Source organism: Prevotella veroralis (assembly GCF_018127765.1).
Taxonomy (GTDB): domain Bacteria; phylum Bacteroidota; class Bacteroidia; order Bacteroidales; family Bacteroidaceae; genus Prevotella; species Prevotella veroralis.
Genome location: NZ_CP072330.1, coordinates 865,073 through 922,743, shown reverse-complemented (window position 1 = coordinate 922,743; position 57,671 = coordinate 865,073). Strand labels below are relative to the sequence as shown.

The following is a 57,671-nucleotide window of genomic DNA, read 5'->3' as shown; positions in this document are numbered from 1 at the left end:
TGCAAAAATAGAATAACTTTCTCTGCAAATATACAGAAATTCCCTAATCCATTGTAGGTTTTTCCCTAATTTTTATAAATTTGCAATAGAAATTTAACACCATTATGAGATATATACAAGTAGAATTTACTGCAAAGCCTGATAATCAGGATATAAGAGACATTATTGCTGCTCTTACTGGTGAGATCGGTTTTGAGTCTTTTTCCGATGAAAATGGGAAATTGATTGGTTATTGTCAAGAAGAACTCTTTCATGCGGAGAGTTTGGAAAACACACTTCAGAACTTTCCGATACCAGATGTCGAAATAACGTTTTATGTTAGTAACGTTGAAGATAGGAACTGGAATGAAGAATGGGAGAAAGCGGGCTTCGATCCGATAATTATTGACAATCAATGTGCTATTGTTTGTGGTAATAAACTAGAGGACGTAAATCATCAGCAAAATATCGAATCAATACCAACGAAGATTGTTATTGATGCAAAACAAGCCTTTGGAACGGGAACGCATGAGACAACTCAGATGATTGTTTCGCTTCTTTTGAACCAAAATCTAACGGGAAAAAGAGTTTTAGATTGTGGCTGCGGGACAGGAATCCTAGGTATTGTGGCTGCAAAATATGGAGTAAAAGAGGTTTTCGCCTATGATATTGATGAATGGAGCGTTAATAATGCGCAACATAATGCAGAATTAAATGAGGTTGAATTAGATGTTCTGGAAGGCGATAAGCGTGTACTATCTCACATAAGTGGAGTATTCGATTTCGTTTTGGCTAATATCAATCGAAATATAATTCTTGAGGATTTATCAGCTTTTGTGAGTGTGATGACAACTAATTCTAGGATTATTTTAAGCGGATTCTATGAGCAAGACGCTGAAATTATTTTAAAGGAAGCGAAAAACTTAGGTTTAGAAGAGTGCAAACGAATTATGAATCATGACTGGTGCTGCCTATTGCTTGAGAAGATTTAAATATTAAATTACAATCTTATAGATTGCGTTATATGAAAAAATAGACTAACTTGTGTGGAAATTTTAATCAATCACAGCAAGTTAGTCTATTATTTTTTTTGATATTCCCTAATTGTTTTTTAGCGGTAATTAATAGTTTTCTGATTAAATACTTATTAGCTTTTTCAGAGTACATTCGTATTTTCTTTTGTAATAAAATATTGCTATTTTAGTGGCTTATAATTACGTTATTCTGAAATGGGGGCTTATTTTTCTCAAATATCGTATTTATGAAAGAGAAAATGTAGCTTTGTTTTAAGTATTTGAATTACAGGTAATTATAAAATTCAATAGAAGTTCATCTCGAATTGATAGGAAGTTTTTATTAAAAAGAACTACCGTTTTAGGTAAAAAGTACTATCGTTTTGGACAAAAAGTACTATCGTTTTAGGTAAAATGGAGGTAGATTTTTGCTAAAATGGAGGTTGGTTTTCATCAAAACGGAGGTAAGTTTTGAAGAAAACGGAGGTATATTTTGCTAAAAACGTATATATGATTTGGAAAAAAGCAAGATTAAAAGTCGTTTTTACGAATAATATTTACGCAAAGAGTCTATATTGAGGAAAATAAATGTAAATATCTTTCCTGTAAAATAATACACTCGATTTGGGTTGCTTATGGTATTAACATACGTTGCAGACTATAGAAACTTCCATTATATATATCTAAGTCTACATAGCCTTTAATGCCCGGCAACTTGCCCGCATCAGTATGTTGCCAGAATTTCCATGCTCCTTGATAGCCCATTTGATCTACGTAATAATGTGCAATCCAATAAGGATATTCGTCGAAGCGAGAATCGGATAGGTATTGATCTTTAAACTTATAATAGGTATAGATAATTGGTTTTACATGATATTTCTGTTCTACAATACGCAACCATGTAAGGATATTTTGTTGAAACTCCTTAGTGCTGATATTGTTTGGTTTTGATTCTACATCTAAAACGGGGGGGAGATCGCCCGATTCTAACTTTACCATTGCTAGGAAGAAATAAGCCTGTCGGTTTGGCGACGAGTTATTACTCCAAAAATGGTACACACCTCGGATGAATCCCGATTCTTTCGCATTATAGAAATTATCCCTGAAACTTGCGTCTAAGTGGCTATCTCCTTCTGTAGACTTAATGAAAACAAATCGAATTGGTGACCGCTCAATCATCGCATTTCTTAGTCGATTCCAATTGATTGTACCTTGATATCGGCTTACGTCAATACCATGGATTGTGTAACCTGTTGGATAATTCGGATCGCCATATATACCGCGCCATCTGAAACCTGTAGGGGCTACGAATAAGAGATAGAATGAAATACTATAAATACAAGCTAAACATAGTGCTCCCAATACTTTCGCCCAACGTGGAATGATGATCCAAAGATGTAATAAATGTTGAGGTAGCTTTGAGAATTGCATTATGCCTGAAGGTAAAATGAGGTTTCGCTAGATTATAAAAGTAGGTGTGCCAAATATTTAACCTTATTAGTTTTTATTTGACACACCTTTCTTATTATGGGTATGCTTACTTTGTTTGCTCTAAGACAAGAGTCTTAGTTGTTTGATCGCAAACTGAAGAAGGTCCCCAATACTGGATAGGACCTGGGTAAACGTAGCATGTTTCCTTAGCCCACTTATCACGCTGTGCTGCGAAAGTCTTGAATGGAGTTCCATCAAGTTCTACAAGAGCTTTACGGATAACTGGTTTCATTTCACCATTACGCTTCTCCATGTTCATCATCATTGTGATAGGCACACCTCCAGCCTTCCATTGGTCTGTACCAGCAGTTGTATTCTTTACGATAGCCATGTAGCCAGTTTTGCCATTAGCGATTAGTTGAGCAGCTGAAGAACCTAGTGCATAACAGTAGTCAGCGTCGAAATTAGAAGGAGCAGCGCAACGACCTTCGTAACCGAAGAAGTGGTGCTGAGCAGCAAATTTGCCTTCATATTTGCCTTCTTTCTTCCATTGATCGAGCTTAGCAGCAACCATCTCTGAGATAAGTTTCTCAGTCTCGATGAGAGAAACCTGTACGTTTCCGTGTGGGTCTCGATCGAGAGAAAGCTGGCGAGCAACGCCTTCAGGAAGAGTTTCGAATGTAGCTTTGTTTTCAGCAGATAGGTGTTCGAGGATATACTTACGCTGTGCATCCTTGTCAAGGTTCATATAATCAGCACCATGAGCAGCCAACAAATCATTCAATTCCTGAATAAGACGACCGATAGCTGGGATAAACTCGATGAGACCTTCTGGGATTAAAACAACACCAAAGTTATTGCCTTGTGCTGCACGATATGCAACAACGCCTGCAATGTACTCAACGATGTCATTCAAAGTCTGATCCTTTGCCTGGATTTCCTCAGAGATAAGACAGATATTTGGCTGTGTCTGTAATGCGCACTCAAGGGCAATGTGAGAAGCAGAACGGCCCATCAACTTAACAAAGTGCCAGTATTTACGAGCAGAGTTGCAATCACGCTCGATGTTACCGATAAGCTCAGAGTAAGTTTTAGTAGCTGTATCGAAACCGAAAGAGGTTTCAATCTGATCATTCTTTAAGTCGCCGTCAATTGTCTTTGGGCAACCAATAACCTGTACGCCATATTGTTTTGCTGCATAATATTCAGCCAAAACACAAGCGTTTGTGTTAGAATCGTCACCACCGATGATAACAACAGCCTTGATGTCGAGTTTCTTAATGATCTCAAGTCCCTTCTCAAACTGATCTTCCTTCTCAAGTTTAGTTCTTCCTGAACCAATCATATCGAAACCACCAGTATTGCGATAAGCCTGAAGGTTCTCAGCTGTAATCTCAATATAATTGTGATCAACAAGACCACCAGGTCCCATAAGGAAACCATAGAGGCGGTTGTCTGGATTCAACTTCTTAACTTCATCAAATAAGCCAGAGATAACGTTGTGACCACCAGGAGCCTGACCACCTGATAAGATTACACCAACATTCATCTTTGCATTATTAGCAGAGTCAGCTGGTTCGAACTCTACGAGAGGCATTCCGTATGTATTAGGAAACAACTTCTTGATGTCCTCCTGATTATCAACACTCTGTGTAGGAGCACCTTCTTTTACCTTTACTGCACCCTGAAGAGCTTTTGGCAACTTAGGTTGGTAACCTGCTCTTTCCTTCTGCAATGCGCTAATTTCCATTGTGTAAATAAAATGATTTAAATATATGAATTATTAATAATTTATCTATGATGCAAAATTACTTTTTTTATCTGATAAATAAAAAGAAATGGCATTAATTTATTCTTTTAACTCTATTTTAGTCGGAGATATATTTGTATTTCTAATTATTTTATCTATCTTTGAACATTTAAAAGTCAAATAATAGATTATTTAGGATTAATATGAGCAACAAAAGAGATCTTAAGCGCACCATTAATTATATTTGTGGTGACTTGTTTGTAGAGGGTATTGCAGCTTCTCTCTATGGTGAGAGTCGTGAGTCAGACAATATAGAGGCTCTCCTCACTTCTATTTTGTCTATGCACAATAATTATATTAGACGCGTCTCACATGTTGAGCCTGGTATGCCTGCTAAGGTATATTTCAAAGACCTCAAAGATAAATTTAGTAAGGAAGTCAATGAAGTTATTGACCAACTTAATAACCTCGCATAGTAATGTTGCAATCTCTTTCAAAGTGGCTTCTATATAAACGTATGGGGTGGAAGAAAGATGTTCGTTTCATTTTACCCAATAAAGCTATTATCTGTCTTGCACCTCATACAAGTAATTGGGATTTTATAATAGGGCAGTTGTATGCACGAGCTGAAGGGCTTCATAGCAATTTCTTGATGAAAAAGGAATGGTTTGTTTGGCCTTTAGGTTGGATGTTTCGTAAACTTGGAGGAATACCTGTTTGGCGTGATAAGCACACGAGTATGACAGATCGATTAGCTGACTATGCTATAAGGGCTGACTCTTTCCAACTTTGTGTTACTCCAGAGGGAACTAGAAGTTTAAATGCTGAATGGAAGAAAGGCTTTTATTATATAGCAATGAAAGCAAAATTGCCAATCTTCCTCTATGGTGTCGATTTTGAAAAGAAAACGATAGTATGCTCTAAAGTGATAACTCCAACAGGGGATATAGAGAAAGAATTGAAAGAGATAAAATTATATTTCAAAGACTTTAAAGGTAGACATCCAGAGCTATTCACAATTGGAGAGATAAATAATGAAGATTAAATGGTTGTGTACTGCGCTTGTTGCTGTATTTACTCTAAATTTACATGCACAAATGGGCAAAATAACATGGGACAAGACCGATTATCAGGGGAAACCGTGGGTAAAGAATGTGTCTCGTCCAAATGAGATCTCTGAAGGATTGCAGAATAGACACCTTTCTATATGGGCATCTCACGGGAGATATTACGATTCAAAGAAAGGTACATGGAAATGGCAACGTCCAATTCTGTTTGGTACAACGGAAGATTTATATACTCAAACAATAGTACTCCCCTATCTCATTCCAATGCTAGAGAATGCTGGTGCAATAGTCTTTACTCCTCGTGAAAGAGATTGGCAAAAGAATGAAGTAATCGTTGATAACGATAGCAAGTATAATGGCTATAAAGAAGAAAGTCTGAAAAAGAAGTGGGAGAATACATCTGTACCAGGCTTTGCACAGCATTATGGCAGTTATAGTGATGGTGAGAATCCCTTCATAGCAGGTACAGCCCGCCAAGTAAAGTCTCGTAAGCGTAAAAGTAAATTAAGTTCAGTTGTTTATCAACCGACAATTCCTGAGTCTGGGCGTTATGCTGTATATGTAAGCTATCAAACACAGAAGAAGAGTGTCGATGATGCAGAATATATTGTATTTCATAAAGGGCAGGAAACACATTTCCATGTTAATCAAAGAATGGGTGGAGGAACATGGGTATATCTTGGTACTTTCGATTTTGATAAAGGAAATAGTATCAATAACTCTGTAGTACTCACCAATCATAGTGCTCATAAGGGGATTGTCACTGCTGATGCTGTTCGCTTTGGTGGTGGTATGGGCAATATTGTTCGTGGAACTTCTGTTAGTGGATTACCACGTTTCCTAGAAGGTGCCCGATATTATACTCAATGGGCTGGTGCTCCAAGGAATGTTGTTAGCACAAGTAATGGTTCTAATGATTATAATGACGACATTAATTCTCGTTCACTAATGACAAATTGGCTAGTTGGTGGATCTTCTTATCTTCCTCATGTGAAAGATGGTAAGATGGTTCCTATAGAACTTTCTTTAGCAGTACATAGTGATGCGGGGGTAAAGTCAGATGGTAGTCTGGTTGGAACATTAGGAATATGTACTACACAACAAGGTAACAGTACATTGGGCGATGGTCTTTCTCGTCAGGCATCTAAGACATTGGCTCAACAGCTTGTTGCAAATGCAAAGAAAGATATCGAAAAGAGCCTTAATATCTCTTGGCAAACACGTTCTGTATGGGATCGTAATTATAGTGAAACAAGATTACCAACTGTTCCTTCTGCAATATTAGAAACTTTATCACATCAAAACTTCCCTGATATAAAGTTGGGACAAGATCCTAATTTAAAGTTTACACTAGCACGTTCTATATATAAGACTATTCTGAAGTATGAAGCAGATATGCATCATACAAGATACGTGGTTCAACCACTTGCTCCTAATAGCTTTAAAATAGAATATATTTCTGCCAAGAAGATACGTTTGCAGTGGAAAGCTACATCAGATGTAAGTGAGCCAACAGCTATACCTACTTCATATAATGTTTATACATCTATTGGAAACAGTGGCTTTGATAATGGTGTGAATGTGCGTGATTCTTATTGCGACATTGAATTAGAACCAGGAATGGTCTATAATTTTAAGATTACAGCTTGTAATCGTGGTGGAGAAAGTTTCCCAACAGAGACATTATCTGCTTTCCAACGTAATGGTGCAAAACAGACCATTTTAATTATCAATGGTTTTCATCGTCTTTCTTCTCCAGCTGTTATCAATAACAACTTAGAGCAAGGATTTGATATAGAAGCTGACCCTGGTTTGAGTTACATTAATAATGCAGGCTGGAGTGGTAGGCAGAGCAACTTCGATGTTTCTATGATGGGAAAAGAAGGTGTAAATGCTCTTGGTTATGGTGGCGAAGAACTTGTTGGTAAAGTTATAGCAGGTAATAACTTTAGTTATACACGTGAACATGCGGAAGCTTTATCACATGCTGGTAATTATAATATTGTTAGTTGTAGTAGTAAAGCTGTAGAAAATGGCGAGATTGATCTTTCCAAATATACCCTTGTTGATTTAGTACTTGGAAATGAGAAAGATGATGGGCACAGTCTTATTTATTATAAAAGTTTTAAACCATCTCTTCGTCAAAAACTTTCGGCGTATCTCCAGAAGCATGGTAAGCTGCTTGTTAGTGGTTCCTATCTTGCTTCAGATATGCAAGGTGCAGATGAACAACTTTGGTTGAAGAACTATCTTAAAGTTTCTTATGATGGTTCTAATGCTAATAATTACAATTCTATAGTTAGTGGAATGGGAACGTCATTTGATATCTATCGCACAATAAATGAGCAGCATTATGGAGCCTATACACCTGATAATATATTACCAACAGATAATGCTTTCTGTGCTCTTACTTATGCTGATGGGCATGGTGCAGCTGTAGCATACAAAGGTAATGATTATAGCGTGTTTACCACATCTTTCCCTCTTGAATGTATAAAGAGTTCATCTATACGTAACAACATAATGAAAGGAATCATCACTTACTTGATGAGTAAATAATAATCTTAAAAGTTAAAGCTATGTACAAAATTCAAGCAAATGCCACAGGCACGCGAAGTATCGAAATTAGTGATAAACATCTAAAAACTATTCAGAAGTATGCCCTTCTCACTGGTCTTGTAGATTCTAATGGAATTGTTGATGAAAACATTCTTGATAAGTTAAAGTTTAATATACGTGGTCTATTAGAGTCTGAACCAGGAAAGGATAAAGAACTTTTGGATTTATGTTTAGATGTTATTTACAACCAAAATATGAAAGCTATTGGACTTAACAATCTCATTAAGCTTTACAAGACCTGGGTTGCAGAGCATCAGGTTGAGGTGAATCTTGGAGAAGAGGCAATAGAAGAATAAACTAAAGAAGTAATCGTTTGAGTTCACAAAAGAAAAAACAAGAATCTGCTAAGCAGAATAGAAAGAACACAACTTCTACTCAACAAAGAAGAGAGCAAAAAGTAACTGCTTCCAAAGAGCAAACAAAAAGTTATAGTCGGTTTCAATTAACCGACTTTTTGCCGACAACAAAGAAAGAAGTTGAATTAAGAGGATGGGATCAGTTGGATATCATCCTTTTTTCAGGTGATGCCTATATTGATCATCCTGCTTTCGGGGTTGCTGTTATAGGTCGTACATTAGAAGCTGCTGGTTATAAAGTTGCAATTGTACCACAACCTGATTGGCATGGTGACCTTAGAGACTTTAAGAAACTTGGTCGTCCTCGTCTCTACTTTGGCATTGCACCAGGAGCCATGGACTCAATGGTAAATAAGTACACTGCCAATCGTCGCTTACGTTCGGAAGATGCTTATTCCCCTGATGGTCGTCACGACTTACGTCCAGAGTATCCTAGTATTGTTTATGCTAATATTCTAAAACAACTTTATCCTGATGTTCCTGTAGTGTTGGGAGGTATCGAAGCCTCTTTACGCCGCTTGACTCATTATGACTATTGGAAAGATTGCCTGCGCAAGTGTATTCTTTGTGATGCACATGCAGACATGATTATCTATGGTATGGGGGAAAAGCAAGTAGTTGAGATTGCAAAGGAACTAGAAACAGGGATTAAGATAAAAGATCTTAAGAATGTCCCTCAAACAGTCTATCTATGTAAAGAAGAAGAAATACCTGGTGGAATTAATGAGGATGATATAGTTCTCCATTCACATGAAGCATGTCTTCATAATAAAAAGTTCCAAGCAGAGAACTTCAAGTATATAGAAGAGGAGTCCAACAAGAAGCATGCTCAACGTATTCTACAAGCAGTAGATAATCTTTATGCTGTTGTAAATCCTCCCTACCCTACTATGACTACAGCCGAGATAGATGCTGCATACGATTTGCCATACACTCGGGAACCTCATCCCAAGTATCGTGGTAAAACAATCCCTGCCTACGAAATGATAAAACATAGTGTTAACATTCATCGTGGGTGCTTCGGTGGCTGTGCTTTCTGTACGATCTCCGCTCACCAAGGTAAGTTTGTTAGCTGTCGCTCTAAGGAAAGTATTTTGAAAGAGGTAAAACAAGTTATAGAGATGCCTGATTTCAAAGGCTACCTCTCCGATCTTGGTGGGCCTTCAGCTAATATGTATGGTATGGCTGGTAAGAATCAGAAGGCATGTGAACATTGTAAACGTCCAAGCTGTGTAAACCCAGAGATTTGTCCTAACCTCAATACTGATCATTCAAGACTGCTCGATATTTATCATTCTGTTGATGAACTCTCTGGAATTAAAAAGAGTTTCATTGGTTCTGGTGTTCGATACGATTTACTATTGCACAAGAGTAAAGATGAGAAGAGTAATGAAGCAGCAAGACAATACACACATGAACTGATTACACGTCATGTCAGTGGACGACTAAAGGTTGCTCCGGAACACACTTCAGATCGTGTTCTAAAGTTAATGCGAAAGCCTTCCTTCCAACAGTTCTATATCTTTAAGAGAATATTCGATAGGATCAATCGTGAAGAAGGTTTACGACAACAGATTATTCCTTATTTCATCTCTTCACACCCTGGATGTCAGGAAGAAGATATGGCAGAATTGGCAGTACTGACAAAGGACTTAGACTTCCATTTGGAGCAAATACAGGACTTCACTCCAACTCCAATGACTGTATCAACAGAGGCATGGTACACAGGTTATGATCCATATACTTTAGAGCCTATCTTCTCAGCAAAGACCCCCAAAGAGAAACTAGCTCAACGACAGTTCTTCTTTTGGTACAAGCCAGAGGCACGTCGGGATATAGAACGAGAATTACAACGTATAGGGCGCAGTGACCTGATTGGCAAACTATATGATAATGTGCCTAAGCGTCATCCTCGTGCTGTATATGATCCAAAGGCTGTTGGTAGTTCTCCAGACATACCGCGTAGGCGCAGTGCTGGAAAGGTCGATAAGCCTAATACTCGCCACAAAAGCACAACAAGTAATGGAGGTAAGAAACCTAAGAGTTATAACCCCAACTTTATGGGAGGTCGCCGCCATAAACAACGATAATCTTAATGTCGTACTTCCTGTTTAAGCTAGGAATTAGTTAAGACTTGAGGGGCAAGGTTACGATTTTTTCTTCTTTTCCTTGCTCCTTTAATTTATTCTTCTTACCTTTGCCGCCGTGAAAGAATTAGCAATGACATATCAAGTGAATGAAGTACTGCAAAGAATTATTCGATTCTTTGCATCTTTTTGCACTTTATCTTTGGTCAATCCAAATAATTTGCTAACACACACACACACACACACACACACACACACACACATTCGCACCTAGCGTCTAATAACATATTTTTTCTTCTCGCATACGCGCGCGCGAAGCGTGCCGTAACCCCTGTAAACAAAGGACTTCTAAGAGTTTCCTTTGTTCGCTTTTTTATGCCCTTTTGTGAACTCGATTTTAAGCAAAATAAGAACGAAATAACAGCTATTTTAATTAATAAAGTTATGAGAAAAGAACAAACTAAGAGGGATTATTCTGTACCTCATTGCATGATAATCCAAATGAATGAGACCACTAATTTGATGGACACGTCTTTCCCAAGTCAACATAGACCAGGGCATCATGGCGGTGTAATCTCAAGTGCAAAAGCTTCAATGCTATGGGACGAAGACGAGAGAGAGGACGAGGACGAAGAGAGCCCTATCATGGGAAGGCTTACAGAGAGTTATTAATGAACAGAACAAAGTAAGGAAGAAAACAATGAGACTACATTCATTCACCGCACGACTAAAGTCTTTGGCTTTCGTGTTTGGCATAGCCACGGCTTTTACATCCTGCGCTAACGAGGATGTAACACAGAACCCAACGGATCCCAATGAGGAAAACGACAAGAATCTCACTATCTTTGTGGCAGGTGACGAGACAAAGACTCGCACATCACTAGATTATAGCAGCGGTAACTTCTATTGGGAGGAAGACGACTATATCTATGTAAAGGATGATGATGGCATATTGCGGAGAAGCAGAAATGCCCCAACCAGCAAGGTCGCTGCTTTTAAATATATGGTACCGGGTAAGTTTACCGCAAGTGCAAGCTATAAAGTTTATTATTTGGGTAAGAATAGTAACTTTGTTGATAGAAAAGTAACAATCTCTGCGATTCAAATACAAGCGAAGCCTGACAATACAGAGCACTTTGGTACATCTGGTGACTATGGAACTGCTATGGCAACAAAGGTGGCAAGCAAGCAACAGTTTGCTTTTGAATTAGAGCATCAGCCAGCTTACCTAGTCTTCCTGCCTTATACAAGTAACACAATTCTGAATAAATGCTACTTGACAAAGGTCGAAGTAATCTCTGATAACGATATAGCAGAGACTTATACTGTCAACACTAGCACGGACAACTTGAAAATTTCTGCAGGTGGTAAGAAGATCACCTTGATCACAGGAGGCAACGGTAGCAATCCCTACGGCTTTCTTTTAACCAACAGTGTTCCTAGCCTAACTACTAACGGAGCTTACATGATCATCAAGCCAGGATCCCATATTTTAAAGGTACGTTACTGGGTAAAAGATATAGTAACCCATGTAGAGGGTACTATCACAAAGTCGCTACCTTCTACAAACTACGCCTCAAACACCTACTACGATGTGACCGCCAACCTCAATGTACGTGATTACGATGGTAATTACTATATGTGGGATGCACAGGATCAATATTGGAAGGGTCATGAATGGAATCTCGGAGGTAGTCAGCCAATACTCAATTATAATCTTTTTGGTGCTACCACATCCAATGACTACGCTTATAACAATAGTGACCCACGTTATTATAATAAAACAAATTTTGGACCTGGCATAAGTAATCCTGCTACCCACACTCCATGTAAAGACCTACCAAATGCTAACGAAATGTCTTGGTACGTAATGTATGGTGACCCACGTTGGGATGGTGATGAAGTATGGACTACTATGGGGCATTTATATAAAGGTGGCATGTGGCTTAAGAAGAAGTCTGTGTTGATAGCAGAGGGGCATTACAACACTGAGAAATCTGCAGATGGGGCAACTGATATGCGTACAACAGGGAAGGTCTACTCCAACAGTAGTATCACCAACTCAGAGTTCCCATCTGCAGCCAATGCCAGCAACTATTTCTACCTGCCCGCCTTGGGTTCCTACGGCTCCGGTCAGCTGGGCGGTGTTGGTAGGGTCGGCTTCTATTGGTCATCTAGTGCTGTTCCAATGATAAGCGGCTATGTTCCGATTAACAGCAACATTGACAAACTCGCATACTGCCTGTTTTTTGCCGGAAGTTCCGTCGGAGTGAGCTCCAATACTCGCGATCTCGGGTTGAGGGTAGGTATGTTTGAATGATCCTTATTGTCCTTCGTAGTCTGTTTTGTACCCAACGAAGAACTATAATCGTACCCAGCGAAGAAGTACGATCGTACCCAGCGAATGGGTAGGGGGCTACCCAACGGGCAGGGTACGACGCTACCCAGCAGCTGGGTACAAGACGCCCCAACCGCTGGATATAAAATACATGAAAAAGGACATTAAAATGATGTTATTATGAATATAATGTTTAATTTAAATTCTGATTCACAATGCTAGAATTTAAAGTTGCGCCTCGTAAGGCGACAATGGGAAAAATGAAGGGTAAGACGGTGTATATTGCCGTACCGAAAGGTCAACAGAAGATTTCACCCGAAATGGTGTTGGAACGTATTGTTCGTGAGACCTCATTGACAGAAGGTGATGCACGGAATGTGATTATTACGCTGCGTAACCTTATCTTGGATTGTGCACGCATGGGAACAGGCTTAGACCTCGGCGACATCTTCTCTTTGCGTGTGAATGTACCTTCTAAGATGGAGGAGAACGAAAAAGACGTATGTGCCAAGAGCCTTAAAGCTCCGAGGTTGACATTGACTTGGAAGAGTCCGGTGCGCAAGGCGTTGAAGGAGTTGCAGGTAGATGTGGATAATCCAGCGCGAAAGAAAGGAAAGAAACAGGAAAGCCCCGACCCCTCTCCGAAAGAAAAGGAGAATAAAGAAGAGAGTGGACCAGTAGCAGGATAAAGATATACCTTAACAATATTTAAAAAGGTGGAGATTAGTATCTCCACCTTTTTTATTACTTTTGCATCTGGTTCTTTCGGAGGGTGTTTTAGAGCTTTCTTGAAAGGGATAATCAGATTGAAGATAAGAATACGGTTATAAGAAAATAAAAACAAATTATGAGTAAGCAAACAGAAAAGATCAAGGCTCTCGTAGAGAAGCGTGAGTTGGCTCGCTTAGGCGGTGGTCAGAAAGCCATTGATAAGCAGCATGAGCGCGGCAAGTACACAGCACGTGAGCGCATTGAAATGCTGGTTGATAAAGGTAGTTTTGAGGAGTATGATATGTTCAAACTCCATCGTTGCCACAACTTTGGTATGGAGAAGAAACAATATCTAGGTGATGGTGTTGTTGCAGGTTCAGCAACAATTGATGGTCGCCTTGTTTATCTCTATGCTCAAGACTTTACTGTAAATGGTGGTTCTCTTTCAGAAACCATGGCACAGAAGATCTGTAAGGTAATGGATATGGCTATGACCAACGGCGCGCCTGTTATCTGTATGAACGACTCTGGCGGTGCACGTATCCAAGAGGGTATCTCTGCATTGGCAGGTTATGGCGAGATATTTGAGCGCAACATTCTTGCTTCAGGTGTGATTCCACAGATCTCTGGCATTCTTGGTCCTTGTGCAGGTGGTGCTGTTTACTCTCCAGCTTTAACTGACTTCATCATCATGAAGGAACAAACAAGTTATATGTTCCTTACAGGTCCTAAGGTTGTTAAGACAGTTACAGGTGAGGACATTGATGCAGAACATCTTGGAGGTGCCAGCGTTCATGCGTCTAAGAGTGGTGTAACTAGTTTCACGGCTAAGACAGAAGAAGAGGCAATGGACTTGATAAAGAAGTTGCTTTCTTATATTCCTTCTAACAATCGTGAGGAAGCTCCACGCGTAGAGTGTACCGACCCTATTGATCGTAAGGAAGACCTCTTGAATGAGATTATCCCAGACGATCCAAACCAAGCATACGATATGTATAAGGTAATCCAAGCTGTAACCGATAACGGAGAGTTCTTCGAGGTACAACCTAAGTTTGCTAAGAATATCATTACTGGTTTCGCTCGTTTCAATGGTCAGAGTGTTGGTATCGTTGCTAATCAGCCTTCAGCATACGCAGGTGTATTGGATACGAACGCTAGCCGTAAGGGTGCTCGTTTCGTTCGTTTCTGTGACGCATTCAATATTCCAATCGTATCACTTGTTGATGTACCGGGCTTCCTCCCAGGTACAGGTCAGGAGTACAATGCCGTTATTCTTCATGGTGCTCAGTTGCTCTACGCTTACGGCGAAGCTACAGTACCAAAGATTACAATCACATTGCGTAAGAGCTATGGTGGTTCACACATCGTAATGGGTTGCAAGCAGCTTCGTTCAGATCTTAACTTCGCATGGCCAAGCTCAGAGATTGCTGTAATGGGTGCTTCTGGTGCAGTTGCAGTACTCTGTGGTAAGGAGGCTAAGCAAGTTAAAGAGCAGGGTGGTGATGTAAAGCAGTTCCTCGCAGAGAAAGAAGAGGAATACTCAGAGAAGTTTGCTAATCCATATCAAGCAGCTCAATTTGGTTATATCGATGATGTTATCGAACCACGCAACACTCGTTTCCGCATCTGCCGTGGCTTAGCACAACTTGCTCACAAGAAGCAAGATCTCCCAGCTAAGAAGCATGGTTGTATGCCAATGTAACTGCAGGAGGCAAGACTATGGATAAGAACGTATATGCTGTAATAGCGATGGCACTCTACGAGTTTGCCGGAAACAATGTTCACGACATCGAACCAAGCATTATAACCATTAAGCCAAAGCAAACAATGTGGGATGCTAAGTTCGAGATAATGACAAAGAAACCATAATAGAAAGTCAAATGAAAGAATTTAAATATACAATCGACGGCAAAGAGTATAAAGTCGAGATTGGTGAGATTAGCGCAGAGAATGTTGCTGAAGTTACTGTAAATGGTGACAAATACAGTGTTCAGATGGATAAGCCAACTGAGCCAGAGAAGAAGAAGGTTGAACTCGGCAAACCTGCTGCAACTGAAGCTAACGAAGACGCTGCACCAGCAGCTGCAATCAACGCATCTGCTGCTATCAAGGCTCCACTACCTGGTACTATCACTTCTGTTGAAGTAACTGTTGGACAGGAAGTAAAGGCTGGCGACACCGTAGTTGTTCTTGAGGCTATGAAGATGCAAAATAGCATTGAGGCTGAAAAGGATGGTAAGGTAACCGCTATTGCTGTTAAAGTTGGTCAAGCTGTACTTGAGGATGACCCATTGGTTGTTATTGAGTAAGACAATATTGTTCTCTATGTACATGTAATTAGTATATATAAATAAGGTAAGCCCCGGAAGTCGATTTACATCACTTTCGGGGATTACTATATAATAAGGTGGCACTTTAATGTTTAGCCCCATCTAATGTATAAAAAACATGGATTCCACATAAAGAATAACTCCGTTAGACACCCGCTCTTGTATGAAGAGAGCCTTTAGGTTAAACGACAAATGTACTTTAAGTTAGAGGTTGATTGTACTTTAAGTTAGAGTCCAATCGTACTTTAAGTTAGAGTCCAATCGTACTTTAACTTAAACATCTTTTGGACTTCTACTTAATAAACTTCTTTATACACGTTTGTATAGTCTATTATACAAACGTGTATAACTAATTATACAGGCGTGTATAATCAATTATACAAGCGTGTATAACATCGTACTCTTACTTAAAATACCTTCGTACTTCAAGTTAGAGGTCTGTCTTACCTTAAGTTGGATGTTAACGAGACATTAACTTAAACATAGAAATAAGTTTAAGTTAATGTGTTCGCATAAGTTAATGGGGTAATAATTAAGTTCATTATTAGTAGTGTATCAATCCCTACTAATAAGAATTATTGGACTTCAAACTTAAGTCTTTTGCTTACTATTAAAGAGTATTCCCCTCCTTTGGGAATACAACAGAAGGCTTAAACTTCTTAGCTTCCTCAAAATCCATCATTGCATAAGAGATGATAATTACAGTATCACCTACAACGGCTTTACGGGCGGCAGCACCATTGAGACAAACGCAACCGCTTCCACGCTCACCTTTTATAATATAAGTCTCAAGACGTTCACCATTGTTATTGTTGACAATTTGCACTTTCTCACCAGCTATCATATTAGCTGCATCCATGAGGTCTTCATCAATGGTTATACTTCCCATATAGTGAAGGTTTGCCTCTGTGATTGTTGCACAATGTATCTTACTCTTTAATACTTCTATTTGCATTTCTTTTCTATCCTCTATATTTAATATGGTCAATCAATCGAATTGGAGTTTTACCGCAATAGACAGTTATACAACCAACGATATTTGATGATTCGTTCCAATCAGTAACATCAAGAAGTGTGTTACCATCTACGATTGCGAAATATTCAACTTCTAAGCCAGATATAGCATTGATGTCAGATATAACCTTATCTTGAGTTTCCTTTACACTATGGCTTTGAGAGAACTCTATACTTTCCTTCAAGGCTCTGTAAATGTTGGGAGCAATAGCACGCTCGTCATTGGTAAGCAATGTGTTACGAGAACTCTTTGCTAATCCGTCTTTGTCACGAATGATAGGACATTCAACTATTTCTATATCCTTCTGCAAACCAAGATATTCTACGAGACGTTTAATAACGGCAATCTGCTGCCAATCTTTCTCACCAAAGTAAGCACGGTTAGGACGTGTGATATAGAACAATCGACTGACGATTTGGCAGACACCATTAAAGTGACCGGGACGCTTAGCACCTTCCATCACTGTTGATTGTGGAGGGAAATTGAACTGCCTATTATCAGGCTGTGGATATATTTCATCAACAGATGGGGCAAAGACATAGTTGGCACCGCATTGTTCAAGTAGTTTACAATCAGCCTCCAGTGTGCGTGGATAACGCTCCAAGTCTCCTTTATCGTTGAATTGTGTTGGATTTAAGAAGACAGAGACAATCGTTACGTCATTCTCTTCCACACTTCGCTTAACGAGAGACGCATGTCCTTCATGTAAAGCCCCCATTGTTGGAACTAATCCTATAGTCTTGTTATCTTTTCGCAAAAGGAAAAGCTCATTCTGGATATCAACAATCTTTTTAAATACTTTCATCAGTAATTGATAATTAAACGGCTGCAAAGTAACAACAAAATTATTAAAAAGACGAGAAATAACATGAAATAATGAGAATAAGTAACATATTTCCACCCTTTCTAATTGAAAACGAGCATTATCTCAGTTTTTATTCGTACCTTTGCGAGCAATATAAATTTCTAACATAAAGAATGGGAAAGAAAGTATTATTTGTTAATCAAGAAATCATACCATACGTACCTGAGACAGAAATGTCTCATTATGGTTCTGAGATGCCACACCTTATGCAAGAAGCTGGTTATGAAATTCGTACTTTCATGCCTAAGTGGGGAAGTGTTAATGAGCGTCGTGGACAGTTACATGAAGTGATACGCCTCTCGGGAATGAACTTGGTTATAGACGATACTGACCATCCATTGATTATCAAGGTGGCAAGTATCCCGCAGACTCGCATTCAAGTCTATTTCATAGATAATGAAGACTATTTTCAGAAGCGTTCTGCTATGACAAAGGATGAATTAGGCAATGATTATCCAGATAATGGTGAACGTGCAATCTTCTTTGCAAGAGGAGTCCTTGAGACTGTAAAGAAGCTCCGTTGGGCACCAGATATTATTCATTGTCAAGGTTGGATGGCATCTGTTATACCATTCTATGTTAAGACGGCTTACCGTGATGAGCCTCAATTTGCTAACTCAAAAGTAGTAACATCCCTTTTCTCTGAACAACCACAGGATAGTCTTGGGGCTAACTTCAAGAAGTGTTTAGAGTTCCGCGAAGCAAAGACTGAAAGTCTAAAGAAGTATGGGGATAACTTTGACTTTATGGAACTTGGTAAGTTGGCGATCGACTACTCTGATGGAGTTATTAGCACTAGTGAGGGCGTTAATGACGCACTAACTGATTATGCAAAGAATAACGAAAAGCAACTTCTTGAGCATGTAGCTAATGATACGGAACTAAAGGGTAAGTATTCAGATTTTTATAACAGCTTGATTTAATGAAAAGAAACTTTATTGTAGCATGCTTACTAGTAGCCTGTTTCGGCATGGTATCATGTGACGATACGACTAATACAATTGGAGGTTCATTAATAGACAACATTGATAAACTCTCTGTAAAAGCTGATACTTTCAATGTAACATCGAAAACGGTATTGGCAGATAGAGTTATTGGACGTACATCAACTGGATACTTAGGGCGAATGGAAGATCCTGAAACTATGTCAATGGTTACAGGAAACTTCATGGCACAATTCCATGTTTTGAGTGATTATCAATTGCCAAAGTCAGACTCCATTATGAGTCGTGATGCTAATGGAATCATAGCAGACTCATGTGATATACGTTTGTACTATTCTTCTTACTATGGTGATTCTCTTAGTCAGATGAAGCTCACTGCGTATGAACTACAAAAGCCAATAGAGGAAGGACAGGTTTATTACTCTGACTTTGACCCTGAGGCACAGGGTTATATACGTACAAATGGAATTGCAGAACGACGTTCTTACACCTTATTAGATTATACAGAGGCTGATAGTATTCGTGACAAAAAAGGCTATACACGCAACATTATTATCAGATTGAATAAGCCTTATATCGACAAGAATGGGCAGACATATAATAATTATGGAACCTACTTGATGCGTAAGTATGAGCAAAATCCAATAGCTTTCCGTAATGTATATCGATTCTTGCATGAGATTTGTCCAGGCTTCTACTTTAAGATAGATGGTGGTTCTGGTTCTATGGCACATATTCTGACAGCCCAACTCAATATTTATTTCAAGCATAAAGAGAAAGGAAAGATAAGGGAAATTTCTACCAACCTTATTGGTACAGAAGAAGTGCTACAGATGACTAACTTCTCTAATGACAACACTCGATTACATCAGTTAGCAGTAGAGACTGGACACACCTATCTAAAAACGCCAGCAGGATTGTTCACAGAATTATCATTACCTATGTCTGACATTTTGTCAGGACATTCTTCTGATTCTATTAATTCTGCCAAGATTGTTTTGTTACGTCAGAACAATACATCAACAAGTAATTATCAATTTGGTATACCAAAGAACATTGTGATGATTCCTTCAGATAGTGTGCAATCGTTCTTTACTAACAATCGTCTTCCAGATAATAAAACATCGTTCTTAGCAACTTATAATTCAAAGCAAAATGCTTATACCTTTAATAATATGGCTGGTATAGTGAGCCTGTTTGCGCACCATCAGAATGGTAGTGCTAACTGGGGTAAAGTTATGCTAGTCCCTGTTGAAGTACAGACTGTTAAACAAGGTACAGGTGAAAATGCAATAACTAAGATTACGAAGGTTTCTCATGATATGGGGTTATCAAGCACAAAGTTGTTAGGTAACACAGCAGGAACGAATAACATAAAGATTTCAGTTATATATAGCAAGTTCAATGGCAGATAACTTCTTAGAGCGTCATCGAGAGGATTACGAACGCCGTAAAGCAGCTTGGCTTAAGAAAAAGAAGTTGAAGTCTATACATAAGGTAAATTCTCAAGAATACACGATGACCAAAGATAAACGTTAAATATCAATAGTATCGGATATACCAAGCATAGGTATATCCGATTAATGTTTGTTTTGGCATAGCATTTGTTTATATCACATCACTATAATAGGGCTTTATTACCCTTAAATAAGTGAGTTAATAAATAAGAAAGGTTTAGGATATGATGAATCAATTTTCCCCGAAAGTCTCGGAAATTCTTTCATTCAGTAGAGAGGAAGCTAAGCGATTGACAAGTAAGTCAGTTGCTCCAGAACATATCATGTTAGCTATCCTGAGAGAGAAGTCAGGACCTGTTTGGGATTTATTCAACCGTTGGGAGGTTAATATAGACTATCTGAAAAGAGAAATAGAAGATAAGATACAAGAGCAGAGTATCGGAACAGATGAGTCTGTTTCGGACTTATTATTGAACGAACAGGCAAATAATGTATTGAAGTTGTCTGTTCTCGAAGCACGTTTACAGCATTCGCAGACGGTGGATATCATACATCTATTTCTCGCAATACTTCATGACTCTTCAAACAATGCAGCAAAGGCTTTGTTAGAAGAGAAAGGTCTTAGTTATAATAATGTTGTAGCATTATTACAACCGCATGCCAATCATCCAAAGAATGGTATTGGTATGGCCGATGAGGATGAATTAGATGATGAAGAGATGTCATCTTCTTCTAGTTCTAGTAATACGAAAACAACTCAAGCACCTCGCACAAAGTCTAAGACTCCAGTCCTAGATAGTTTTGGAACGGATCTAACTCAAGCTGCTTTAGATGGTAAGCTTGATCCTGTTGTCGGACGAGAGCGAGAGATCATGCGTGTTAGTGAGATACTTGGTCGCAGGAAGAAGAATAATCCAATTCTTATTGGTGAACCGGGTGTTGGTAAGAGTGCAATCGTTGAAGGATTAGCACAGCTTATTGTAAAGCGTCTTACCTCCCCTATCCTCTTTGATAAACGTGTGATGACACTTGACTTAACTGCTGTTGTTGCTGGTACTAAGTATAGAGGACAATTTGAGGAACGCATACGCGCTTTGATAAAAGAGATCGAACAAAACCCAGACATTATTGTCTTCATTGATGAGATCCATACCTTAATCGGAGCAGGTTCCTCCCCAGGTTCAATGGATGCTGCCAACATATTAAAGCCTGCCTTAGCCAGAGGAACGATCCAATGTATTGGTGCGACAACAATGGATGAGTATCGCAACTCTATAGAAAAGGACGGAGCCTTAGAACGTCGTTTCCAGAAAGTTCAAGTCGAACCAACAACTATAGAAGAGACCTTACAAATCCTTGAGAATATAAAGGATCGTTATGAGGCACACCATCACGTAAAGTACACAGAAGAAGCCTTGAAAGCATGCGTAAAGTATGCAGATCGCTATATTTCTGACCGTTTCTTCCCCGATAAAGCTATCGATATTATTGATGAGGCAGGCTCACGCACTCACCTTCAGCATGTGAAAGTCCCACAGGTTATCCTTGACATTCAGGGACAAATAGAGGAAGCACAGCAAAAAAAGCAAGACGCAGTGAAGAATCAGAACTTTGAACTGGCTGCTGGCTTCCGTGATAAACAGACGGAATTAGAACAAAAACTGAAGGAAGAACAGGAGAAATGGCAAAAAGGAGATGATACAGACAAGGTAGAAATCACAGAAGATACTATTGCCGATGTCGTTTCTTTGATGACAGGCGTACCTGTACAGCGTATGCAAGAAGCCGAAGGTATTCGACTTAAAAACATGAATACAGACCTAAAGAAGCTGGTTATTGCACAAGATACAGCTATCGACAAGATGGTAAAAGCCATTCAACGCAACCGCGTCGGCTTGAAAGATCCGAATCATCCAATAGGTGCTTTCATGTTCTTAGGTCCGACAGGTGTCGGTAAGACCTACTTAGCGAAACGTTTGGCAGAGCTAATGTTCGGTTCTTCCGATGCACTAATACGTATTGATATGAGCGAATACACAGAAAGCTTCAATACGTCTAGACTTATCGGTGCGCCTCCAGGATATGTTGGATATGAAGAAGGTGGTCAACTTACCGAGAAAGTCCGCCGTCATCCCTACTCTATCGTCTTATTGGATGAGATAGAAAAAGCACATGGCAATGTATTTAATATGCTTTTGCAGGTACTTGATGAAGGAAGATTGACCGATGGTAATGGAAGATTAATCGACTTCCGTAATACAGTTATCATCATGACTTCCAATGCTGGTACCCGACAACTAAAGGAATTTGGGCAAGGTGTAGGCTTTAGAGCAGTAAACTTAAATGGACTCTCCCACAGCGAAAGCGATAAGGAACGTGCACGTAGTATTATTCAGAAGAGCTTGAGTAAGCAATTTGCGCCAGAATTCCTTAATCGATTAGACGAGATTATCACATTTGATCAACTTGATCTCAATGCCATTCTGAAGATTATAGACATTGAACTTCAAGGTTTATTCAAACGTGTTAAGGCACTCGGCTATAACATGGAGATAACCGATGACGCAAAGACTTTCGTAGCAACAAAGGGATACGATGTGCAATTCGGTGCCCGACCATTGAAACGTGCTATACAAAACTATATTGAGGACGGATTAAGCGAGCTAATCCTCTCTAATGAAGTGAAATCTGGTGATACTATTCACATTTCTAAAGAAAAAGATAGCGAGAAGCTAAAGTTTGAAGCGAAATCTTCTACTGCAAAGATAGATGAAGAAACAGCTTCTTGAAGAATGTAAAAGGATTTAATTCAGAAGATATCAACATCAAAGAAATGTACTTTCGTGGGGCACGGGCTATACTCCCGTGCCCCACATGTGTATGATCCGTAACTAACGAACGCAACACCATAATAAAAGATACAGAGAATTGTTCGCAAACCCTCCACAAATTATTTGCAAACAATCTATTTTATAGCTTTATGTATTATAAGAAAAAATAAGAATATCTTTTACATTTTGTTTTTTTATTATAGGATAAAATAGAACTCAATAATCATAGATTTTAAAAGGAATATTCGATTTTTGGAAAACGTATATACGTTTTGGGTGAAATGTATATACGTTTTTAGTAAAACGTACCTCCGTTTTTGGTGAAATGTACCTCCGTTTTTAGTAAAACGTACCTCCGTTTTTGGTGAAATGTACCTCCATTTTTGCAAAAAGGTAGGTACTTTTTACCTAAATCGAATAGATTTTTTATCTGAGAGTAAGCCTAAATTTTATAAATACCTATATATCAGATACTTACAACTAAGCCCCAAATTACCTCAAAATTCGCGTATTTGAGGGAGAATAAGGGTTTGCTGGATAAAAACGCAAGGAGAAGTGTTAAATCTGACAATATTTCATTACAAAAAATGATTTGAGTAAATTGGTCTGTTTCCTTATCTAACAGTATCTTACAAATTATCAAAGTTACATTAGGCTTTCTATCAAAAGCCAAATATTCAGCATTGTTACGATACCAGCCAATGAATAAAGGAATATCATATTGAGCTTACTATTTGCATATTTCCCCATTACTCGCTTTGAAGATGTTAGTCCTACCTGCAAAAAGACGGTGAAAGGAAGCTGGACAGATAGGAACATTTGTGAGATAATCAAGCCTTTAAAAGGGTCTCCTATAAAGAAAATTATCAAAAGCGCAATACCCAAGGATAAAACAATTCCTACAATAGAGTGGGTATCTTTCGCATTATACGACTCACCGAATAAACCAGAAAAGATACTACCTGCTGCCATTCCGCTCGTAATGGTGCTTGATATGCCGGCTAATAACAAAGCAATGGCAAAGATATTGGCTGCGTTATTTCCTAATAGAGGCTGTAACATTGCCTGCGCTTGGGATAGTTCTTCAACATGTTGCCCATGAGAGAAGAAAGTTGTTGCTGCTAAAAGTATCATTGCTGAATTGATTGCCCACCCTACTATCATTGAAAATAGGGTATCAATGAATTCATATTTCAACATGTGTTGAATACGTTCGTCTCCTTTCAAATGAATTTCGCGGCTTTGGACTATCTCGGAATGGAGAAAGAGATTATGGGGCATGACAACGGCTCCCAACACACTCATAATTATCAAGAGTGAACCTTGAGGAACTGTGGGTACAAAAGCTCCTTCTATTGCTGACGGCCAATGAATGTCAACCAAGAAAAGCTCATAAATAAATGAAAGTCCAATCATTGACACAAAACCAATAATGGCACGTTCCATCTTCTTGTAGCTATTTGTAAAGAGCATAATAAGCACAGCCACCGTAGTAAGCACGGAACCTGTTGGGATGCTCATTCCAAATAGCATCTGCAATGCTATCGCTCCTCCTAATATTTCGGCAAGCGAAGTAGAGATACTTGCAAGAATCGCACTAATAATAATAGGGCGTCCAACCCATTTCGGGGCATACTTAACAGCAGCTTCGCTCAAACATAAGCCTGTAACTATACCTAAGTGAGCAACATTGTGCTGTAACGCTATCAACATAATAGTTGATAAGGTTACAACCCACAATAAGGCATAACCATATTCCGATCCTGCGGCAAAGTTACTTGCCCAATTTCCTGGATCAATAAATCCAACAGTAACTAATAATCCAGGTCCAATATATTTAAAAATATCCAAGGCGCCCAATACATGTGGGTGATCCTTTCGCTTCAAGTCCTTTAAAATATTCTTCATAATTAATAAGTTTCCTGCAAAGTTACATTATCTATACGAGAAAACACAACTCACAAGAAAAGATTTCTTTTTTAATTACATGTAACATACATATAATAAAGAACTTTTCCGCTATAAATCGTCTATAACATTATCTTTAATAAAAGAACTCCTTAGTAATAATCCAAGGTTATTAGATAGAATAATCATTATCTAAATCTAATAAAACAAATAATCATCTTCAAAACATTAGCAAAAGTAAAATGCCCAACGCTTCACAGCGACAGGCATTCAATCTCAATAGGTATTAGTTGCTTTAAGGTAAAAAGATTGTATTCAGGATAACAGTTGCAAAGATAAGGCATTTTTTTATTTCCCACAAACATTTCCACAACTTTTTTTATTATAAAATATTATTTTTTTTCTTACATATCAGACAATTAACATAACTAAAAATAATTTTCTATATATAATCAAATAGCATAACGACAAACCAAGTATTTCTATCGAAAAAAATAAAATGATGATTATCTCTACTTTATTTATTTACAGTAGATATTGCTATAAACCAGAAAAAATAAGTAACTTTGCAACAAATAATAAACAAGAATATATGACTACGATAGAGAATAACACCAATGAAGAGAAGCGAAGTTTAAGCTTTGTAGAACAACTGGTAGAGGAAGATCTTGCAGAAGGTAAGAACGGAGGACGCATTCAAACTCGTTTCCCACCAGAGCCAAACGGCTATCTCCACATAGGACATGCAAAAGCAATTTGCATGGATTTTGGTGTTGCAGAACATTATAATGGTGTTTGTAATCTTCGTTTTGATGATACCAACCCAAGTAAAGAGAATAATGAATATGTTGAGAATATCCTTCATGATATTAGCTGGCTTGGATTCAAGTGGGGTACTATCTATTATGCAAGTGACTACTTTGAGAAACTTTGGGACTTTGCTATCTGGATGATTAAGAAAGGTTTAGCATACGTAGATGAACAGACAGCAGAGCAGATTGCAGAACAGAAGGGAACACCAACAACACCTGGTACAGCTTCTCCTTATCGGGATCGTCCAATCAAGGAGAATCTTGCTCTATTTGAAAAGATGAATACTCCAGAAGCTGTAGAAGGAAGTATGGTGTTACGTGCTAAGTTAGACATGGCTAATCCTAACATGCACTTCCGCGATCCTATCATCTATCGAATCATTCAGATACCACATCACAGAACTGGTACAAAGTGGCATTGCTATCCAATGTATGATTTTGCTCATGGTCAGAGTGATTACTTCGAAGGTGTCACCCACTCTATCTGTACACTTGAGTTTGTACCACATCGCCCACTATATGATAAGTTTGTTGACTTCCTCAAAGAATCTGACGGAACAGCAGACAATCTACATGACAATCGTCCAAGACAGATTGAGTTTAACCGCTTAAACCTTACATATACCGTAATGTCTAAGCGCAAACTCCATACACTTGTTAACGAACATCTCGTTAATGGTTGGGATGATCCACGTATGCCTACCCTATGCGGTATGCGCCGTCGTGGCTATTCTCCAGAGTCAATCCGTAATTTTATCAACTCTATTGGTTATACTAAGTTTGATGCGCTCAATGACGTTGCTTTATTGGAAGCTGCTGTACGTGATGATTTAAATAAAAAGGCAACACGTGTTAGTGCTGTTCTTGATCCTGTTAAACTTGTCATTACCAACTATCCAGAAGATAAGACAGAGGAGATGGAGGCTATTAACAATCCAGAGAATGAGGCAGATGGTAAACATACTATCACATTCTCAAAGAATCTTTGGATTGAGCGTGCAGACTTCATGGAAGATGCTCCTAAGAAGTTCTTCCGTATGACTCCTGGTAAGGAAGTACGTTTAAAAAACGCTTATATTATTAAATGTACAGGTTGTACAAAGGATGCAGAAGGTAATATCATTGAGATTCAGGCTGAATATGATGAGAACAGCAAGAGCGGTATGCCTGGTTCTGATCGTAAAGTAAAGGGAACTCTCCACTGGGTAAGTGCTGACCATTGCTTAAAGGCTGAGGTTCGTGAGTACGATCGTCTCTTCAACGTAGAGAATCCATCAGCTGACGAGCGTGACTTCCGTGAGTTATTAAATCCTCAAAGTCTATCAGTACGCACAGAATGCTATGTAGAGAAGTTCCTTGCAGAGAAGAAACCAGGAGATTACCTCCAGTTCCAACGCACAGGTTACTTTATGCTTGATCCAGATTCCACTGCAGACCACCTTATATTCAATAAGACTGTTGGTCTAAAAGATACTTGGGCAAAGAAAGTCAAAGTTTAATAATCATTAGAAAGTAATTTGGATATACATTTTTATAGCGAAGAGTTTAAGCAACTTCTTCATAAATATGAGGAATTGCAAGATAACAATATCAGTGAGTTCCTAGATTCTGAGGAGCTTACTGATATTGCTGAATATTATTGTACTATTGGAAAAGAGGACAAAGCATTGGAAGCCGTTAATTATGCGAACCATCTTTACCCTACCGCAACAGAACCATTAGTATTTAAAGCTAGAATGGCATTGCTCATTCACAATGATGTTTCGCTAGCGAATGAGATAGCAGAAACGATTGTTGACAAGAGCGATTCCGACTATATGTATCTAAAAGCCGAGATAATGATAGTGGATCATCAGGTGAGTCTTGCTGATCAATATCTACAAGAACAATATGAAAAGTTAATAGATGTCGATAGCAAAGACGAATTTATAATCGATTCAGCTGCTCTTTTCTCCGATTACGAAGAGATTGATTATGCAGAGAAATGGCTTAACCGAACTATAGATATAGACAATGATGACTATAAGGAGATAAAGGTTCGCATACTAAAAGGGCGAGGTAAATATAAAGAGAGCGAGACTCTTCTCAATAAACTTATTGATAAGAACCCCTACTCTTGCAATTATTGGAATCAACTTGCCCAAATCCAATTCTTAAATAATGACATTCAAGGAGCAATTACCTCCAGCGAGTATTCCATTGCCATAAACCCTAATGACGAAGATGCTCTTCTTAACAAGGCTAATGGATTATTCTCATTGGACAACTTTAAGGAATCGCTAAAGTATTATCAGCTTTACAAACAGACATGCCACAATGCTGACATCAGCGTTATAGATGTAACCATTGGACATATATACCTTATATTAGGTTATCCTATAGAAGCTCAAGAGTCCTATCAGCAAGCAATAGCCGAATCATTTAATAAGGATTCCACATTAATCAATGTGGGAATATCGATATTTGATAATGGATATTTCAAGATAGCTTACAACCTCTTTACTTTACTCTTGCCAAAAGTTGGGAAAGATTGGACAGAAGGTTTCGCATACCTTGCACGCTGCTGCTACGAACTTAACAAAACCGAAGAATATAAACAATATCTTCAATTGGCGATAGAGCGAAATCCAGTGGAATGTCAAGATGTATTATCCGATCTTTATCCACAAGGAATGGCGATAAAAGACTATCCAAGTATCAACATTTGAAATAACAATTCTATTAATTAATTCGAACACAATCATGAGTTTTATCACAACCCTACTCGGACACCTTAACTATGGCACCATCTTCCTCTTGATGCTCTTAGAAAGTACGGTCATCCCCGTACCATCAGAGTTAGTGGTTGCACCTGCCGCCTATCATGCCGCAGGCGGAAATCTTGATATGTGGCTTGTCATCCTCTTTGCAACCTTAGGAGCTGATTGCGGTGCTACAATAAACTATCTTGCTGGATGGTACTTAGGTCGTCCGCTTATTTACAAGTTTGCTAACAGCAAATTGGGGCACATTTGCCTCTTAAATCAAGAAAAGGTTGAAAAGAGTGAGAAGTATTTTGATAAACATGGATTGGTAGCAACCATTACGGGACGATTACTTCCTGGCATCCGTCATCTTATTTCGATCCCAGCGGGACTGGCAAAGATGGGCTATTGGCGCTTCATTCTCTATACAACAATCGGTGCAGGCGCATGGCATAGCATTCTCGCAATATTAGGTCATTACATGCACTCTTTCGTTCCAGAAGAACAATTAGACGAAAAAATTCTCGAATATGGAGAATACATTAAGATAGCTCTCATCGCTTTGGTACTCCTCGCATGCGTTTACTTTCTTACAAAATGGTATATCAAGCGTAAGAAGACCGAGATTAAGAACTAAGTTTCATCTCCAAAGCACATACAAATCATTAACTTTAAATATTGCGTATCATGAGTGTAAATGAGAAATATATAGAAGAGATAGTACAAGAGCAACTCTTATCTAGCGAAGAAGAGCAAACACTTGCGGCTAAGATTAAGTTAGGTGATGCCAAAGCTCTAGAGAAATTAACCAAGGCTAATCTCAAATTCGTCGTATCATTAGCACATCATTATAAGAATCAGGGATTAGGAGAAGACGATTTAGTGAGTGAAGGCAACATCGGAATGATGCACGCCGCCCAGAAATTCGATGGTACAAAAGGGATTCGCTTCGTATCTTATGCGGCACCTTACATCAGAAAGGCTATGGAAGAGGCTATAAAAGAACAGACGGCTCTCTATAAATTACCGAAAGATGAGAAGAGCAAATTTGAACGAAAACGCACGCATGCTATATCCATTGACCAGCCCATCCCCGTCGGAAGCAGTAATAACTTTACTCTGCAGCATGTTTTAGAGAATGAGGATGCGCCACAAGCTGACGAACATTTGAACAAAGAACTCCTAAACTTCGAGATTCAGAAAGGCTTAAATGAACTGAATGAAAGGGAGAAACGCATTATTATCGCTATATATGGACTGAATGGCACTCATTATACTATGGCTGAAATAGCAGAGAATATGGGACTAAAGCGTGAACGAGTTCGTCAAATCCGCAATAAAGCTCTGCGAAAACTTCATAAGAAGATGAAGTAATCCCATAGAATTTATATTGGGGAATTCGCCCCCTTTATCGACCTTATAACATTTGATTTGAATAAATCCACCCTTATTCCTAACATAATTCTACAAAGGAAAGATTTTGCGAGATAAGGAAACAGACAGATTTATTCAAATCATTTTTTGTAATGAAATATTGTCAGATTTAACACTTCTCCTTGCGTTTTTATCCAGCAAACCCTTATTCTCCCTCAAATACGCGAATTTTGAGGCAATTTGTGGCTTAGTTGTAAGTATCTGATATATAGATATTTACAAAAATTAGGCTTACTCTCAGATAAAAAATCTATTCAATTCAGGTAAAAAGTACCTACTTTTTTGCAAAAACGGAGGTACATTTCACCAAAAACGGAGGTACGTTTTACTAAAAACGGAGGTACATTTTACCAAAAACGGAGGTACGTTTTACCAAAAACGTATATACGTTTCACCCAAAACGTATATACGTTTTCCAAAAATCGGATATTCCTTCTAAAATCTATGATTATTGAGTTCTATTTTATCCTATAATAAAAAAACAAAATGTAAAAGATATTCTTAGTTTTTCTTATAACACATAAAGTAATAGGGTATATCAAATCACTTTGATATACCCTATCTTTTCTTACTTATCTGATAAAGGAACCATGGCTCCTTAATATTGGAAACTATAGTCTAAGACTCTTCTTAATAGCCTCTATCTTCTTCATTGCGCGCTCTTCACATGCTTTGTAATCGGCTGCTGTATTCATTACATCCTTTACTTCAAGGTAGAACTTAATCTTAGGTTCGGTTCCGGAAGGGCGAACGCTTACTTTTGTTCCATCAGTACAGAACCATTGAAGAACATTACTTGTCTCAGGCATATCAAGTTTCTCCTTAGAACCATCCGCCTTTGTCAGTTCAAGACTCTGATAGTCCTTTGTTAACTCGATAATACTGCCGCCGAGATCCTTAGGAGGATTAGAACGGAAGTCTTTCATCATCTGTTGAATCTCATCAGCACCGCTCTTGCCCGGACGTTCAACGTTGATGGTAAATTCTTTACTATATCCATATTCGAGATAGATGTCCATGAGAATATCGTAAAGTGTCTTACCATGATCCTTTGCATAAGCGCAAATTTCAGCTAAAAGTGAGCATGCACTGACTGCATCCTTATCGCGAACAAAGTCTTCAGCCATAAAGCCGTAGCTCTCTTCACCACCACCAATATACTGCTGCTTACCTTCGGACAATGCTATCTCATGTGCAATCCACTTGAAACCTGTATAACAATCACGCATTTCAACATGTTGCTTCTCGGCAATCTTGCGAATTACCTCTGTTGTAACGATAGTCTTAACGATGAAGTCGGTTGGTTTCATCTTGCCTACTGCCTGACGATTAGTGATGATATACCACAAGAAGATAAGGCAAGTTTGATTACCATTAATGAGAACCCACTCACCATTAGAGTCCTTGCAAGCCATACCTACGCGATCAGCATCGGGGTCGGAAGCCATAAGGATGTCAGCATCTAATGCTTTAGCATCGCGAAGACCTAAGGTTAAAGCCTCTGCGAACTCTGGGTTAGGGCGATCAACAGTTGGGAAGTTACCATCTTTGATCATCTGCTCTTTCACACAATGAACGTTATCAAAGCCCCAAAGAGCTAATGAACGTGGAATCATTACGCGACCTGCACCATGTAATGGAGTGTACACAATCTTTAAGTCGTGCTGATGCTTGATAACTTCAGGGTCAATACAAATTGTCTTTACCTGATCCAAGTAAGGTTTATCAATATCTTCGCCGATGATTTGAATTAGCTCTTTATTTCCATCAAACTTAACATCATCAACTTTAACTTTGTTTACTTCATTGATAATGCCTTTGTCGTGAGGAGCAAGAACTTGCGCTCCGTCTTCCCAATAAGCCTTGTAACCATTATACTCGCGTGGATTGTGGCTCGCTGTGATGTTTACACCAGCTTGTGCTTTCAAGTAACGAATAGCAAACGAACATTCTGGAGTAGGTCTCAAGTCATCGAATAGATAAACCTTAATACCGTTTGCAGAGAAGATGTTAGCTACAGTTTCAGCAAAAAGACGGGAATTGTTACGGCAGTCGTGACAAACAACAACACTGATTTGCTCTTTGTTCTTGAAATTACGTTTCAAGTAGTTAGCAAAGCCTTGTGTCGCCATACCCACTGTATAGATGTTCATTCGGTTAGAACCAGCTCCCATGATGCCTCGAAGTCCACCTGTACCAAATTCTAAGTCTTTGTAGAAGCTCTCGATAAGATCTGTCTTATCCTCATTCTTAATCATTGACTCAACGGCTGAACGTGTCTCTTCATCAAAAGCAGGAGACAACCACTGCTTGGCTTTACTCTCGCATTCTGCGATAAGTGTTTGGTTATTTTCCATAATTTAAGTCTTTCGTATTTACAATTTATTATTTGCAAATATAAGCATTTATTCCGAGAAAACGTTTGAGGGTTAATTATTTTTTGTATTTTTGTACCCGTTAATCCTGACGGCTAACATCAGTTAATCAGTTTGGGATGATAAGTATTAATCTTAAAAGATAACTATAAATGGATTTAAACTTCAGAGGAATACTTCTAGCTATAAGCACATTTTTGATTATCGGTCTGTGCCATCCTTTGGTGATAAAGACTGAATATTACTTCGGTACTAAGCCTTGGTGGTTATTGCTTATATCTGGAATCGCTTGTTGTGTTGGTGCCCTATTTATTCAGAATATATTTCTTTCAGCTGTACTTGGTGTTCTTGGTGCTTCCCTACTTTGGGGCATTGGTGAGTTACTAGCACAAGAAAAACGAGTTGCAAAGGGATGGTTTCCTATGAATCCAAAGCGTAAGGAACACTATAAGAAGATTAATAAAGAAGAAGATTTGTGTCCTATTTGCAAGGAGCAAAAGGATAAATAGTACTTATTCATGGTGGTAAGGCTCACCTTTTATTATAGTACAGGCTCTATAAAGTTGTTCTGTAAAGATGAGTCGTACCATCTGATGAGAGAAAGTCATACGTGAAAGCGATATTTTCTCATTAGCCCGTGCATATACATCTTGCGAGAATCCGTATGGTCCCCCGATAACAAAAACAAGTCTTCTAGCTGTATTCTGCTTTTGTGTTAGCCAATCAGCATATTTAAGAGAGGTAAATTCCGAACCATGTTCATCCAATAATACAACCGTATCGGCAGGTTGAATCTCCCTTAATATAAGTTCTCCCTCTCTCTGCTTCTGTTGTTCTTCCGTAATATTCTTCGTATTCTTTAGTTCAGGGATAGCCGTTATAGAGAAAGGCATATAATGCTTTATCCGATTAGTATAATCATCTATCCCTTCTCTGAATATCTTATTTTGCGTCTTACCAACGAGGAGTAAAATCGTCTTCATATTGCTTCTACCTTATTACAACTTATGAATTTCTTCCCATATCCGCTGAACGGGTAACCCCATAACATTAAAGTAACTGCCATTGATAGAAGTTACCCCAACATAGCCTATCCATTCCTGTATTCCGTAAGCCCCCGCCTTATCAAAAGGTTTGAAGTGTTTTATGTAATAATTGATTTCGTCATCACTCAGTTGCTTGAATGTTACATCTGTCGTGACGGAAAAAGAACGATAACCTGTAGAGGTAAGAAGACATACACCCGTAACAACTTGATGCTTACGACCGCTGATAAGATGTAACATCCTACGCGCATCATCCGCATCCTTCGGCTTACCCAACACCTTATTATCCACTACTACAACCGTATCAGCTGTGATAACCAAGTCATCTTCGGTAATCAATGTTTTATAAACATCAGCTTTCTCCCGTGCAATATATCCTGCGACCTCTACAGCAGGGAGATTATGAGGGTAATCTTCTGCTACATTTGGCAGAACTTTTACCTCAAAATCAAGATCTAATCCAGCCAGCAGTTCCTTACGACGAGGCGAATTACTAGCGAGTATTATATGTTTCTTCATTACCAACCAAATGCTTTTGCGTTCATAACCCAGTTCCCTTGCGCCTTCAGAACTTGCTCTAAGATATCACGAGCCACACCATAACCCCCTTTACAATCACTGATATAACATGCAATTTGCTTAATCTCTGCACAAGCATCCTTTGGACAACACGGACATCCAGCACGCTGCATGACCTCATAATCGGGAATATCATCACCAACGTAGATAATCTCTTCCTCCTTTAAGTCATATTTCTTTAGGAACTCTTCCCATGTTTTAATCTTCATAGAGCAGTTGATATAAACATCTTTCACCCCAAGATATTCATAACGCGAACGCACATTCTCGTTATGACCACCTGTCATAATTGCTAATTGCAAACCATGTTTCACTGCTAATTGTATGGCATATCCATCCTTTATATTAATGGTTCGAACAGGATCGCCCTTCTCATCCATGAGAATTGTACCAGCAGAAAGCACGCCGTCCACATCAAAGACAACTGCTTTTATCTTCTTTAAATCGTAGTTTATCATTCTTTTTTATCGTTTGCATGAATATTATTAGAAAGAACCTCATAAATAGCCTGCCAATTAGGGTGTGACTTCATTAGCAACATCTGCTTATCAATCACGTTTTGATCCCATCTAACAGCTGGACCCGTCTGCGCTTCCTTCGGATTCATCGCATGGATTTTCTTTGTAGTCTCATCAATTAGCGGCAACATGACGTCAAAAGGTAGCCCATGCTCACTGAGAATATCCGCAGCAACACTATAGCAATAATTACTAAAGTTGCATGCCCAGACCGCAGCCAAATGCAGATATTTCCGATTTTCACTGTCAAGTGGAATAACACGCTTCGTAATCTTTGCTGCTAAAGTTCGAATATTCTCTTGAACTTCCTCAGAACTTCCTTCTATAAAGATTGGAATATCCTCAAAACTCACATCCCGTGTCTTCGAGAAAGTTTGCATCGGATAGAACACCCCATAGCGATTATCGAATCCTTTAAAGCAATCAATCGACATGGAACCTGCCGTATGAAGAAAGAGTTTATCCCCCCTACCCTCGCAAACTTGCGGAATCAACTGGCAAAGAGCACTATCCTTTACAGAGATAATATACGCATCTGCATCATTACGCAAGCCATCAAGATTTGTCAAAGCCTCCGCATTTAGTCTTTCGGCGAGTACACGAGCCGACTCTTCTGTCCTACTAAAAACCTGATTTATTATGAATCCTGCGTCGAATAATGCCCTACCTAATTGCGTTGCGAGCCGACCAGCTCCAATCAATGTTATTCTCTTCATGACAACAAAATTAATACATTTCTATGAAAATGTCGCTCTAAGGCATTGTCTTTTTAAAAAGAATTGCTATTTTCGCAGCGTTAATAAAAGGTATATTGATCGTATGAAGTTCCTTGGAATTATCCCCGCGCGCTATTCTTCGTCCCGATTTCCCGGAAAGCCGTTAGCTCAATTAGGCGGAAAACCTGTGATACAGCATGTTTACGAAAGGGCGAAACAGGTGCTAACCGACGTCTATGTGGCTACTGATGACGAACGTATATACAATATTGTAACTGCGTTTGGTGGAAAAGCGGTTATGACGCAGGCGAATCATCAGAGCGGAACGGAGCGGGCGTGCGAAGCATTGGATAAGATTGAAGGTAAGTTTGATGTTGTTATCAATATTCAGGGCGACGAACCTTTTATTCAAACGGAGCAAATCAGAATGATAATGTCCTATTTCGATGATGAGCAAACGCAGATCGCAACCCTCGGTATTCCATTAAAGTCCATGCAAGACGTCAGAAACGTCAATAGCCCTAAGATAGTTCTTGACATAAATAATAATGCGCTCTACTTCTCTCGCTCGGCAATTCCATTTATCCGCGGCATAGAACAAGCGGATTGGATAGGTCACTATCCCTTTCTAAAACACATTGGGCTCTATGCCTATCGAGTTGAAACATTACACGAAATAAGCAAATTGCCCCCCTCATCCTTAGAACTTGCAGAAAGATTAGAACAACTCCGATGGCTACAAAATGGTTATCGTATTAAGGTTTGTATCACAAACATTGAGACAGTCAGTATTGACACGCCACAAGATTTAGAGAGAGCCAAGGAGTATTTAAAGCAAAACGAGCAATAACATTTTGTAATAGAATATTGCTAATTTCGGCACTTCTCCTTGCGTTTTTATCCGGCAAACCTATATATTCGCCCTCAAATACGCGAATTTTGAGACATTTTTGAGCTTAATCGTAAGTATCTGATATATAGGTATTTACAAAATTAAGGCTTGCTTTCAGGTAAAAAATCTATTCAATTTTGGTAAAAAGTACCTACTTTTTTGCCAAAATGGAGGTACATTTCACTAAAAACGGAGGTACATTTTACTAAAAACGGAGGTACGTTTTACCAAAAACGGAGGTACGTTTCACCAAAAACGTATATACGTTTTCTAAAAATCGAATATTCCTTCTAAAATTTACGATTATTGAGTTCTATTTTAACCTATAATAGAAAAAATAAATGTAAAGAATATTTCAAATTTATTCTACTATAGATTTGATTAATTTCAGGTTTGAATCGTAGGAAAATAAAGCACAAAACAACGTCCTCGCCTGTCCGAAATAAATTAAATCTATTGCTGGACGGGCGAGGACGTTAGTATCAATCCTTCTTTTCCGATATAACTTATAAGGTGTTTTCTCTAACCGAATACCTCTTTTCAGTAAACAATTAGAATGGAGGCTTAATCATATCGGCTGGTGGCGGAGGTAATGGACCATCATTCATCTTACTCCCGACAATCTCTCCGCCTATAGGATCATCAGGCAAAGGTACTGCAAATTTGGCATCTTCTGGATTGGCAAAACGAGTATATTCGCCACGGAAGTTCAGAAGAACATCGCCCGTTGCACCCTTACGGTGCTTGGCTATGATAATTTGCGCCATACCATGGAGGTCGTTTCCCTTCTCGTCTTGTAGTATATGATAATACTCGGGACGATGAACGAATAGTACCATATCGGCATCTTGCTCAATGGCACCCGACTCACGCAAGTCACTTAGCTGCGGTCGCTTGCCTTCAACTCCCTCACGCTGCTCTACGGCACGGCTCAACTGGGATAGGGCTAAGACTGGAATATTCAACTCTTTGGCAAGACTTTTCAGTGAGCGGCTAATGGTTGAGACCTCTTCTTGTCGACTATTGAAGCGCATGCCATTCGCATTCATCAGCTGCAAATAGTCGATCATTAGGACTTCTATGTTATGCTCTCTAACCAATCGGCGTGCCTTTGTTCTCAATTCGAAGATGGATAGCCCCGGAGTATCATCAACATATATAGGTGCGCCTTGCATTTTGCGGATATTAGAATCGAAACGCTCCCATTCGTCTGGGGTTAACTGACCATTAAGAATCTTGTTACCCGGTATAGAACAAACGTTGGATATCAATCGATTAACCAACTGGACATTATTCATTTCAAGCGAGAAGAAGGCTATCGGCTTACGATAATCAACTGCAATATTCTTGGCAATACTCAATGCGAAAGACGTTTTACCCATGGCAGGACGACCGGCGATAATGATAAGATCGGAAGGTTGCCAGCCCGCTGTAATATCATCCAGCTTGCGGAATCCACTGGGTACACCCGTCAATCCGCCTTCACGATTGGCAGCTTGAAGCAAGAGTTGGTGAGCTTGATCTACGATCGTATCGATTTGTACATAGTCTTGAAGCATGTTCTTTTGAGAAATCTCAAATAATGCTCCTTCAGCTTTCTGCATCAAATCATCCACATCGACTGTCTCATCGAACGCATCCGTCTCTATCATTGAAGCAAATTGGATGAGCTGTCGAGCTAAAAACTTCTGCGCAAGAATGTGGGCATGGTATTCTATATGCGCGGAAGAAGCCACTTGCGAACTCAATTCAACAATATATGAGGGTCCACCTACCTCTTCTAACGTTCCTTTATGACGCAACTCTTCGGTCACCGTCATAATATCTACTGGCTTTTCTTGGAGATTTAAAGACTGGACAGCCTCATAAATCTTCTGATGACGAGCCTCATAGAATGTTTCGGGCTTTATTATTTCAGATACAACTGTGAAAGCATCCTTATCAATCATAAGGGCACCTAACACTACTTTCTCAATATCAATCGCCTGTGGCTGTAAATGACCAAAGGAAGTATCAATAGGGGCTTGCTGTCCCCTTCTGCTTGTTTTGCTAACTTTTCTTTCCGGCATACGGCGGCAAAATTACAAAAAATATTCCGTTCCCTACATCATTATAACAACGTTTTATTATCTTTGTAAGCAGTTTATAAAATAAAACGCTATGATTTGTTTCCCCTGTTGTAAAATCAATCTTGGTTTGAATATCGTGCATAAACGCGAAGATGGTTATCACAATCTTGAAACTATTTTCTATCCTGTACCGCTTTGCGATGTTCTTGAGATTAAAAAGATGGATGAGGAGTTCCCATCTGATACGGATTGTGACTTAAAGGTTACAGGAAGTGCGGTTGAATGTGATGAATCGAAGAATCTGGTTGTCAAGGCTTATAACCTGATTGCAAAAGATTATCAGTTGCCCCGAGTACACATTCATCTATATAAACGCATACCTATGCAAGCCGGTTTAGGTGGTGGTTCGTCTGATGCTGCTTATATGATTAGACTGTTGGATGAACGCTTCCGTTTGAATATGGGTATTAAAGAGATGGAACGTTATGCCGCTAAGCTAGGTGCTGACTGTGCTTTCTTTATTACTTCAGAGATTGCTTATGCAACAGGTATTGGTAATATCCTATCTCCTGCCGATTCTGAAAATGGGAATCTTAATGGCTATTATCTCGTTCTTGTCAAACCCGATGTTGCTGTTTCTACTGCCGAGGCTTATGCTTCTATAACTCCTAAGACTCCTGCAAAGTGTTGCCGTGATATTGTCAAGCAGCCTATCGATACATGGCGTGACGAACTTATCAACGATTTTGAAGCTCCTATCTTTGCTAATCATCCAGAACTATCAGCGATCAAGCAAAAACTCTATGATAAAGGAGCACTCTATGCGCAAATGTCAGGAAGCGGTAGCACCATCTTCGGTATCTTTGGTGTGAAGCCAACCGATATCGAACAACATTTCCCTAACATGTTTTCTTACGTTTGCAGATTATAAATACTCACATTATTTGGTAGTTAGCAAAAAAAGAAGTACTTTTGCACCGCTGTCACGAGATGGCAGCAATGAATTCAAACCTTATAAATTATTTATTTTTATGGCAACAAAAATCAGATTGCAGCGCGGTGGTCGTAAGAACTATGCTTTCTATAGTATCGTAATCGCTGACGCTCGTGCACCACGTGATGGTAAATTTATTGAGAAGATTGGTACTTATAACCCTAACACCAATCCAGCCGCAGTAGATTTGAATTTTGAGCGCGCATTGTATTGGGTTGAGACAGGTGCTCAACCAACAGACACAGCACGTAATATCCTTAAAGGTGAAGGTGTTTACATGATGAAGCATCTCCGTGGCGGTGTTAAGAAAGGCGCATTCGACGAGGCAACTTGTCAACAGAAGTTCGACGCTTGGAAGCAGACTAAAGTTGCAACATTCGATGCTGTAACAAAGAAAGTAACTGACGAGAAGAAGGCTGCTGTTGCTAAGAACCTTGAGGCTGAGAAGAAAGTTAATGAGGCTATTGCTAAGAAAGTTGCAGACAAGAAGGCTGCTGCCGTTGCAGCACAAGCAGAGGCTGAAGCAGCAAAGACTGCTGAAGAGACTACAACAGAGGAAGCTCCTGCAGAAGCTTAATTCTCTTACTCACAATTAAGAGAAAATCCATAGATTCTTTCGAGTCTATGGATTTTCTCTTTATATCCTTTTTTCTTACTCTCTTGTATGAATCAATCAGATATTGAATAAAGGAAGTCAGTTGAAATATTTCAACTGACTTCCTTTATATTACAAACAATCAGATAATATGAATAGATCGTTTGTTTTATATTACTTACTCATTCCCTTATAAGCTTGATTCATACCCTTTACAACTTCATTTGTAATATTGTAAGCAGGGTCAGCATATAGGATATTATCACCACTCTTTGCAAGGATAATAGCATACTTCTTATCCTTATTGTATTCCTTTAAGTAATTGTGCACACTATCAGAAAGAGCCTTATTGTATTTAGCTACTTCGTTCTGATATTCTGCACCCAAACGCTGTTGAAGAGCATCAGCATCCTGTGCTTGCCTCTGAATACTTGCTTGAATCTGCTGTGCTTGAGCCTGAGTGTACTTATTAGCTTGAACATTCTGTTGGAAGTTAGCAGCAGCAGCTTGAATAGCTTTCTGCTTTCCAGCTAATGTGCGTTGGATGTTAGCTTCTTTAGCCTTTATAATCTTAGTTACATCCTTCCAATAAGTATATTGACTCATGATAGAATCTATTTCTACATAAGCGATTTTCTGACTACCAGAGGTTGATGTACTTGCGGTTGTTTCAGGCTGATTCTCTGTTGTATCGTTCTTCTGTGGCTGGTTGTTACATGCAACAAGTGCGAATGTTGTCACAGCCAGCATTGCAATACTACAAAATGTTTTCTTCATTATTGTATGTTTAAATGATTATTTTAATAAGCTTTGTTCTTTGCGCGAGCTTCTTTGTCTTGGTCTATTACACATCTAATACCTTTCTCCTTTAAGTAGGCATTGTCTGATATATGTTGTGACTGGAAACTCCCATTCTTCTTTAGTATCACACGCACTCCTAAGAGCAACATGGCAATAGCAATTATTAACAATGAGTATAATAATGTTCCGAGCATTTTCTTTATCTTTGCATTGTTTATCGGCGCAAAGGTAATATAAAACGGCAAGATAACAAAATAAAATATTATTAAATATGGCGAATATAGAATTAAAGCCCGCTCGAGTATTCGAGCAGTTTGCGAGAATTAATCAGATACCACGTCCTTCAAAGCACGAAGAGCAAATGATTAAGTATTTACAAGAGTTTGCAAAAGAACGTAACCTCAATGTTAAGGTAGATAAGACGGGGAATGTACTTATCTCTAAGGTTGCTACGAAGGGCATGGAGCATGTGCCTACTGTCGTTCTTCAGAGTCACATGGATATGGTTTGTGACAAACTTGTTGACGTTGAGTTCGACTTCCATAAAGATGCAATTCAAACTTATGTTGATGGTGAATGGTTGCATGCAAAAGGTACAACTTTAGGTGCAGACGATGGTATTGGTGTTGCGCTAGAGTTAGCTATCCTTGACTCGGATGACATTAAACATGGACCTATCGAGTGCCTCTTTACTCGCGACGAAGAGACTGGTTTAACAGGAGCCTTCGGTTTAGAAGCTAACTTTATGACTGGGAAGTACCTTATCAACTTAGACTCTGAAGACGAAGGTCAGATCTTTGTTAGCTGTGCTGGTGGTAATAGCACAACAGCTACATTCAGTTTTGATCGTGAGCAAGCTCCGGAGGGCTACTTCTTTATGGAAGCTAGTTTGAAAGGGTTAGTCGGCGGTCACTCTGGTGATGACATCAATAAGAAACGTGCGAATGCTATCAAAGTCCTTGCACGCTTCCTTTATATAGAACAAAACAAATTGGATCTACGTTTGAGTCAGTGGAACTCAGGTAAGATGCATAATGCAATCCCTCGTGACGGTAAAATACTCTTTGCTGTCCCAGCGACCCATAAGGATGAAGTGAAAGCTGATTGGAACATCTTTAGCAAGAACGTTGAAGATGAATTTCACGTAACAGATACCTCGATGGAATGGTCACTTCAAAGTGCTGATGCTGCATTGGTTATGCCTAAACAGATCTCTCACAATGTCATCCTTGCCCTTCAAGCTCTTGATAACGGTTCATTGACAAATTGCCAAGATGAGGCTCTAGCCTATATGGTGGAAACATCAAGCAATGTTGCAAGCATCCAGACTTCAGAAGACAAGCTCGTCATCGTTAGTTCACAGCGCTCTAACGTTATGAGTAACCTTGAGAACATGACTAACACTGTTCGTGCATGCTTCGAATTAGCTGGAGCCGAAGTTGTTGTAAACGACAGTTACCCTGCATGGAAAATGAATCCTAATTCCGAGTTAGTAAATGTCGCCGTTGAACAGTATAAGAAACTCTTCGGGAAAGAGCCACGTGTCCTCGGTATCCACGCAGGGTTAGAGTGCGGTTTATTCTCCGAGAAGTACCCAGAGCTTGACATGATTAGCTTCGGACCAACATTACGTTATGTCCACACTCCAGACGAATGTCTCCTCATCCCAACCGTCCAAATGGTTTGGGATCACCTGCTAGCCGTTCTGGCGAATATTGATTAGATCAGCACTAAACACTCATCCCTGATATTAATCATATCAGAGACAAAGTTACCTTCCTATATCACCATACCTACAACCTCTTTTGAGGGAAAAGTATGGTGCTTTTTAATTCTTATTATTACTGTTCGGTAAATCTTTTCCATATAAAAGTTAAGGGCTAAAATCCTCTCTTGGATTTCAGCCCTTTTTGTTACTTTTGTTTTCTCTACCAAACTTCAATAACATGGGCAAAAGTACACATTTTACCAACATCCAGTCTATATAACCAAGTAATAAAATTACTCGATAAGCAGAACATCAAGCAAATTAGCTTTGAAACACCTTGAAGTGAAGCTTATATTAACGTGAGTTCGACGAATTCAGAACAATGCAAGCTGTGTATCCATAGTCCTTTGTACATTGATGCAGGGCTTCTTTGGAAATAGGCAATATGCAGCAATTGCCCCTAATAAGTTGACGATGAAATTGTCAAAGCATCTATGTCTGGAGTGCTCTACTTGTGCAATGTTCTTAAGTTCATCATTCACCGTTTCTATAATGGCTCTTTTTCTGAGTAAAAGTCTGTCTGAAACACTCATTAAACATCCTTTCATGTTACTTTTCAATTTGGTTATAAGCTGTATTCCATCAACAAAAAGCCTTTGAAAGAGATTCTTGCTGATGTACCCTTTGTCACCGAATAGCTTACCATGTATGAAATCTATGAATGCTTTGTATTCCAAAGGCTTACTGTCATCAACATCTCCTGGCGTTATCATAAAGTTGAGAAGCTCTCCTCTCTCATTGCAAATCAAATGCAACTTGAAACCAAAGAACCAACCCATAGAGCATTTTCCTCTTTGAGCTATGCCTTTGAAAACCTTGTGAATATGTATTCTTTGGTTTTTGCAGACACGCAATGGTGTGCTGTCAACGAAGCTTATACCCGTGCATTTGCCCAAGAGAACCTTCTTGATAAACAAGGTTAAGGGTATGACTACATCCCTTTCCAATTCTACTAAACGGTTATAAGAAACAACTTTTGGAAACAGATGGCGAAGATGCTTGCATACTTTTTCAAGATAGAAATGTTTGAAGCAACGATAACCAGAATCGTGGAAAAGAATCATTATCAGCATAACTTCTCCCTTTGACATCGTAGAACTTCGATGATATTTTTTTTTCCCAGTAGGTTTTAGCGTATATTTTGCTGTCATTTCATCAAAAAACTTGCAGAAGTCGTCTGCCATACAAAATATTTCTATAACTTGGTCTTTGGTAGTCATTGCCTAATTGCTTTGTAAGCAATTGATTTTCAACTATAAAGTTACAAAAACTAACGAGATTACCAACTTTTAGAAGAACTTTCTTAAACCGAACTCACGTAATGATTCAGGTGAAGTAATAATATTCTGTCTTACAGGAGCAAACGTAGATGACAGGGATCGTAGAGTCTGGACGGTGTTTGCAAAGGTACTCTATGGAAAGGTTTTTGCTGACAGAGGGTATATTAAGCAAGAACTCTTCGATAGTCTGTTCAGTAAAGGTATTCAACTTGTTCATGGTCTTAAAGTAAAGATGAAGAATAAGCTTTATGCCCATGTGGGATAAGATTATGCTAAGAAAAAGATATATCATCGAGTGCATTAATGAACTGCTAAAGAACAAAGCGAACCTCGTACACTCACGACATCGATCGGTACATAACTTTATCATGAACTTATGTTCTGCCCTTACAGCATATTGCTTTTTTGAGAATAAGCCAGAGGCACTGCCTGTATATGTAGAAAAATCAAAGCAGTTAGCACTATTTGTATACTAAGCTTATCCCGAACTGGCGTATTGATAGGTTCCCCTTCTGCGCTTGTATCTTTATTGGTAAGCTCAATTAACCTTTCATCCGCACCTTCTTCCCTACGTCTTCTATTACCTTTAACTCGTTCTGTGGAATATCAGCATAGGTAACTTTCGTAGCTGGACTAACGATACCAAAGTCCATACCTGATTATTTATATGTAGTACCATGATATTGGCAGTATCATCATATTAGCCCATGGAATTGGGTAGACCTGCATTCGGGATAGACACTAATATAATAAGGTGTGTGACTGCTAATTCCTTTATATAAGGATGCATTTGCTCAGCACCAAACGAATAGTTTAGACTGACAGAGAAGATAGGATATGAAGAGATAGATACTAAAAATACCTCAAGTGTCTGACTGCTCAGAGTACACCCTGACGGGTCTAATAATGTTTCCTTGCCCGATCCATCTCGCGTCGGTCTTCCTTTTCCTTCAGTGTCTGCCGCTTGTCATATTCCTTCTTTCCCTTTGCCAATGCTATGTCAACCTTTGCACGTCCATTCCCATCAATGAATATCAATGTTGGGATAATCGTGAAGCCTGGTGTCTTAGATTCAGCTTCGAGGTTACGTATCTCCTTCTTCGTCAATAGGAGCTTGCGAGGACGCTTGGCTTCATGGTTAGCGTATGAACCATAGAAGTAAGGAGAAATGTTCATCCCTTGTACCCACATCTCACCTTTATTTATATAGCAGAACGAATCAACCAGTGAAGCCTTGCCAGCACGGATGGATTTGATCTCCGTACCCGTGAGTACGATACCTGCAGTGAATGTGTCCACAAAGAAGTATTCGAATGATGCCTTCTTGTTTCTTATCTGTACAGGTGATTTCTTTCTTCTATCTTGCTGTCCTCTATTCATTGTTCTATCTTTACAAAATTATCTATATGATCATCAATATAAGCCGCTATCATCTCGCACCAGTACTCCTCATTAACAATAAATTCATCATCGAACTCATCGAACTCTGGCATCTGCTCATACAATGCCATAAAATCATCATCAGAGACTTCCTTCTCTATCTCTTCGTGATACTTATCATAGTACTTCTTTGCATGCTTAATATGCGTATAAAGCTCTCGGAGTCCCCAGTTACGCATAGCAACGGCAAATGGATTCTTAAAGATAAAGGCACCATAACCATTATAGATTAATTGAATATATCCGCCCTCCATTACTTCTTGATGTAGATAACTCCAACCTAACAACGTAATTTGGTCGGCATTTAATTGCGACATAGTTTCTTGTGTCAACTGTCCACCAATAGCCGCATTAATTGCATTAATGAATACCTGAACAAAACTATCCATTCCTTCTTCAACGGCTTTGCGTATATCGCTATCTTTTACTTTGACGTCAATCATTAATCATTTTATTTTTAAACAATGAATAAACTATATGAGCAAGGCAGAAGAAGCATACAGCTTATTTGCCAAGTATTGATTTTTATACTTTGCAAACTTACATAAAATTATTTGATTTTATGCTTGTAGAATAAAAAAGTTGAGATTACAACACAAACCAATTATCTAAAACAACAAGTATCTCGCTCTAATCCCTCCTCTCGAAGGGATTAGAGAACGATTATCTTCTATTTTTTTGCATAATCTGCAATAAGTTGTTGCAGTCCTTCTTTCGTACGAGTGTCATACTTAGCGGCATCCATACTTGGAGTATCCAGATATTCAGCCGTCAGTTTTATTCTTGTCTTCTCACTTCGTGTACCTAATAAGGCTTTATCGCCAAGATAGATAGCTCCATTTCTGTCCTTCAACTTCAAATAAAGTTCGTCTTTATCTAATGGATGTTGCAGAATATAATTGCCTTTTCCATCGGTAAAGAGAACCTCGAAGAACTGCGGATGACGTGTTCCGATATTGATAGAACTGCTACCACCAGCATTTCTTAACGCACTGTCTTTTAAACCCTTTGTACCGATATAGGTCTTACCACCAGCATAGACGGTTACGTTGTCAGCCGCCTTGAACCTCTGTTCAGTATTGCCGTTTGCATCATTGTGTGTTAGTTTTACAGAAGAACCCATTGCCGGAGCATCAAGATCGAGAATTCCACTAATGCCTTTACCCATCTTCTTTTCAATAGACTCATAGATGATGGTGATGTTTCCCTCGTGTGTCGTGCCATCAGCAAGTACCACCTTACCAGGCACATTATAGATGTTCACGGAAGCTTTTTGGGCATCGTTCACCAACTGTTGTTCTTCCTCAACAGCCTGTTGTTCCTCTGCCTTAGCCTTGTTAGCCAGTCGCTGCTTGATGTCCTCCGTCATATCTCCCAATGTATAGCCGTTTGCAAGCAGTTTAGACACCATACGATGTGCCATCTCGTTCTCAGAGAGTTTAAATGCCGTCTTGTATTCTAAGAAAGGAAGTTTCCTATCATCACAGGTTGTTATATTGCTGAAATTCTCGCTGTTAGTCCACGATCTCAGTTTAATCTCGGCAACTTGATTGCCCACACGGTCCTTAATATAATAGTTTCTTTTGCCCAATGATGGTTCATTGACAAGAACCTTACCCACCATCACCTTGTTGATGATAATGTCGCCATCGTCATTGATGAAGAAAGGATGCTGTGCTGTAAATTCTTCATCGGCTTTCTCCATCTTTTTAACAACGGTATAGATGCTGTCCCATTTTGCAGAGAAAGGGCATGAACCCTGTGCGAAGAGGTTAGCAATGATAGATTTCTTGATGCCGTTCACTGCGAGGAGATTGGGTTTGCTATCTAACAGTTTGTAGGCAAAAAACTTCGTATTGGACAGAACTATCCTATCTTGCGGATTAGGTAATTCAAAGACTGCGCCCTCAGGCGATATAAACTTAAGCCACTCTTCTGGTGCGCTGACGCCTTGTTTCGTCTTATTGGTAATGAAAAATGTAAGAACTTGCTGCCCATCAAGTGTAGACAATTCGCACGTTCTTTTATCTTCTTTTAGAAGCGCTACTGATGTTCCATTAAGTAATACCGCTCCCTTCTTTATTTTCATATCCTGGGCATGTGCGGAAAGCACCATGAAGCTGGCGATGAAGCCTAATACTGTTTTCTTCATATTGTTTATTAAAATTTAATATTAAGATAATTTGTTTGCAAAGATAACCTTTTTTCTTGATTAATTAACAAATACTATACCTTTTTCTCGCTTTTATTTATCTCCAAAAATTGCATTTCCTGATTGACCTTACATAATATGACAACAGCAAAACGAGATACAGCAGAAGACAGCAAATGACCTCATTTGTAGATATTTTTCACAGCTCAAATTTCTATTGATGCTTATTAGGACTTGAATTAAGGCTTAATTGGCTTTGAGAAGACACCCTTTTGACGTCGAAGTAACGCCCTTTTGAAGCCCAACTAAGCACCTTTTTTTGCAGAGGTTTTCAACATTCTGATTAACAAGAGGTTATAAACACGCTAAAAAGGGACTTTTCTTATGATTTTTAGCTGCGAAGCATAAGAATTTATATCAATATTTTTCAAAGCGTATATATGATTATTTTTTGAATAAAAGAGTATTTTCGATAGATGAAAAGACCTATTCCTACTAATGTTTTCTGGCATATCTGCTTAGTATGATAAGTATAGAATGGAATAATACAGCAAATAGGAAACTTTGGTAAGCTAACTACTTTCAGCATACCAACAAAAAAGCCCGCTCTTAAAATGAGCAGGGCTTTAATACTATAGTTGTAAATTGATTACTCTTCAACTGGGCTGAAATCATCCTTACCTACGCCACAAAGTGGGCATACCCAATCATCTGGAATATCCTCGAAAGCTGTTCCTGGTGCGATACCGCTATCTGGATCACCTACCTCTGGGTCATAGATATAACCACATGTATTACATTCGTACTTTTTCATAATGCTTTTAATATTAATATTATTCGTTTATAATTTATCGAGCGCAAAGATATAAGTTTTCTTGCAATTATTACAAGACTAGATAGTTAAATTGTGTATCAGTGCGCATTATTTAGATCTGTACTCTGGTCTTAATTCCACACGAGGTATCTTCAATGTGTCGCCTGCTTTCATGGAATTACGTCCATTAAGCACTTGGAAATAACCAATCATATCTGCACCTAAAGTCCTGCGACTAATACTTGCCATCGTTTGTCCTTTCCGTAATACAATGACACGCTCTACCCCAACAATATTATAAGCACCATAGCGAATACGTGCGTCATTATTCATTTCAGCATACGAATCGTCTCTTTTCTCTACCTTCTTTATTATAGTGGTATCTCTCTTATTATCTTTCTGAATGACTTTTACGACATTATCAACTTTCTTCTTAGGAGATTCCACTTGCTGTATGGCAACTTTTCTGGTAGGTTTAGAAAGATTGATACCACCAAACTTTATCCATAAGACGACACCTAAGCAAGCGATAACAATAATGGCGATAACAGCGACTAACTTTAAGATGCTATTCTCTTTGTTATCGACATAACTCTCGATATTTGAATCGCTGCTTTCTAAATCTTCTTTTGTATTGTCCTTATCTTGCTTTGGCTCTGACTTAGGTTGTTCTATTTCTACCTTTTCTATATTAGGCTTATTATCTACCAACTTCTCTACCTTAGCGTTAGAGGTATCAGGTATTTGTTCTATGACAAGCTCATCCTTACTATCTTCTACCTCCGAGACTTTCTCTTCCTCTTCTATCTCGGGTTGCCCCTTTTCTTCAACAACATTAGGAACATCCTCTGATGAGTTAGAGTCAGCATTTGCATTCTCCTCTTCTGTAGGAATCTTTTCCAATTCCTTTGTGTCGACACCATCATTGATAACCACCGTCTCAAATTGTGAGAAAGGCTTATTTACTAATTCCTTCATCGCAGCATCGGGGGTAAAAGAAACCTTATCATGTCCTTCTATCAAGACACGTTCTCCCGTATTTACGTTAACGCTCTCACGTGGTTTAACGCGTTGAACCTTGAAAGTCCCTAAGCCTTTAATCTTAACTTGATTACCTTTCTTAAGCTCATCACTGATAATTGCAAAGAAAGTATCAACAAACGTAGCACCATCTGCTGCAGAAAGCTTATATTGCTTAGCTAATGCACTAGCAATAATTTGTATAACGGTCTTAGCCATTCTCCGTTCCTCCTTTCCTTACTTGACCTTTGATAGTTGCTGCCGGCTTAAAATTTAGAACCAATTTAGGTGGAACTAACATTCGTAAGCCTGTTGAAGGATTCACCATTACACGCTCTAAACGTTTCTTTACCTCGAACGTTCCAAAGCCAGAAACAGGTACAGCATCGCCCGTTTCAAATGACTTTGCCATCTGATCAATAACAGCCTTAACCATTTTCTGACTCTCGTCTTGTGTATGACCTGTCCTTGAGGCTAGCTCTGCTATGAACTCTTTATTATTCATTCAATATATCTTTTTAGAACTCGAAGAAGATAACTTAGATTATAAGTCTTTTATTCAGCAATTTCACCAAACAAATCAAACTCGTCAGAACCTGTGATACGCACATTATAGAAGTTTCCAATACGTAATTGCTTCTCAGATACTAGGATTAATACTTCTGGATCTACCTCGGGAGAGCAATACTCCGTTCGTCCTATATAATACTCCCCTTCTTTACGATCAATGATAACCTTGAATACCTTACCGACCTTCTCTGCTTCTAACTCTTCTGATATTCCTTGTTGAATAGCCATAAGTTCATCCAATCGGCTTTGCTTTACCTCTTCAGGTACATCATCCTTATAATGTGTAGCACTGTAAGTGCCCTCTTCCTCTGAATAAGCAAATGCTCCCATTCTTTCAAAGCGTGCTTCTGTTACAAACTCTTTTAGCTCTTCAAAATCTTCTTCAGTCTCACCAGGGAAACCAACAAGCAAAGTTGTACGCAAATGAATACCTGGCACCCGACAGCGTATCTCACGAATAAGATCTAACGTTTCCTGTTTGGTAACATGACGGTGCATTCTCGTTAACATGTTATCAGAAATATGCTGGAACGCAATATCAAGATACTTACAAACATTATCCTTTTTCGCAATAACATCCAATAAATCAAGTGGAAACTGATTAGGATAAGCGTAATGAAGACGGATCCATTTCACACCTTTTATATCTGCCATACGAGATATAAGCTCTGTAATATGGTGCTTTCCATCAAGATCCACTCCATAATAAGTAAGTTCCTGCTCGATAATCTGGAACTCTTTTACTCCTTGTACTACAAGATCCTTTACTTCATTTAATATTTCGTCAATCGGACGGGAATGATGTCTACCAGTAATCAAAGGAATTGCACAATAAGCGCAATGACGATCGCAGCCTTCAGCTATCTTTATATAAGCATAATGCCGTGGAGTTGTTAGATGGCGAGTACCATTGCAAGAGGGAATACTTGCCTTTCCTAAATCTGTCAATAACTGCTTATAATTAAACTTCCCATAGAACTTATCAACCTCTGGCAATTCTGCTTCTAACTCATCTTTGTAACGCTGTGAAAGACATCCCATAACGTACAAACGGTTAAGCTGTCCATTCTTTTTACGATTGATAAATTCGAGAATCGTATTAATACTTTCCTCTTTTGCTGCTTCGATAAATCCACAAGTATTAATGACCGCAATTTCTCCCTGCGGACGTTTTGCATCATGAGTACAATGATAACCATTTTCTTCAAACAGCTTCATGATAATCTCTGAATCAACAAGATTCTTCGAGCAGCCCATGGTTACAATATCTATTTGATTTTTCTTCATTCCGAATATAACAAAGCTTATTTCTACTTGAATAAGCTATCAACAAACTGAGCCTTGTCAAAGATTTGAAGATCCTCCATTCCTTCGCCCAGTCCAATGTATTTTACAGGAACTTTCAATTGATCACTGATTCCGATTACTACTCCTCCCTTAGCTGTTCCGTCCAATTTGGTAATTGCGAGGGATGTTATCTGTGTAACAGCAGCGAATTGTCGAGCCTGTTCAAAGGCATTTTGTCCCGTACTTCCATCAAGAACTAACAAAACTTCATGTGGTGCTTCGGGAACAACCTTCTTCATTACGTCCTTAATCTTCTTCAATTCATTCATTAAGCCTACTTTGTTATGCAATCGCCCTGCTGTATCAATGATAACAACATCGGCACCATTTGCCTTTGCGCTCTGCAAAGTATCAAAAGCGACACTAGCGGGATCGGCTCCCATCTGCTGCTTTATGACAGGAACGCCCACACGATCCCCCCAAATCTGTATTTGTTCTACGGCTGCAGCACGGAACGTATCAGCTGCACCAAGATAGACTTTCTTTCCAGCCTGCTTGAACTGATAAGCAAGTTTACCTATGGTTGTTGTCTTTCCAACCCCATTCACACCAACAACTAATATTACATACGGGTGGGATTCTTCAGGCAAAGTCCATTCAACGGAATCACCATTATTATTTTCAGTCAGTAATTCTGTAATCTCACCTTTCAGAATTTCATTCAGTTCGCTTGTAGAAACATATTTATCTCTCGCTACTCGTTCTTCAATTCGATGGATGATTTTAATCGTTGTGTCCACACCAACATCCGAAGAGACTAGTATCTCTTCCAGATTATCAAGCACCTCATCATCAACTTTCGACTTACCGGCTACGGCACGAGTTAGTTTCGTGAAAACATTTTGCTTTGTCTTCTCTAATCCTTTATCAAGTGTTTCTTTTTTCTTCTTGCTGAATAAACCAAATAATCCCATACGTAATTAGCTAATTTGATGTTGCAAAGATAATAAAAAAATGAGGAACAAGCAAATTAATTCAATGGATGGAAGGTCATAACCCATTATGTAACAGGAAAGACACAAGGCTGTATGGGCACGATTTTTACTAATATAACGGGTAAAGGGAATACAGAAACTGACGGAATCATCCGCTCAAAGAGAGAATATATTACAACAAATAAATAGATATCTAACCAGAAGCGAGCGAAAAAGAACAAAGAAAACCGACGAAAGGTGCTACCTAATTTTGTAATAGAATATTGTCATTTTTGACACTTATAATTGCGATATTTTCACCAAGGGCTTAGTTCGCCCTCAAATATGCGATTTTTGAGCACGTTTTGATAACACCTATAAATCACTGATAACCAATCATTTACAAAATTAGTACTAACTTTATGAACAGAAAGTACCATCATTTTAGGCAAAAATAACCTACTTTTCGCATAAAACGTAGCTACTTTTCAAGAAAAAAGTACTATCGTGTTGATGAAAAAGTACTATCGTGTTGGGTAAAAAGTACTATCGTTTTCAGAAAATCACTAATTCTTTTCGATTTTCTTGATAGAACTCGTACTAAAACACGCTATAATGAAAAAAATAATGTAAATACTTTTCTGGATAAATCCAATAGCGCAAAACCCAAAAGATAAGGCGAATTGCCCTATCTGTTCTTATGTTTTACGTACCAATTATGTACAAACATCGTATAGAATATGAGACTTACGGCAAGCGCAATGAGGCAAGTCCATAAAACCAATGTCCTTTCACAAGAAAGCATAGCATAAGATGCCACAAGTCCTAAACCAATTCCTGTCTCCCATGATAAGAGAAAAGTGCTTTGACTAGTTCCGCGTTGGCAATGCCCAGCTAGTTTAATAAAAAATAATAGGAATCTACTGCCTATAACACCTACTCCGAATCCCGTAAGCACAGGAGCAATATAAGAAACATTCGACTGGTTTCTTGTAAGCATTAATAGGACTGCTCCGCCCATGAATAACATTCCTGTCACCGCCTCACTACGTAAGTCGGCATTACTGAATGCAAATCGTTCGGCTATCAAAGCAAAAATAAAACCGAGCATGACGAATCCATAAAATCTTGGGCTCTGCTCTATAGTCAGTAATAAGCCGACAACGAATGTGATAAGCACCGTATTGATGAACAACCAATGACTTCCCTTCAATAGGAATCTGTCGAAAGAAAATTTGCATAAGTCTTCACTTGGTAGTCTAAAGGGAAAACCAACAAAGCTAACAAGAAGAAAAGATAACAAAATGCAGCCGCATGACAAAAGCAATACCGAACCGAAATTCATGTATTGATAAACCAATAATCCCGACAAAGGACCTAAGGCTAAAGCAAATCTCCCGAACCATGTAACAGCATAATTCGCTTCTGTTCGGTGTACAGCTTCTACGTCGTCAATTACGAGTGTGCTCAACAAAACTAATTGCGATAATCCGTAAAATGCCCCTTGTATGAATCGCAAGCCAACAAGAATAGTATAATCGATATTAAGATTTGGCTTTGTCGCTAAGTAATATGAGACGCCAGTAACAGCCAAAAGCAATAATGTGGATATCAAGAACACCATCTTCCTACGATAGCGTTGCACGAGATAAGCGGAGATATTACCAAAAAGATATATTCCGACAAAGAAAATGCCCAATACTATTACCATTTGCGACATAGTGTACCCGTCGTTTTTTAATTGCATTGGAATGATCGGGATTAACATATATGTCGACATTACTAGCAAAAGATTTGAAATTGCTAATGTCCAGAAATGCTTATCCCATAAGCGTACATGAATCGGGGTATTCTGAGTGTCCATAATATCTATCTTTTATATCAATCAAGCTTTGTTGAATCTTGTGAATCGCTTAATAAGATTCTTCAACTGACGGGAAAGATTTCTCTTTCACACACTTAATATATTCTTGTACGCCTTCTGTCATACACTGATTCACATTGGCAAAATGACGTAAGAACTTAGGTTTAAAGCCTTGCGTCATTCCGAGAGCATCTGCATATACAAGCACTTGACCATCCGTCTCATTACCTGCACCAATACCAATAGTAGCCGCTTTCACCATTGACGTTACCTTCGATGCCAAAGCTGATGGGACTTTCTCAAGCGTGATACCACTAACGCCTGCAGCGTCCAGTGCTAAAGCATCTTCGATTAGCTTCTTAGCTTCAGATTCCTCCTTAGCGCGAAGTCCATAACCACCGAACTTATGGATACTTTGTGGTGTTAATCCCAGATGCCCTATAACAGGGATTCCAGCATCAATAATACCTTTGACGGTATCTGCTATCTCTCTTCCGCCTTCCATCTTAACCGCCCCAGCCCCGGTTTCCTTAATTATTCGAATAGCGTTACGTATGCCCTCCTCACGGCTTACTTGGTAAGAGCCAAACGGCATGTCACATACAACAAGACAACGTTGGCAGGCTCGAACAACGGCACGTGCGTGATAGATCATTTGTTCTACTGTAATTGGAGTTGTATCCATGTTTCCAGCCATAACATTAGAAGCCGAATCGCCAACAAGAATACTGTCTATGCCAGCAGCATCAATGATTCCTGCCGTTGTGAAATCATAGGCTGTCATTTGCGTAATCTTTTCTCCGGCAGCCTTCATTTCTAATAATGTTTTCGCTGTTACCTTTTTCTTATCGGTTGTTAAATATCCCATGTCCCCTTCTTACCTTATTTTGGATTTGTGGGTGCAAAGGTACTCGTTTTTAGTTATTTGACAAAGTAAAACCTATATAATTGCTAATAACTTCATCTGTGTATTTTTTGATTTCAGCTATCGAATTTGTCGTAGCTAAGCCTATAACACGAGCGCCAGAGGCTAGTCCTGAACGCAAGCCATTGAAGCTATCTTCAAAAACGACACACTCATTAGCCGGAACCTCAAAGCGTGCTGCTGCTTTAAGATAACAATCTGGTGAAGGCTTACTTTCTGCAAAGTCTTCTGCTGTTAAGATAGCGTCAAAATATGATTGGAATTCTGGATGTTTACGATAAACATTCTGCATCTTCTCTATGTTTGAACTCGTAACGACGGCAGTCTTTATACCTTTGTTCTTTAAGTCTTTAACGAAAGACTCAAAGCCATCAATATAATTAAAAGGCATGTTCTGTTCAAATTCATTCAACTTTTGTGTTATTTCCTCTTGCTTTTTCTCTTCTCCTGCAAAATACTTATCATATATTTGAACCAAGGTTTGACCTTTAATGATATATTCAAAATCGGGAATCTCTGGACAATACTCCTCTTTCATGCCACACCAAAACGAGGTATATAATGACTCTGTCTCAAACACTACACCATCTAAATCAAACAAACATGCTTTTATCATTCTTTCTCCTTATTATATATTATAACAATGCAAAGTTACGAAAAGTTTTTGTAACTTTGCTTTCGCTAATTGATAATTAGGATGTGTACAATCGCTGATTATCAGTATTCTTCATAGCATACAATAATAAAGGAAATGATAGATATTATTAAGAAATACTTCCCTAATCTCACAGCAGAACAGGAAGAACAATTTAATGCGCTTAATGCCTTATATCACGAATGGAATGCGAAGATTAACGTTATCTCCCGTAAGGATATTGACAATCTTTATGAACATCATGTTCTTCATTCGCTCGCTATCGCAAAGTTTATAAAGTTTTGTGAAGGAACTAATGTCTTAGACTTTGGAACAGGAGGTGGTTTCCCCGGTATTCCTCTTGCGATTCTCTTTCCTGAAGCTAACTTTAAGCTCATTGATGGTACCGGGAAAAAGGTACGGGTAGCACAAGAAGTGGCAACAGCAATTGGACTTACGAATATTCTCCCTGCACATTTGCGAGGAGAAGAAGAGAAAGGTAAATTCGACTTTATCGTTTCGCGTGCTGTCATGCCACTTCCTGACTTGATGAAGATTGTAAAAAAGAATATTGCACGTGATCAGCATAATGTTCTGCCTAATGGAGTAATTGTTCTTAAAGGTGGTAATCTTGATGAAGAGCTGAAGCCTTATAAGAATATAGCTGAGAAAACAGAGATTTCACAATGGTTTGATGAAGAATGGTTTAAGGGGAAATACCTTATCTATGTACCTGGATAAGTAGAATAGTAAGCTTATCCAAACGAATTTATCAAACAAATAACATCAAAAGTAATGCTAAAGATCCAGACATTTGAGGTGAATCCTCTACACGAGAATTGTTATGTTGTCAGTGACGATACTAAGGAATGTGTAATCATTGATTGCGGTGCATTCACAGAAAGTGAACAAGAAGCGATAATCACATATATAAATAAGAATGGCTTAAAGCCTGTTCATAATATTGGTACGCACGGACACTTAGACCATCATTTCGGTGATGCTGCAATTCTATCTGCGTTTAACTTATTGCCAGAAGTTTCCGATGGTGATGAAATACTCATGCAGCATTCGAAAGAAGCCGCTTTGCAAATGCTTGGTATGGATTTGAACATCGACTTACCAGCTGGCGAATTAAGGCTCACAGAAAATAACACAATTTCCTTTGGCTCGCACACATTTAGAATTATCCGTACACCAGGTCACTCACGTGGTTCTGTTTCATTCTATTGTGCTGAAGAGAATGTCCTCTTCACTGGTGACACTCTCTTCAAAGGAAGTATCGGAAGGACTGACTTCCCAGGAGGAAGTATGTTCCAGATAATCAGCAGTCTGAGAGAACTTGCGCAATTACCCGATACTACGATTGTATATCCCGGACATGGACCGCAAACATCTATTGGCTTTGAACTTGCCCATAATCCATATATGGACAGATAACCCGTATCCCATTAAATGCAAAAGAAAAGCCTTACACCCGAAAAGATACTATTAGGTATAGACCCCGGTACCAATGTTATGGGCTATGGGGTATTGCGTGTCCGTGGAAATAAGGTAGAACTCATTGTGATGGGGGTTATCGATATGCGCAGAGAGAAGGATGTTTATCTTCGATTAGGTAAGATCTTCGATCGTGTCTCTGGTATCATTGAGGAGTATCTACCTGACGAATTAGCTATTGAGGCACCTTTCTTTGGCAAGAACGTGCAATCAATGTTAAAGCTCGGACGTGCTCAAGGCGTTGCTATTGCGGCAGCTATCCATCATGATGTCCCAATACAAGAGTATGCCCCTCTAAAGATTAAAATGGCAATCACAGGTAACGGCTCTGCGTCTAAAGAGCAAGTTGCTGGTATGCTACAAAAGCTCCTCCACTTACGTGATAATCAAATGCCCCATTTCATGGATGCTACCGATGCTGTTGCGGCTGCTTATTGCCATTTCTTGCAAATGAGTCGTCCCACAACTGATGCCAAACACTACAGCTCTTGGAAAGATTTTGCGCGTAAGAATATTGATAGAATCAAATAATTAATACAAAGAAGATGGTTCTTATGATATAAGGAAGACTATTGTCTTTATATAAGGAAGACTATTGTCTTTATATAAGGAAGACTATTGTCTTTATATAAGGAAGGCAACTGTCTTTATATAAGGAATACAACCGCCTTTATATAAGGAAGCCAATAGAGCATATTAATAAAATAAAATGCCAGTTAGAATGAAATACCTTTTCTATTCTAACTGGCATAGTCTTTATAGTTTTTGCTTATTTTTTATTCGTTCATAGAAAGGAGGAATTCTTCATTATTCTTTGTTCGAACCATACGATCGTGTATTGAGTTCATGGCTTCTATAGGATTCATATCTGCAATATACTTACGGAGAATCCACATTCTGTCAAGTGTCGTACGGTCTTGTAAGAGATCATCACGGCGTGTACTAGAAGCAACGAGATTGACAGCTGGGAAGATACGCTTGTTACTCAAACTACGGTCGAGTTGTAACTCCATATTACCTGTTCCCTTGAATTCCTCAAAGATTACCTCATCCATCTTGGAGCCTGTATCTATCAATGCCGTTGCAATAATGGTTAACGATCCGCCACCTTCTATATTACGAGCTGCACCAAAGAAACGTTTTGGTTTCTGTAATGCGTTAGCATCC

Annotated in this window: 55 protein-coding genes and 1 pseudogene (1 of these 56 cut by a window edge); 29 read left to right on the top strand and 27 right to left on the bottom strand. The window is 38.9% G+C overall.

Annotated features, from left to right (window positions below; all coding sequences use genetic code 11):
* Positions 1-104 precede the first annotated feature (104 nt).
* The gene (gene prmA / locus J5A55_RS03875; RefSeq protein WP_004383640.1) at positions 105-971 is read left to right on the top strand and encodes a 50S ribosomal protein L11 methyltransferase; all 867 of its coding nucleotides are present in this window, start codon (positions 105-107) and stop codon (positions 969-971) included.
* Between the two features lie 654 nt (positions 972-1,625).
* Here the strand turns inward: prmA and J5A55_RS03870 are convergent.
* Both J5A55_RS03870 and J5A55_RS03865 read right to left on the bottom strand, forming a co-directional pair.
* Positions 1,626-2,423: a glycoside hydrolase family 25 protein gene (locus J5A55_RS03870; RefSeq protein WP_004383639.1), complete on the bottom strand. Its 798-nt coding sequence runs from the start codon at positions 2,421-2,423 to the stop codon at positions 1,626-1,628.
* A 106-nt stretch (positions 2,424-2,529) separates the two neighbouring features.
* A complete protein-coding gene (locus J5A55_RS03865) occupies positions 2,530-4,173 on the bottom strand; it encodes a diphosphate--fructose-6-phosphate 1-phosphotransferase (protein WP_004383638.1) in 1,644 nt (547 codons plus the stop codon).
* A gap of 203 nt (positions 4,174-4,376) precedes the next feature.
* On the opposite strand from J5A55_RS03865, the gene J5A55_RS03860 reads away from it, so the two are divergent.
* The 11 genes from J5A55_RS03860 to J5A55_RS03810 all read left to right on the top strand — a co-directional run bounded on the left by J5A55_RS03860 (position 4,377) and on the right by J5A55_RS03810 (position 15,660).
* Entirely contained in the window at positions 4,377-4,649 is a 273-nt protein-coding gene (locus J5A55_RS03860; protein ID WP_004383637.1) for a hypothetical protein, read from the top strand.
* Between the two features lie 2 nt (positions 4,650-4,651).
* On the top strand, positions 4,652-5,218 hold the full coding sequence (locus J5A55_RS03855) for a 1-acyl-sn-glycerol-3-phosphate acyltransferase (RefSeq protein WP_004383636.1): 567 nt from the start codon (positions 4,652-4,654) through the stop codon (positions 5,216-5,218).
* Complete coding sequence (locus J5A55_RS03850; RefSeq protein WP_004383635.1) at positions 5,208-7,799, top strand: golvesin C-terminal-like domain-containing protein; 2,592 nt, start codon at positions 5,208-5,210, stop codon at positions 7,797-7,799. Before J5A55_RS03855 ends, J5A55_RS03850 begins: the two co-directional genes overlap by 11 nt.
* Positions 7,800-7,819: 20 nt before the next feature.
* Positions 7,820-8,155 carry a hypothetical protein gene (locus J5A55_RS03845; protein ID WP_004383634.1) on the top strand — a complete coding sequence of 112 codons (336 nt, stop codon included), beginning with the start codon at positions 7,820-7,822 and terminating at the stop codon, positions 8,153-8,155.
* A 17-nt stretch (positions 8,156-8,172) separates the two neighbouring features.
* The gene (locus J5A55_RS03840) at positions 8,173-10,305 is read left to right on the top strand and encodes a YgiQ family radical SAM protein (RefSeq protein ID WP_004383633.1); all 2,133 of its coding nucleotides are present in this window, start codon (positions 8,173-8,175) and stop codon (positions 10,303-10,305) included.
* Positions 10,306-10,746: 441 nt separating this feature from the next.
* Entirely contained in the window at positions 10,747-10,974 is a 228-nt protein-coding gene (locus tag J5A55_RS03835) for a hypothetical protein (protein WP_039851437.1), read from the top strand.
* A gap of 28 nt (positions 10,975-11,002) precedes the next feature.
* Positions 11,003-12,622, top strand: a complete 1,620-nt coding sequence (locus tag J5A55_RS03830; RefSeq protein ID WP_004383630.1) for a hypothetical protein — start codon at positions 11,003-11,005, stop codon at positions 12,620-12,622.
* Between the two features lie 233 nt (positions 12,623-12,855).
* Complete coding sequence (locus tag J5A55_RS03825; RefSeq protein ID WP_004383629.1) at positions 12,856-13,329, top strand: HU family DNA-binding protein; 474 nt, start codon at positions 12,856-12,858, stop codon at positions 13,327-13,329.
* Between the two features lie 158 nt (positions 13,330-13,487).
* Positions 13,488-15,053, top strand: a complete 1,566-nt coding sequence (locus J5A55_RS03820) for an acyl-CoA carboxylase subunit beta (protein ID WP_004383628.1) — start codon at positions 13,488-13,490, stop codon at positions 15,051-15,053.
* 17 nt (positions 15,054-15,070) lie between these two features.
* Positions 15,071-15,220 carry a hypothetical protein gene (locus tag J5A55_RS03815; RefSeq protein ID WP_009434108.1) on the top strand — a complete coding sequence of 50 codons (150 nt, stop codon included), beginning with the start codon at positions 15,071-15,073 and terminating at the stop codon, positions 15,218-15,220.
* 11 nt (positions 15,221-15,231) lie between these two features.
* Positions 15,232-15,660: a biotin/lipoyl-containing protein gene (locus tag J5A55_RS03810; RefSeq protein ID WP_004383626.1), complete on the top strand. Its 429-nt coding sequence runs from the start codon at positions 15,232-15,234 to the stop codon at positions 15,658-15,660.
* Positions 15,661-16,291: 631 nt separating this feature from the next.
* Here J5A55_RS03810 and panD read toward each other — a convergent pair.
* Together panD and panC are read right to left on the bottom strand one after the other, a co-directional pair.
* Entirely contained in the window at positions 16,292-16,636 is a 345-nt protein-coding gene (panD, locus tag J5A55_RS03805) for an aspartate 1-decarboxylase (protein ID WP_009434044.1), read from the bottom strand.
* Positions 16,637-16,643: 7 nt separating this feature from the next.
* A complete protein-coding gene (gene panC, locus J5A55_RS03800) occupies positions 16,644-17,501 on the bottom strand; it encodes a pantoate--beta-alanine ligase (RefSeq protein ID WP_004383622.1) in 858 nt (285 codons plus the stop codon).
* 173 nt (positions 17,502-17,674) lie between these two features.
* Between panC and J5A55_RS03795 the strand changes: the two genes are divergently transcribed.
* The 4 genes from J5A55_RS03795 to J5A55_RS03780 all read left to right on the top strand — a co-directional run bounded on the left by J5A55_RS03795 (position 17,675) and on the right by J5A55_RS03780 (position 22,751).
* Positions 17,675-18,484 (top strand): glycogen/starch synthase, encoded by an 810-nt coding sequence (locus tag J5A55_RS03795; RefSeq protein ID WP_004383621.1) that lies wholly within the window; start codon positions 17,675-17,677, stop codon positions 18,482-18,484.
* Positions 18,484-19,920 (top strand): DUF4270 domain-containing protein, encoded by a 1,437-nt coding sequence (locus tag J5A55_RS03790; RefSeq protein ID WP_004383620.1) that lies wholly within the window; start codon positions 18,484-18,486, stop codon positions 19,918-19,920. The genes J5A55_RS03795 and J5A55_RS03790 overlap by 1 nt, the downstream gene beginning before the upstream one ends.
* Positions 19,910-20,044: a hypothetical protein gene (locus J5A55_RS03785; RefSeq protein ID WP_004383619.1), complete on the top strand. Its 135-nt coding sequence runs from the start codon at positions 19,910-19,912 to the stop codon at positions 20,042-20,044. Before J5A55_RS03790 ends, J5A55_RS03785 begins: the two co-directional genes overlap by 11 nt.
* 142 nt (positions 20,045-20,186) lie before the next feature.
* A complete protein-coding gene (locus tag J5A55_RS03780) occupies positions 20,187-22,751 on the top strand; it encodes an ATP-dependent Clp protease ATP-binding subunit (RefSeq protein WP_004383617.1) in 2,565 nt (854 codons plus the stop codon).
* A gap of 687 nt (positions 22,752-23,438) precedes the next feature.
* On the opposite strand, the gene J5A55_RS03775 is transcribed toward J5A55_RS03780, so the two are convergent.
* Positions 23,439-24,701 (bottom strand): Nramp family divalent metal transporter, encoded by a 1,263-nt coding sequence (locus J5A55_RS03775; protein WP_004383615.1) that lies wholly within the window; start codon positions 24,699-24,701, stop codon positions 23,439-23,441.
* Positions 24,702-25,293: 592 nt separating this feature from the next.
* Between J5A55_RS03775 and J5A55_RS03770 the strand changes: the two genes are divergently transcribed.
* The 4 genes from J5A55_RS03770 to J5A55_RS03755 are packed head-to-tail and all read left to right on the top strand — an operon-like array spanning position 25,294 to position 29,631.
* Entirely contained in the window at positions 25,294-27,012 is a 1,719-nt protein-coding gene (locus tag J5A55_RS03770; protein WP_039851376.1) for a glutamine--tRNA ligase/YqeY domain fusion protein, read from the top strand.
* Positions 27,013-27,030: 18 nt separating this feature from the next.
* Entirely contained in the window at positions 27,031-28,221 is a 1,191-nt protein-coding gene (locus tag J5A55_RS03765) for a tetratricopeptide repeat protein (protein ID WP_004383609.1), read from the top strand.
* Positions 28,222-28,255: 34 nt separating this feature from the next.
* Positions 28,256-28,894 (top strand): DedA family protein, encoded by a 639-nt coding sequence (locus J5A55_RS03760; protein WP_004383608.1) that lies wholly within the window; start codon positions 28,256-28,258, stop codon positions 28,892-28,894.
* A 50-nt stretch (positions 28,895-28,944) separates the two neighbouring features.
* Positions 28,945-29,631 carry a sigma-70 family RNA polymerase sigma factor gene (locus J5A55_RS03755; RefSeq protein WP_004383607.1) on the top strand — a complete coding sequence of 229 codons (687 nt, stop codon included), beginning with the start codon at positions 28,945-28,947 and terminating at the stop codon, positions 29,629-29,631.
* Between the two features lie 671 nt (positions 29,632-30,302).
* On the opposite strand, the gene J5A55_RS03750 is transcribed toward J5A55_RS03755, so the two are convergent.
* Positions 30,303-32,048, bottom strand: a complete 1,746-nt coding sequence (locus J5A55_RS03750) for a phospho-sugar mutase (RefSeq protein WP_004383606.1) — start codon at positions 32,046-32,048, stop codon at positions 30,303-30,305.
* Between the two features lie 170 nt (positions 32,049-32,218).
* Here J5A55_RS03750 and J5A55_RS03745 point away from each other — a divergent pair, with 170 nt between their 5' ends.
* On the top strand, positions 32,219-32,575 hold the full coding sequence (locus tag J5A55_RS03745; RefSeq protein ID WP_004383605.1) for a DUF4491 family protein: 357 nt from the start codon (positions 32,219-32,221) through the stop codon (positions 32,573-32,575).
* 3 nt (positions 32,576-32,578) lie between these two features.
* Here J5A55_RS03745 and rlmH read toward each other — a convergent pair whose 3' ends face one another.
* From rlmH to J5A55_RS03725, 4 genes are read right to left on the bottom strand one after another with little or no spacing between them, the layout of a single operon-like run.
* Positions 32,579-33,049 (bottom strand): 23S rRNA (pseudouridine(1915)-N(3))-methyltransferase RlmH, encoded by a 471-nt coding sequence (gene rlmH / locus J5A55_RS03740; RefSeq protein ID WP_004383604.1) that lies wholly within the window; start codon positions 33,047-33,049, stop codon positions 32,579-32,581.
* A 15-nt stretch (positions 33,050-33,064) separates the two neighbouring features.
* Positions 33,065-33,631 carry a Maf-like protein gene (locus tag J5A55_RS03735; RefSeq protein WP_004383603.1) on the bottom strand — a complete coding sequence of 189 codons (567 nt, stop codon included), beginning with the start codon at positions 33,629-33,631 and terminating at the stop codon, positions 33,065-33,067.
* A complete protein-coding gene (locus J5A55_RS03730) occupies positions 33,631-34,149 on the bottom strand; it encodes a KdsC family phosphatase (protein WP_004383602.1) in 519 nt (172 codons plus the stop codon). The genes J5A55_RS03735 and J5A55_RS03730 overlap by 1 nt, the downstream gene beginning before the upstream one ends.
* A complete protein-coding gene (locus tag J5A55_RS03725; protein WP_004383601.1) occupies positions 34,146-34,925 on the bottom strand; it encodes a Rossmann-like and DUF2520 domain-containing protein in 780 nt (259 codons plus the stop codon). Before J5A55_RS03725 ends, J5A55_RS03730 begins: the two co-directional genes overlap by 4 nt.
* A gap of 103 nt (positions 34,926-35,028) precedes the next feature.
* Here J5A55_RS03725 and kdsB point away from each other — a divergent pair, with 103 nt between their 5' ends.
* On the top strand, positions 35,029-35,775 hold the full coding sequence (kdsB, locus tag J5A55_RS03720) for a 3-deoxy-manno-octulosonate cytidylyltransferase (protein WP_039851435.1): 747 nt from the start codon (positions 35,029-35,031) through the stop codon (positions 35,773-35,775).
* Positions 35,776-36,368: 593 nt separating this feature from the next.
* Here kdsB and dnaB read toward each other — a convergent pair.
* Positions 36,369-37,886 carry a replicative DNA helicase gene (gene dnaB, locus J5A55_RS03715; protein WP_004383599.1) on the bottom strand — a complete coding sequence of 506 codons (1,518 nt, stop codon included), beginning with the start codon at positions 37,884-37,886 and terminating at the stop codon, positions 36,369-36,371.
* Between the two features lie 91 nt (positions 37,887-37,977).
* Here dnaB and ispE point away from each other — a divergent pair, with 91 nt between their 5' ends.
* Positions 37,978-38,817 carry a 4-(cytidine 5'-diphospho)-2-C-methyl-D-erythritol kinase gene (ispE, locus tag J5A55_RS03710; protein ID WP_039851374.1) on the top strand — a complete coding sequence of 280 codons (840 nt, stop codon included), beginning with the start codon at positions 37,978-37,980 and terminating at the stop codon, positions 38,815-38,817.
* 100 nt (positions 38,818-38,917) lie between these two features.
* Positions 38,918-39,457, top strand: coding sequence for a 30S ribosomal protein S16 (locus J5A55_RS03705; RefSeq protein ID WP_004383596.1), 540 nt, complete (start codon positions 38,918-38,920; stop codon positions 39,455-39,457).
* Between the two features lie 192 nt (positions 39,458-39,649).
* Here the strand turns inward: J5A55_RS03705 and J5A55_RS03700 are convergent, their stop codons facing one another.
* Positions 39,650-40,252, bottom strand: a complete 603-nt coding sequence (locus J5A55_RS03700; RefSeq protein ID WP_004383595.1) for an OmpH/Skp family outer membrane protein — start codon at positions 40,250-40,252, stop codon at positions 39,650-39,652.
* 23 nt (positions 40,253-40,275) lie between these two features.
* Positions 40,276-40,470, bottom strand: a complete 195-nt coding sequence (locus J5A55_RS03695) for a hypothetical protein (RefSeq protein ID WP_018909792.1) — start codon at positions 40,468-40,470, stop codon at positions 40,276-40,278.
* A 77-nt stretch (positions 40,471-40,547) separates the two neighbouring features.
* On the opposite strand from J5A55_RS03695, the gene J5A55_RS03690 reads away from it, so the two are divergent.
* The gene (locus tag J5A55_RS03690) at positions 40,548-41,999 is read left to right on the top strand and encodes an aminoacyl-histidine dipeptidase (RefSeq protein ID WP_004383593.1); all 1,452 of its coding nucleotides are present in this window, start codon (positions 40,548-40,550) and stop codon (positions 41,997-41,999) included.
* 359 nt (positions 42,000-42,358) lie between these two features.
* On the opposite strand, the gene J5A55_RS03685 is transcribed toward J5A55_RS03690, so the two are convergent.
* Positions 42,359-43,264, bottom strand: coding sequence for an IS982 family transposase (locus J5A55_RS03685; protein ID WP_004383592.1), 906 nt, complete (start codon positions 43,262-43,264; stop codon positions 42,359-42,361).
* Between the two features lie 100 nt (positions 43,265-43,364).
* On the opposite strand from J5A55_RS03685, the pseudogene J5A55_RS03680 reads away from it, so the two are divergent.
* Positions 43,365-43,800: pseudogene (locus J5A55_RS03680) on the top strand (transposase); the annotation flags it as partial.
* 224 nt (positions 43,801-44,024) lie between these two features.
* Here the strand turns inward: J5A55_RS03680 and J5A55_RS12285 are convergent.
* From J5A55_RS12285 to J5A55_RS03625, 12 genes are all read right to left on the bottom strand, one after another.
* Positions 44,025-44,207: a homocysteine S-methyltransferase family protein gene (locus J5A55_RS12285; protein WP_394357752.1), complete on the bottom strand. Its 183-nt coding sequence runs from the start codon at positions 44,205-44,207 to the stop codon at positions 44,025-44,027.
* A gap of 17 nt (positions 44,208-44,224) precedes the next feature.
* Entirely contained in the window at positions 44,225-44,704 is a 480-nt protein-coding gene (smpB, locus tag J5A55_RS03675; protein WP_004383589.1) for an SsrA-binding protein SmpB, read from the bottom strand.
* A complete protein-coding gene (locus J5A55_RS03670; protein WP_004383588.1) occupies positions 44,701-45,207 on the bottom strand; it encodes a DMP19 family protein in 507 nt (168 codons plus the stop codon). The genes smpB and J5A55_RS03670 overlap by 4 nt, the downstream gene beginning before the upstream one ends.
* 227 nt (positions 45,208-45,434) lie before the next feature.
* On the bottom strand, positions 45,435-46,916 hold the full coding sequence (locus J5A55_RS03665; RefSeq protein ID WP_004383587.1) for a hypothetical protein: 1,482 nt from the start codon (positions 46,914-46,916) through the stop codon (positions 45,435-45,437).
* Positions 46,917-47,565: 649 nt separating this feature from the next.
* Entirely contained in the window at positions 47,566-47,730 is a 165-nt protein-coding gene (rd, locus tag J5A55_RS03660; RefSeq protein ID WP_004383586.1) for a rubredoxin, read from the bottom strand.
* Positions 47,731-47,838: 108 nt separating this feature from the next.
* Positions 47,839-48,969 (bottom strand): HU family DNA-binding protein, encoded by a 1,131-nt coding sequence (locus tag J5A55_RS03655; RefSeq protein WP_004383585.1) that lies wholly within the window; start codon positions 48,967-48,969, stop codon positions 47,839-47,841.
* On the bottom strand, positions 48,962-49,255 hold the full coding sequence (locus J5A55_RS03650) for an HU family DNA-binding protein (protein ID WP_004383583.1): 294 nt from the start codon (positions 49,253-49,255) through the stop codon (positions 48,962-48,964). The genes J5A55_RS03655 and J5A55_RS03650 overlap by 8 nt, the downstream gene beginning before the upstream one ends.
* 50 nt (positions 49,256-49,305) lie before the next feature.
* Positions 49,306-50,607, bottom strand: coding sequence for a 30S ribosomal protein S12 methylthiotransferase RimO (gene rimO, locus J5A55_RS03645; RefSeq protein ID WP_004383581.1), 1,302 nt, complete (start codon positions 50,605-50,607; stop codon positions 49,306-49,308).
* A gap of 23 nt (positions 50,608-50,630) precedes the next feature.
* Positions 50,631-51,581: a signal recognition particle-docking protein FtsY gene (gene ftsY / locus J5A55_RS03640; RefSeq protein WP_004383580.1), complete on the bottom strand. Its 951-nt coding sequence runs from the start codon at positions 51,579-51,581 to the stop codon at positions 50,631-50,633.
* Between the two features lie 688 nt (positions 51,582-52,269).
* Positions 52,270-53,445 (bottom strand): MFS transporter, encoded by a 1,176-nt coding sequence (locus J5A55_RS03635; RefSeq protein WP_004383578.1) that lies wholly within the window; start codon positions 53,443-53,445, stop codon positions 52,270-52,272.
* 49 nt (positions 53,446-53,494) lie between these two features.
* The gene (panB, locus tag J5A55_RS03630; RefSeq protein ID WP_004383577.1) at positions 53,495-54,313 is read right to left on the bottom strand and encodes a 3-methyl-2-oxobutanoate hydroxymethyltransferase; all 819 of its coding nucleotides are present in this window, start codon (positions 54,311-54,313) and stop codon (positions 53,495-53,497) included.
* Positions 54,314-54,362: 49 nt separating this feature from the next.
* Entirely contained in the window at positions 54,363-54,986 is a 624-nt protein-coding gene (locus tag J5A55_RS03625) for an HAD family hydrolase (protein ID WP_004383575.1), read from the bottom strand.
* A 135-nt stretch (positions 54,987-55,121) separates the two neighbouring features.
* On the opposite strand from J5A55_RS03625, the gene rsmG reads away from it, so the two are divergent.
* The 3 genes from rsmG to ruvC are packed head-to-tail and all read left to right on the top strand — an operon-like array spanning position 55,122 to position 57,035.
* Positions 55,122-55,745, top strand: a complete 624-nt coding sequence (rsmG, locus tag J5A55_RS03620; RefSeq protein ID WP_004383574.1) for a 16S rRNA (guanine(527)-N(7))-methyltransferase RsmG — start codon at positions 55,122-55,124, stop codon at positions 55,743-55,745.
* A gap of 54 nt (positions 55,746-55,799) precedes the next feature.
* The gene (locus J5A55_RS03615) at positions 55,800-56,444 is read left to right on the top strand and encodes an MBL fold metallo-hydrolase (protein WP_004383573.1); all 645 of its coding nucleotides are present in this window, start codon (positions 55,800-55,802) and stop codon (positions 56,442-56,444) included.
* Between the two features lie 15 nt (positions 56,445-56,459).
* On the top strand, positions 56,460-57,035 hold the full coding sequence (gene ruvC / locus J5A55_RS03610; protein ID WP_004383572.1) for a crossover junction endodeoxyribonuclease RuvC: 576 nt from the start codon (positions 56,460-56,462) through the stop codon (positions 57,033-57,035).
* 245 nt (positions 57,036-57,280) lie between these two features.
* Here ruvC and rho read toward each other — a convergent pair whose 3' ends face one another.
* Positions 57,281-57,671: the 3' portion of a transcription termination factor Rho gene (gene rho / locus J5A55_RS03605; protein WP_004383571.1), read on the bottom strand. It continues 1,565 nt past the right edge of the window; the window shows 391 of its 1,956 coding nt (coding positions 1,566-1,956); the start codon falls outside the window, past its right edge — the gene reads right to left on this strand; it ends in the stop codon at positions 57,281-57,283.

Coding starts and splice junctions, on each gene's coding strand:
- J5A55_RS03700 (WP_004383595.1), bottom strand. CDS start 40,252: ATGAAGAAAACATTTTGTAGTATTGCAATGCTGGCTGTGACAACATTC.
- rd (WP_004383586.1), bottom strand. CDS start 47,730: ATGAAAAAGTACGAATGTAATACATGTGGTTATATCTATGACCCAGAG.
- smpB (WP_004383589.1), bottom strand. CDS start 44,704: ATGAATAGAGGACAGCAAGATAGAAGAAAGAAATCACCTGTACAGATA.
- J5A55_RS03785 (WP_004383619.1), top strand. CDS start 19,910: ATGGCAGATAACTTCTTAGAGCGTCATCGAGAGGATTACGAACGCCGT.
- panC (WP_004383622.1), bottom strand. CDS start 17,501: ATGAAAGTATTTAAAAAGATTGTTGATATCCAGAATGAGCTTTTCCTT.
- J5A55_RS03780 (WP_004383617.1), top strand. CDS start 20,187: ATGATGAATCAATTTTCCCCGAAAGTCTCGGAAATTCTTTCATTCAGT.
- J5A55_RS03790 (WP_004383620.1), top strand. CDS start 18,484: ATGAAAAGAAACTTTATTGTAGCATGCTTACTAGTAGCCTGTTTCGGC.
- panD (WP_009434044.1), bottom strand. CDS start 16,636: ATGCAAATAGAAGTATTAAAGAGTAAGATACATTGTGCAACAATCACA.
- ispE (WP_039851374.1), top strand. CDS start 37,978: ATGATTTGTTTCCCCTGTTGTAAAATCAATCTTGGTTTGAATATCGTG.
- J5A55_RS03770 (WP_039851376.1), top strand. CDS start 25,294: ATGACTACGATAGAGAATAACACCAATGAAGAGAAGCGAAGTTTAAGC.
- rsmG (WP_004383574.1), top strand. CDS start 55,122: ATGATAGATATTATTAAGAAATACTTCCCTAATCTCACAGCAGAACAG.
- J5A55_RS03845 (WP_004383634.1), top strand. CDS start 7,820: ATGTACAAAATTCAAGCAAATGCCACAGGCACGCGAAGTATCGAAATT.
- J5A55_RS03725 (WP_004383601.1), bottom strand. CDS start 34,925: ATGAAGAGAATAACATTGATTGGAGCTGGTCGGCTCGCAACGCAATTA.
- J5A55_RS03810 (WP_004383626.1), top strand. CDS start 15,232: ATGAAAGAATTTAAATATACAATCGACGGCAAAGAGTATAAAGTCGAG.
- J5A55_RS03830 (WP_004383630.1), top strand. CDS start 11,003: ATGAGACTACATTCATTCACCGCACGACTAAAGTCTTTGGCTTTCGTG.
- rlmH (WP_004383604.1), bottom strand. CDS start 33,049: ATGAAGACGATTTTACTCCTCGTTGGTAAGACGCAAAATAAGATATTC.
- J5A55_RS03685 (WP_004383592.1), bottom strand. CDS start 43,264: ATGACTACCAAAGACCAAGTTATAGAAATATTTTGTATGGCAGACGAC.
- rimO (WP_004383581.1), bottom strand. CDS start 50,607: ATGAAGAAAAATCAAATAGATATTGTAACCATGGGCTGCTCGAAGAAT.
- J5A55_RS03815 (WP_009434108.1), top strand. CDS start 15,071: ATGGATAAGAACGTATATGCTGTAATAGCGATGGCACTCTACGAGTTT.
- prmA (WP_004383640.1), top strand. CDS start 105: ATGAGATATATACAAGTAGAATTTACTGCAAAGCCTGATAATCAGGAT.
- J5A55_RS03760 (WP_004383608.1), top strand. CDS start 28,256: ATGAGTTTTATCACAACCCTACTCGGACACCTTAACTATGGCACCATC.
- J5A55_RS03625 (WP_004383575.1), bottom strand. CDS start 54,986: ATGATAAAAGCATGTTTGTTTGATTTAGATGGTGTAGTGTTTGAGACA.
- J5A55_RS03750 (WP_004383606.1), bottom strand. CDS start 32,048: ATGGAAAATAACCAAACACTTATCGCAGAATGCGAGAGTAAAGCCAAG.
- J5A55_RS03670 (WP_004383588.1), bottom strand. CDS start 45,207: ATGATTGACGTCAAAGTAAAAGATAGCGATATACGCAAAGCCGTTGAA.
- J5A55_RS03655 (WP_004383585.1), bottom strand. CDS start 48,969: ATGGCTAAGACCGTTATACAAATTATTGCTAGTGCATTAGCTAAGCAA.
- J5A55_RS03825 (WP_004383629.1), top strand. CDS start 12,856: ATGCTAGAATTTAAAGTTGCGCCTCGTAAGGCGACAATGGGAAAAATG.
- J5A55_RS03635 (WP_004383578.1), bottom strand. CDS start 53,445: ATGGACACTCAGAATACCCCGATTCATGTACGCTTATGGGATAAGCAT.
- J5A55_RS03775 (WP_004383615.1), bottom strand. CDS start 24,701: ATGAAGAATATTTTAAAGGACTTGAAGCGAAAGGATCACCCACATGTA.
- ftsY (WP_004383580.1), bottom strand. CDS start 51,581: ATGGGATTATTTGGTTTATTCAGCAAGAAGAAAAAAGAAACACTTGAT.
- J5A55_RS03705 (WP_004383596.1), top strand. CDS start 38,918: ATGGCAACAAAAATCAGATTGCAGCGCGGTGGTCGTAAGAACTATGCT.
- J5A55_RS03820 (WP_004383628.1), top strand. CDS start 13,488: ATGAGTAAGCAAACAGAAAAGATCAAGGCTCTCGTAGAGAAGCGTGAG.
- J5A55_RS03860 (WP_004383637.1), top strand. CDS start 4,377: ATGAGCAACAAAAGAGATCTTAAGCGCACCATTAATTATATTTGTGGT.
- J5A55_RS03755 (WP_004383607.1), top strand. CDS start 28,945: ATGAGTGTAAATGAGAAATATATAGAAGAGATAGTACAAGAGCAACTC.
- dnaB (WP_004383599.1), bottom strand. CDS start 37,886: ATGCCGGAAAGAAAAGTTAGCAAAACAAGCAGAAGGGGACAGCAAGCC.
- J5A55_RS03835 (WP_039851437.1), top strand. CDS start 10,747: ATGAGAAAAGAACAAACTAAGAGGGATTATTCTGTACCTCATTGCATG.
- J5A55_RS03615 (WP_004383573.1), top strand. CDS start 55,800: ATGCTAAAGATCCAGACATTTGAGGTGAATCCTCTACACGAGAATTGT.
- J5A55_RS03735 (WP_004383603.1), bottom strand. CDS start 33,631: ATGAAGAAACATATAATACTCGCTAGTAATTCGCCTCGTCGTAAGGAA.
- J5A55_RS03730 (WP_004383602.1), bottom strand. CDS start 34,149: ATGATAAACTACGATTTAAAGAAGATAAAAGCAGTTGTCTTTGATGTG.
- J5A55_RS03690 (WP_004383593.1), top strand. CDS start 40,548: ATGGCGAATATAGAATTAAAGCCCGCTCGAGTATTCGAGCAGTTTGCG.
- J5A55_RS03870 (WP_004383639.1), bottom strand. CDS start 2,423: ATGCAATTCTCAAAGCTACCTCAACATTTATTACATCTTTGGATCATC.
- J5A55_RS03865 (WP_004383638.1), bottom strand. CDS start 4,173: ATGGAAATTAGCGCATTGCAGAAGGAAAGAGCAGGTTACCAACCTAAG.
- kdsB (WP_039851435.1), top strand. CDS start 35,029: ATGAAGTTCCTTGGAATTATCCCCGCGCGCTATTCTTCGTCCCGATTT.
- J5A55_RS03650 (WP_004383583.1), bottom strand. CDS start 49,255: ATGAATAATAAAGAGTTCATAGCAGAGCTAGCCTCAAGGACAGGTCAT.
- J5A55_RS03850 (WP_004383635.1), top strand. CDS start 5,208: ATGAAGATTAAATGGTTGTGTACTGCGCTTGTTGCTGTATTTACTCTA.
- J5A55_RS03745 (WP_004383605.1), top strand. CDS start 32,219: ATGGATTTAAACTTCAGAGGAATACTTCTAGCTATAAGCACATTTTTG.
- ruvC (WP_004383572.1), top strand. CDS start 56,460: ATGCAAAAGAAAAGCCTTACACCCGAAAAGATACTATTAGGTATAGAC.
- J5A55_RS03665 (WP_004383587.1), bottom strand. CDS start 46,916: ATGAAGAAAACAGTATTAGGCTTCATCGCCAGCTTCATGGTGCTTTCC.
- J5A55_RS03695 (WP_018909792.1), bottom strand. CDS start 40,470: ATGCTCGGAACATTATTATACTCATTGTTAATAATTGCTATTGCCATG.
- J5A55_RS03795 (WP_004383621.1), top strand. CDS start 17,675: ATGGGAAAGAAAGTATTATTTGTTAATCAAGAAATCATACCATACGTA.
- panB (WP_004383577.1), bottom strand. CDS start 54,313: ATGGGATATTTAACAACCGATAAGAAAAAGGTAACAGCGAAAACATTA.
- J5A55_RS03855 (WP_004383636.1), top strand. CDS start 4,652: ATGTTGCAATCTCTTTCAAAGTGGCTTCTATATAAACGTATGGGGTGG.